General features: G+C 66.6%; 58 protein-coding genes and 1 pseudogene (1 of these 59 only partly in view). 31 read left to right on the forward strand and 28 right to left on the reverse strand.

Features of this window, described 5'->3' with window-relative positions; genetic code table 11:
* The 3 genes from E7773_RS05525 to E7773_RS05535 form a co-directional block, all read right to left on the reverse strand.
* Positions 1-266, reverse strand: the 5' portion of a protein-coding gene (locus E7773_RS05525) for a GNAT family N-acetyltransferase (protein WP_293989210.1). 67 nt of this gene lie to the left of the window's left edge; the window shows 266 of its 333 coding nt (coding positions 1-266); it begins with the start codon at positions 264-266; its stop codon lies beyond the left edge, outside the window.
* Between the two features lie 116 nt (positions 267-382).
* Positions 383-1870 (reverse strand): Asp-tRNA(Asn)/Glu-tRNA(Gln) amidotransferase subunit GatB, encoded by a 1488-nt coding sequence (gene gatB / locus E7773_RS05530; RefSeq protein WP_293989212.1) that lies wholly within the window; start codon positions 1868-1870, stop codon positions 383-385.
* A 40-nt stretch (positions 1871-1910) separates the two neighbouring features.
* Entirely contained in the window at positions 1911-2351 is a 441-nt protein-coding gene (locus E7773_RS05535; RefSeq protein WP_293989214.1) for a response regulator, read from the reverse strand.
* A gap of 132 nt (positions 2352-2483) precedes the next feature.
* On the opposite strand from E7773_RS05535, the gene E7773_RS05540 reads away from it, so the two are divergent.
* Both E7773_RS05540 and rsmD read left to right on the forward strand, forming a co-directional pair.
* Positions 2484-3572: a pseudouridine synthase gene (locus tag E7773_RS05540; RefSeq protein ID WP_293989217.1), complete on the forward strand. Its 1089-nt coding sequence runs from the start codon at positions 2484-2486 to the stop codon at positions 3570-3572.
* Positions 3572-4108, forward strand: a complete 537-nt coding sequence (gene rsmD, locus E7773_RS05545; RefSeq protein WP_293989220.1) for a 16S rRNA (guanine(966)-N(2))-methyltransferase RsmD — start codon at positions 3572-3574, stop codon at positions 4106-4108. The genes E7773_RS05540 and rsmD overlap by 1 nt, the downstream gene beginning before the upstream one ends.
* Before the next feature lie 127 nt (positions 4109-4235).
* On the opposite strand, the gene E7773_RS05550 is transcribed toward rsmD, so the two are convergent.
* The 4 genes from E7773_RS05550 to E7773_RS05565 all read right to left on the reverse strand — a co-directional run bounded on the left by E7773_RS05550 (position 4236) and on the right by E7773_RS05565 (position 12774).
* Positions 4236-5699, reverse strand: a complete 1464-nt coding sequence (locus E7773_RS05550) for an NAD(P)/FAD-dependent oxidoreductase (protein ID WP_293989223.1) — start codon at positions 5697-5699, stop codon at positions 4236-4238.
* A gap of 162 nt (positions 5700-5861) precedes the next feature.
* A complete protein-coding gene (locus E7773_RS05555; protein WP_293989226.1) occupies positions 5862-10067 on the reverse strand; it encodes a translocation/assembly module TamB domain-containing protein in 4206 nt (1401 codons plus the stop codon).
* Positions 10067-12247, reverse strand: coding sequence for a BamA/TamA family outer membrane protein (locus E7773_RS05560; protein WP_363129939.1), 2181 nt, complete (start codon positions 12245-12247; stop codon positions 10067-10069). The genes E7773_RS05555 and E7773_RS05560 overlap by 1 nt, the downstream gene beginning before the upstream one ends.
* 71 nt (positions 12248-12318) lie before the next feature.
* Positions 12319-12774: a MarR family transcriptional regulator gene (locus tag E7773_RS05565; RefSeq protein ID WP_293989229.1), complete on the reverse strand. Its 456-nt coding sequence runs from the start codon at positions 12772-12774 to the stop codon at positions 12319-12321.
* A 126-nt stretch (positions 12775-12900) separates the two neighbouring features.
* On the opposite strand from E7773_RS05565, the gene hppD reads away from it, so the two are divergent.
* Entirely contained in the window at positions 12901-13962 is a 1062-nt protein-coding gene (gene hppD / locus E7773_RS05570; RefSeq protein WP_293989232.1) for a 4-hydroxyphenylpyruvate dioxygenase, read from the forward strand.
* Between the two features lie 198 nt (positions 13963-14160).
* Positions 14161-15450 (forward strand): homogentisate 1,2-dioxygenase, encoded by a 1290-nt coding sequence (gene hmgA / locus E7773_RS05575; RefSeq protein ID WP_293989235.1) that lies wholly within the window; start codon positions 14161-14163, stop codon positions 15448-15450.
* A gap of 6 nt (positions 15451-15456) precedes the next feature.
* On the opposite strand, the gene E7773_RS05580 is transcribed toward hmgA, so the two are convergent.
* The 5 genes from E7773_RS05580 to E7773_RS05600 are packed head-to-tail and all read right to left on the reverse strand — an operon-like array spanning position 15457 to position 18664.
* Entirely contained in the window at positions 15457-15792 is a 336-nt protein-coding gene (locus E7773_RS05580) for a hypothetical protein (protein WP_293989238.1), read from the reverse strand.
* Positions 15789-17201, reverse strand: a complete 1413-nt coding sequence (locus E7773_RS05585; RefSeq protein WP_293989241.1) for a coniferyl aldehyde dehydrogenase — start codon at positions 17199-17201, stop codon at positions 15789-15791. Before E7773_RS05585 ends, E7773_RS05580 begins: the two co-directional genes overlap by 4 nt.
* On the reverse strand, positions 17201-17671 hold the full coding sequence (locus E7773_RS05590; protein WP_293989244.1) for a hypothetical protein: 471 nt from the start codon (positions 17669-17671) through the stop codon (positions 17201-17203). The genes E7773_RS05585 and E7773_RS05590 overlap by 1 nt, the downstream gene beginning before the upstream one ends.
* On the reverse strand, positions 17668-18417 hold the full coding sequence (locus tag E7773_RS05595) for an A24 family peptidase (RefSeq protein ID WP_293989247.1): 750 nt from the start codon (positions 18415-18417) through the stop codon (positions 17668-17670). Before E7773_RS05595 ends, E7773_RS05590 begins: the two co-directional genes overlap by 4 nt.
* Positions 18410-18664, reverse strand: a complete 255-nt coding sequence (locus E7773_RS05600; RefSeq protein WP_293989250.1) for a hypothetical protein — start codon at positions 18662-18664, stop codon at positions 18410-18412. The genes E7773_RS05595 and E7773_RS05600 overlap by 8 nt, the downstream gene beginning before the upstream one ends.
* Before the next feature lie 104 nt (positions 18665-18768).
* Between E7773_RS05600 and E7773_RS05605 the strand changes: the two genes are divergently transcribed.
* The gene (locus E7773_RS05605; protein WP_293989253.1) at positions 18769-19956 is read left to right on the forward strand and encodes an acetyl-CoA C-acyltransferase; all 1188 of its coding nucleotides are present in this window, start codon (positions 18769-18771) and stop codon (positions 19954-19956) included.
* Here E7773_RS05605 and E7773_RS05610 read toward each other — a convergent pair.
* Positions 19953-20408 (reverse strand): GNAT family N-acetyltransferase, encoded by a 456-nt coding sequence (locus E7773_RS05610; protein ID WP_293989256.1) that lies wholly within the window; start codon positions 20406-20408, stop codon positions 19953-19955. The two genes, E7773_RS05605 and E7773_RS05610, sit on opposite strands and share 4 nt — an antisense overlap.
* A gap of 7 nt (positions 20409-20415) precedes the next feature.
* Positions 20416-20916 (reverse strand): SH3 domain-containing protein, encoded by a 501-nt coding sequence (locus E7773_RS05615; protein WP_293989259.1) that lies wholly within the window; start codon positions 20914-20916, stop codon positions 20416-20418.
* Positions 20917-21016: 100 nt separating this feature from the next.
* Between E7773_RS05615 and E7773_RS05620 the strand changes: the two genes are divergently transcribed.
* Positions 21017-22009, forward strand: coding sequence for a D-glycerate dehydrogenase (locus tag E7773_RS05620; protein WP_293989262.1), 993 nt, complete (start codon positions 21017-21019; stop codon positions 22007-22009).
* Positions 22006-22512 carry a hypothetical protein gene (locus E7773_RS05625; RefSeq protein ID WP_293989265.1) on the forward strand — a complete coding sequence of 169 codons (507 nt, stop codon included), beginning with the start codon at positions 22006-22008 and terminating at the stop codon, positions 22510-22512. Before E7773_RS05620 ends, E7773_RS05625 begins: the two co-directional genes overlap by 4 nt.
* A gap of 3 nt (positions 22513-22515) precedes the next feature.
* Here E7773_RS05625 and E7773_RS05630 read toward each other — a convergent pair whose 3' ends face one another.
* The 3 genes from E7773_RS05630 to E7773_RS05640 all read right to left on the reverse strand — a co-directional run bounded on the left by E7773_RS05630 (position 22516) and on the right by E7773_RS05640 (position 26037).
* On the reverse strand, positions 22516-23919 hold the full coding sequence (locus E7773_RS05630; protein ID WP_293989268.1) for a nitronate monooxygenase: 1404 nt from the start codon (positions 23917-23919) through the stop codon (positions 22516-22518).
* A 67-nt stretch (positions 23920-23986) separates the two neighbouring features.
* Positions 23987-25123: a glycosyltransferase gene (locus tag E7773_RS05635; protein WP_293989271.1), complete on the reverse strand. Its 1137-nt coding sequence runs from the start codon at positions 25121-25123 to the stop codon at positions 23987-23989.
* Between the two features lie 38 nt (positions 25124-25161).
* Positions 25162-26037, reverse strand: coding sequence for an alpha/beta hydrolase (locus tag E7773_RS05640; RefSeq protein WP_293989274.1), 876 nt, complete (start codon positions 26035-26037; stop codon positions 25162-25164).
* A gap of 37 nt (positions 26038-26074) precedes the next feature.
* Between E7773_RS05640 and E7773_RS05645 the strand changes: the two genes are divergently transcribed.
* From E7773_RS05645 to E7773_RS05690, 10 genes are all read left to right on the forward strand, one after another.
* Positions 26075-27460 (forward strand): protein adenylyltransferase SelO, encoded by a 1386-nt coding sequence (locus tag E7773_RS05645; RefSeq protein ID WP_293989276.1) that lies wholly within the window; start codon positions 26075-26077, stop codon positions 27458-27460.
* 11 nt (positions 27461-27471) lie between these two features.
* Positions 27472-28890 carry a succinylglutamate-semialdehyde dehydrogenase gene (gene astD / locus E7773_RS05650; protein WP_293989280.1) on the forward strand — a complete coding sequence of 473 codons (1419 nt, stop codon included), beginning with the start codon at positions 27472-27474 and terminating at the stop codon, positions 28888-28890.
* Between the two features lie 210 nt (positions 28891-29100).
* Positions 29101-29319 (forward strand): YdcH family protein, encoded by a 219-nt coding sequence (locus tag E7773_RS05655; protein WP_293989283.1) that lies wholly within the window; start codon positions 29101-29103, stop codon positions 29317-29319.
* 13 nt (positions 29320-29332) lie between these two features.
* Positions 29333-30043: a Bax inhibitor-1/YccA family protein gene (locus E7773_RS05660; protein ID WP_293989285.1), complete on the forward strand. Its 711-nt coding sequence runs from the start codon at positions 29333-29335 to the stop codon at positions 30041-30043.
* Between the two features lies 1 nt (position 30044).
* Positions 30045-30296 (forward strand): zf-TFIIB domain-containing protein, encoded by a 252-nt coding sequence (locus tag E7773_RS05665; protein ID WP_293989288.1) that lies wholly within the window; start codon positions 30045-30047, stop codon positions 30294-30296.
* A 93-nt stretch (positions 30297-30389) separates the two neighbouring features.
* A complete protein-coding gene (gene cobA / locus E7773_RS05670) occupies positions 30390-31181 on the forward strand; it encodes a uroporphyrinogen-III C-methyltransferase (RefSeq protein ID WP_293989291.1) in 792 nt (263 codons plus the stop codon).
* Entirely contained in the window at positions 31178-31474 is a 297-nt protein-coding gene (locus tag E7773_RS05675) for a DUF2849 domain-containing protein (protein ID WP_293989294.1), read from the forward strand. Before cobA ends, E7773_RS05675 begins: the two co-directional genes overlap by 4 nt.
* Entirely contained in the window at positions 31474-33108 is a 1635-nt protein-coding gene (locus E7773_RS05680) for a nitrite/sulfite reductase (RefSeq protein ID WP_293989378.1), read from the forward strand. Before E7773_RS05675 ends, E7773_RS05680 begins: the two co-directional genes overlap by 1 nt.
* Entirely contained in the window at positions 33101-33526 is a 426-nt protein-coding gene (locus E7773_RS05685) for a DUF934 domain-containing protein (RefSeq protein WP_293989297.1), read from the forward strand. Before E7773_RS05680 ends, E7773_RS05685 begins: the two co-directional genes overlap by 8 nt.
* Complete coding sequence (locus E7773_RS05690) at positions 33519-34277, forward strand: phosphoadenylyl-sulfate reductase (protein ID WP_293989300.1); 759 nt, start codon at positions 33519-33521, stop codon at positions 34275-34277. Before E7773_RS05685 ends, E7773_RS05690 begins: the two co-directional genes overlap by 8 nt.
* Positions 34278-34364: 87 nt before the next feature.
* Here the strand turns inward: E7773_RS05690 and E7773_RS05695 are convergent, their stop codons facing one another.
* Positions 34365-35873: a replicative DNA helicase gene (locus E7773_RS05695; protein WP_293989303.1), complete on the reverse strand. Its 1509-nt coding sequence runs from the start codon at positions 35871-35873 to the stop codon at positions 34365-34367.
* Between the two features lie 85 nt (positions 35874-35958).
* On the opposite strand from E7773_RS05695, the gene E7773_RS05700 reads away from it, so the two are divergent.
* The 3 genes from E7773_RS05700 to E7773_RS05710 are packed head-to-tail and all read left to right on the forward strand — an operon-like array spanning position 35959 to position 37561.
* Complete coding sequence (locus E7773_RS05700) at positions 35959-36441, forward strand: UPF0262 family protein (RefSeq protein WP_293989306.1); 483 nt, start codon at positions 35959-35961, stop codon at positions 36439-36441.
* Between the two features lie 2 nt (positions 36442-36443).
* On the forward strand, positions 36444-37118 hold the full coding sequence (locus E7773_RS05705; protein ID WP_293989309.1) for a GH25 family lysozyme: 675 nt from the start codon (positions 36444-36446) through the stop codon (positions 37116-37118).
* Positions 37115-37561 carry a cytidine deaminase gene (locus E7773_RS05710; protein WP_293989312.1) on the forward strand — a complete coding sequence of 149 codons (447 nt, stop codon included), beginning with the start codon at positions 37115-37117 and terminating at the stop codon, positions 37559-37561. Before E7773_RS05705 ends, E7773_RS05710 begins: the two co-directional genes overlap by 4 nt.
* Here E7773_RS05710 and E7773_RS05715 read toward each other — a convergent pair.
* Positions 37553-37768 (reverse strand): hypothetical protein, encoded by a 216-nt coding sequence (locus E7773_RS05715; protein ID WP_293989315.1) that lies wholly within the window; start codon positions 37766-37768, stop codon positions 37553-37555. The genes E7773_RS05710 and E7773_RS05715 overlap by 9 nt on opposite strands.
* Entirely contained in the window at positions 37765-38160 is a 396-nt protein-coding gene (locus E7773_RS05720) for a hypothetical protein (RefSeq protein WP_293989318.1), read from the reverse strand. Before E7773_RS05720 ends, E7773_RS05715 begins: the two co-directional genes overlap by 4 nt.
* A 296-nt stretch (positions 38161-38456) precedes the next feature.
* Between E7773_RS05720 and E7773_RS15550 the strand changes: the two are divergent.
* The 3 genes and pseudogenes from E7773_RS15550 to dcd form a co-directional block, all read left to right on the forward strand.
* Positions 38457-38576 (forward strand): annotated as a pseudogene (locus E7773_RS15550) (SAM-dependent methyltransferase); the annotation flags it as partial.
* Between the two features lie 283 nt (positions 38577-38859).
* A complete protein-coding gene (locus E7773_RS05725) occupies positions 38860-39420 on the forward strand; it encodes a class I SAM-dependent methyltransferase (RefSeq protein ID WP_293989321.1) in 561 nt (186 codons plus the stop codon).
* A gap of 18 nt (positions 39421-39438) precedes the next feature.
* Positions 39439-39993: a dCTP deaminase gene (gene dcd, locus E7773_RS05730; protein WP_293989324.1), complete on the forward strand. Its 555-nt coding sequence runs from the start codon at positions 39439-39441 to the stop codon at positions 39991-39993.
* A gap of 167 nt (positions 39994-40160) precedes the next feature.
* Here dcd and E7773_RS05735 read toward each other — a convergent pair whose 3' ends face one another.
* The 4 genes from E7773_RS05735 to E7773_RS05750 all read right to left on the reverse strand — a co-directional run bounded on the left by E7773_RS05735 (position 40161) and on the right by E7773_RS05750 (position 42720).
* A complete protein-coding gene (locus E7773_RS05735; RefSeq protein WP_293989326.1) occupies positions 40161-40589 on the reverse strand; it encodes a biopolymer transporter ExbD in 429 nt (142 codons plus the stop codon).
* A 29-nt stretch (positions 40590-40618) separates the two neighbouring features.
* Complete coding sequence (locus E7773_RS05740; RefSeq protein ID WP_293989328.1) at positions 40619-41086, reverse strand: biopolymer transporter ExbD; 468 nt, start codon at positions 41084-41086, stop codon at positions 40619-40621.
* A gap of 85 nt (positions 41087-41171) precedes the next feature.
* Positions 41172-41966 carry a MotA/TolQ/ExbB proton channel family protein gene (locus E7773_RS05745; protein ID WP_293989331.1) on the reverse strand — a complete coding sequence of 265 codons (795 nt, stop codon included), beginning with the start codon at positions 41964-41966 and terminating at the stop codon, positions 41172-41174.
* Positions 41967-42051: 85 nt separating this feature from the next.
* Positions 42052-42720, reverse strand: a complete 669-nt coding sequence (locus E7773_RS05750; protein ID WP_293989334.1) for an energy transducer TonB — start codon at positions 42718-42720, stop codon at positions 42052-42054.
* A gap of 243 nt (positions 42721-42963) precedes the next feature.
* On the opposite strand from E7773_RS05750, the gene E7773_RS05755 reads away from it, so the two are divergent.
* Positions 42964-43761 carry a hypothetical protein gene (locus tag E7773_RS05755; protein WP_293989337.1) on the forward strand — a complete coding sequence of 266 codons (798 nt, stop codon included), beginning with the start codon at positions 42964-42966 and terminating at the stop codon, positions 43759-43761.
* Here E7773_RS05755 and E7773_RS05760 read toward each other — a convergent pair.
* On the reverse strand, positions 43758-44129 hold the full coding sequence (locus E7773_RS05760; protein ID WP_293989340.1) for a dihydroneopterin aldolase: 372 nt from the start codon (positions 44127-44129) through the stop codon (positions 43758-43760). The two genes, E7773_RS05755 and E7773_RS05760, sit on opposite strands and share 4 nt — an antisense overlap.
* Before the next feature lie 119 nt (positions 44130-44248).
* Here E7773_RS05760 and E7773_RS05765 point away from each other — a divergent pair, with 119 nt between their 5' ends.
* The 4 genes from E7773_RS05765 to E7773_RS05780 are packed head-to-tail and all read left to right on the forward strand — an operon-like array spanning position 44249 to position 47114.
* The gene (locus E7773_RS05765) at positions 44249-44761 is read left to right on the forward strand and encodes an N-acetyltransferase (RefSeq protein WP_293989380.1); all 513 of its coding nucleotides are present in this window, start codon (positions 44249-44251) and stop codon (positions 44759-44761) included.
* Positions 44762-44785: 24 nt separating this feature from the next.
* Positions 44786-45352 carry a DUF1285 domain-containing protein gene (locus E7773_RS05770; protein ID WP_293989343.1) on the forward strand — a complete coding sequence of 189 codons (567 nt, stop codon included), beginning with the start codon at positions 44786-44788 and terminating at the stop codon, positions 45350-45352.
* Positions 45349-45939 carry a CoA pyrophosphatase gene (locus E7773_RS05775; RefSeq protein WP_293989345.1) on the forward strand — a complete coding sequence of 197 codons (591 nt, stop codon included), beginning with the start codon at positions 45349-45351 and terminating at the stop codon, positions 45937-45939. Before E7773_RS05770 ends, E7773_RS05775 begins: the two co-directional genes overlap by 4 nt.
* Complete coding sequence (locus tag E7773_RS05780; protein WP_293989348.1) at positions 45927-47114, forward strand: CCA tRNA nucleotidyltransferase; 1188 nt, start codon at positions 45927-45929, stop codon at positions 47112-47114. Before E7773_RS05775 ends, E7773_RS05780 begins: the two co-directional genes overlap by 13 nt.
* Here E7773_RS05780 and E7773_RS05785 read toward each other — a convergent pair.
* The 3 genes from E7773_RS05785 to E7773_RS05795 all read right to left on the reverse strand — a co-directional run bounded on the left by E7773_RS05785 (position 47084) and on the right by E7773_RS05795 (position 52056).
* Entirely contained in the window at positions 47084-48796 is a 1713-nt protein-coding gene (locus tag E7773_RS05785) for an EAL domain-containing protein (protein ID WP_293989351.1), read from the reverse strand. The two genes, E7773_RS05780 and E7773_RS05785, sit on opposite strands and share 31 nt — an antisense overlap.
* A gap of 81 nt (positions 48797-48877) precedes the next feature.
* A complete protein-coding gene (gene parC / locus E7773_RS05790) occupies positions 48878-51127 on the reverse strand; it encodes a DNA topoisomerase IV subunit A (protein WP_293989354.1) in 2250 nt (749 codons plus the stop codon).
* A gap of 32 nt (positions 51128-51159) precedes the next feature.
* Positions 51160-52056, reverse strand: coding sequence for a LysR substrate-binding domain-containing protein (locus E7773_RS05795; protein WP_293989357.1), 897 nt, complete (start codon positions 52054-52056; stop codon positions 51160-51162).
* Between the two features lie 116 nt (positions 52057-52172).
* Here E7773_RS05795 and E7773_RS05800 point away from each other — a divergent pair, with 116 nt between their 5' ends.
* The 3 genes from E7773_RS05800 (at position 52173) to purC (ending at position 54197) form a co-directional block, all read left to right on the forward strand.
* Positions 52173-52358 (forward strand): hypothetical protein, encoded by a 186-nt coding sequence (locus tag E7773_RS05800; protein WP_293989359.1) that lies wholly within the window; start codon positions 52173-52175, stop codon positions 52356-52358.
* 68 nt (positions 52359-52426) lie between these two features.
* Entirely contained in the window at positions 52427-53311 is an 885-nt protein-coding gene (locus E7773_RS05805) for an alpha/beta hydrolase (RefSeq protein WP_293989361.1), read from the forward strand.
* Between the two features lie 106 nt (positions 53312-53417).
* Complete coding sequence (gene purC / locus E7773_RS05810; protein WP_293989363.1) at positions 53418-54197, forward strand: phosphoribosylaminoimidazolesuccinocarboxamide synthase; 780 nt, start codon at positions 53418-53420, stop codon at positions 54195-54197.
* Positions 54198-54340 lie beyond the last annotated feature (143 nt).

The raw sequence follows: 54340 nt of genomic DNA on the forward strand, positions 1-54340 counted from the left end.
TCGTGGACCATGCCGCGGCGCTCGTAGAACGCCCGGGCGCGCGCGTTCGCTTCCTGCGTCCACAAGGTGAAGCCGCCGGGCATCAGCCGCTTGGCCTCGGCGAACAACGCCTTGCCGACGCCCCTGCCCTTCCAGTCGGGGTCGAGGAAAATCTGGTCAAGCTTGCCCGGATGGGTCGCGAGCATGCCGATCACAGTGCCGGCCGTCTCGGCAACGGTGAGTGTCCAGTCGGGCTTGGCGAGATCAGCGGCGAGCCGTTCGCGCATCTCGGCGGGCGTCGGCGGGATGCCCTTTTCGAGGCCCGTCGACAGCCATCCCGCCAGCCATACGTCGGCAACCGCATCGAAATCCGCCGGGGTCGCCGGCCGGATCAGGATGTCGTTCAGGACAGCGCCTTCTTGAGCAGCTCGTTGACCACCGCCGGATTGGCCTTGCCCTGCATCGCCTTCATCGTCTGGCCGACGAAGAAGCCGAACAGCGCTTCCTTGCCGCCGCGATATTGTTCGAGCTGGCCGGGGTTCTTCGCGAGCACGTCGGCGATCACCGCCTCGATCGCCCCGGTGTCGCTGGTCTGCTTGAGCCCGCGTTCCTCGACGATCTTGCCGGGCGCGTCGCCGGTTTCGAGCATCACTTCGAACACCTGCTTGGCGAGACTGCCCGACAGCGTGCCGTCCGCGACGAGCGCGAGCAGCTCGGCGGCCTGACCCGGCAGCACCGGGCTTTCGCTGATGTCCTTGCCGATCCGGTTGAGCGCGCCGAACAGCTCCGACGACACCCAGTTCGCCGCGGCGACCGGCTTCGCGCCCTGATCGAGCAACGCGTCGAACCAGCGCGCGGTCTCGACCTCGGCGGTCAGGACGTTCGCCTGGTACGGGGTGATCCCCAGCCCTTCGTACCGCTTGCGCTTGGCGTCGGGGAGTTCGGGCAGGCTCGCCTTGCACTCGTCGAGGAACGCGTCATCGAGCTCGAGCGGGAGCAGGTCGGGATCGGGGAAATAGCGGTAATCGTGCGCGTCCTCCTTCGACCGCATCGACCGCGTCGTGCCGGTGTCGGGATTGAACAGCCGCGTTTCCTGGACGATCGACCCGCCGCCTTCGAGCACGTCGACCTGGCGCGATGCCTCGTGCTCGATCGCCTGCATGACGAAGCGGATCGAGTTGACGTTCTTGGTCTCGGTCCGCGTGCCGAACTCGCCACCGGGCTTGCGCACCGACACGTTGACGTCGGCGCGCATCGACCCCTGGTCCATGTTGCCGTCGCAGCTGCCGACATAGCGCAGGATCGAGCGCAGCTTGGTCAAATACGCCCCCGCCTCGGCGGGCGAACGCATGTCGGGGCGGCTGACGATCTCCATCAGCGCGACGCCCGAGCGGTTGAGATCGACGTAGGAGCGCGTCGGGTGCTGGTCGTGCATCAGCTTGCCGGCGTCCTGCTCGACATGGATTCGCTCGACCCCGATCTTTTTCGTGGACTCGGCCTCGCCCTCGAGCTCGATCTCGACCGAGCCTTCGCCGACCAAAGGATGGTAGAGCTGGCTGATCTGATACCCCTGCGGCAGATCGGCGTAGAAGTAATTCTTGCGGTCGAACCGCGACCATTTGTTGATCTGCGCGTCGATCGCCATCCCGGTGCGGACGGCCTGGCGGATGCATTCGCGGTTGGGCACGGGCAACATGCCGGGCATCGCAGCATCGACCAGCGACACTTGCGTGTTGGGTTCGGCACCGAACGCGGTCGCGGCGCCGGAGAACAGCTTGGCGTTCGAGGTGACCTGGGCGTGGACCTCAAGCCCGATGATCACTTCCCACTCGCCGGTCGCGCCGTGGATGCGGTACGAGGACGGGGCGGCTTTGCTGAGGACGTCGGTCATGCCCGCGCGAATAGCCGCAGCGCGGCGTCCGCCGCAAGGCTCAGGCGACGACGGTCTGCTCGAACAGCGAAAAACCGCGCGGCAGGCGGCGCGGGCGGGGGCGGCCCTGCAACTGCCCATCCACCGCGGCGATCGCGGCGATCAGGTCGGCGGGGCGGTAGGGCTTGGCGAGGCAGCCGCGCGCGAACGCCCTGCCCCCTTCCGGACAATCGCCGGTACAAAATATCACCGCCACACCGCGCGCATGGGCGTGGCGCGCGATGTCGATGCCGCTGCCGTCGGTCAGGTTGACGTCGACAAGCACGAGATCGATGTCGGCATTGGCCTCCAGCACCGCGATCGCATCGGCGACGCGATCGACCGTGGCGACGACCTCGAACCCTTCCTCCGTGAGCGAGTGTTCGTTGTCGAACGCGACCAGCGGCTCGTCCTCGACGACGAGGAGCCGCGAGATCACTCTTTTCTTCCGGCCAAACACCATGGTCGCTATCCTGAACTCGCACGCGGATCGTTACGTCCGCGCGTCGTTACGCTGCCGTCGCTTAACGCGCGGCAACGAAGTCGGGTGCAAATTTTAGGTTCGCCCCGGACAAAACGGTATATTGGCGCGACCATGCCCGCAGAAAAGAACACCGGCGATCAGCGGATCGCAAAATTATTGGCCCGCGCGGGCGTCGCCTCACGGCGCGAGGTCGAGCGGATGATCGCCGACGGGCGCGTTGCGCTGAACGGCGTGGCGATCGAGACGCCCGCGACCTTGCTCGCCTCGCTCGACGGGGTGACGGTCGACGGCAATCCGGTCGAGGCGCCGAGCGATGCGCGGCTGTTCCTCTATCACAAGCCGAGCGGGCTGTTGGTGACCGAGCGCGACCCCGGTGGACGGCCGACGATCTACGACCGCTTGCCCAAGGGACTGCCGCGCGTGGTGCCGGTCGGGCGGCTCGATCTGAATACCGAGGGGTTGTTGCTGCTCACCACCGACGGCGGGTTGAAGCGCCAGCTCGAGCTGCCCGCGACCGGGGTCGAGCGGGCGTACCGCGCGCGGGCCTATGGCAATGTGACGCAGGAACAACTCGAGGATTTGATCGAGGGCGTCGAAATCGAGGGGGTGCGCTACGGCTCGATCGATGCCAATCTGGAGCGGCGCACGGGCGCGAACGTGTGGATCGAGATGATCCTGACCGAGGGCAAGAACCGCGAAGTGCGGCGCGTGCTCGAACATCTGGGGCTGAAGGTCAGCCGCTTGATCCGCACGCGTTATGGCCCGTTCGTACTCGGCGATTTGCCGGTCGGCCAAGTCGGCGAGGTGCGGGCGCACGACGTCGAATCGTTCCGCAAGAACCCGACCCGGATCGATCTGCCGCAACCGGCACGGTCGCGCGAGGCCGCGGTGAAGTCGGTCGAGCCGCGCGCCGCGGCCACACCCACACCGCGTACCGCTGCGCCGAGGCGCGAGCCCGAGCGCCCCTCGGCCCGGCCGGCGCGCCCTGCCCGCCCCAGCAAGCCCGCCAAGGCACCGCGCCAGCGCGCCGACGGGTCGCTCGCGATCCGCGCTGGCGCGTCCGATACGTCGCGCAAAGCACGGTCGCGTAACTTCCGCGCGGAGCGGGGCGACGCCCCTGCCCGGCCGACCGCTCCGGCGAAGGGCCCGGCCGGCGGTCGCGGCAGACCCGGCGCGCGACCGCCGCGTAAGCGCCCGTAATGCGGATCATCGCCGGTACGTGGCGCGGGCGAGCGATCGCTGCGCCCAAGGGCGACGCGACGCGCCCGACCGCCGACCGCACGCGCGAGGCGTTGTTCTCGATGCTGGTCAGCCGGGTCGGCAGTTTCGAAGGGCTGGCGGTCGCCGATCTGTTCGCCGGCTCGGGCGCGCTGGGCCTCGAAGCGCTGTCGCGCGGCGCGGCGTCGTGTCTGTTCGTCGAGCAGGACAAGGCCGCGCTCGACGCTCTGCGCGCCAACATCGCCAAGCTCGGCGCGAAAGCCGACGTGCGCGCGCAATCGGTGATGGCGCTCGGCCCTGTCCCTGCGGCGCTCGATGTGGTGATGATGGACCCGCCCTATGGCACCGGCGCGGGCGCGGTGGCGCTCGACCGGCTCGCGCGGCTCGGCTGGGTCGGCCCGGCGACATGGGTGAGCATCGAGACCAAGCGCGACGAAGCGGTCGAGGTCGCCGGCTTCGCGATCGATGCCGACAAGATTTACGGTAAGGCGCGGGTGACGTTGCTGCGGCAACACTAACCCTCTCCCTTTCGGGAGAGGGTCGAGCGGCGAATGCCGCGAGGGGTGAGGGCTAGGTCGAAACGCTTTCGACCCTGCCTCACCCGGCTTCGCTTCGCTCCCCACCCTCTCCCGAAAGGGAGAGGGTTCAGGCCGCTTCCTTCACTCGCTTCGGCACGGGATTCGAAAACACCATCTCGTTGTCGACCGACCCGAACTTGAGCGCCATCAGGTCGAGCGCGTAATTCTGGTGGACCTTCCACGGCTTGCGCCCACCCTGCTTGGGGAATTTGTCCATCGCGCGCTGGACGTAGCTCGAGGTGAAGTCGAGGAACGGCTCCTCGCCCACCGCGCCGTTCGGAGTCGGCGTCGCCTGGCGCAGCCCGCGCTTCGTCATCGTGTTGAGCAGACGGCACACATAGGCGCAGGTCAGGTCGGCCTTGAGCGTCCACGAGGCGTTGGTGTAGCCGAACGACGACGCCATGTTGGGCACGCCCGAATACATCATGCCCTTGTAATTGGTGGTCTTCGACAGATCGACCGCCTTGCCGTCGACCGAGAATTGCACGTCGCTGAGCAATTGCAGCTCGAGCCCCGTCGCGGTGACGATCACGTCGGCGGGAAGCGTCTTGCCCGAGGCGAGCTTGATTCCCTCGGGCACGAAACGCTCGATCGTGTCGGTCACCACCTCCGCCTTGCCTTCGCGGATTGCCGCGAACAGGTCGCCGTCCGGAACGAGGCACAGGCGCTGGTCCCACGGATTGTAGCGCGGGGTGAAATGCGTCGCGATGTCCGCGTCGGGCAATTCCTCGCGCACCATGCCGAGCAGGCGTTCCTTGACTTTCTCGGGCTTCTTGCGCGCCATGCGGAAGAAGAACATCCCGAACAGCACGTTGCGCCAGCGGGTCAGGCCGTACGCCATCTTCGACGGGAGCTTGGCGCGCAGCCAGTTGGCCATCGCGTCCTCGGCGGGCCGGGCGACGATGTAGGTCGGCGAGCGCTGGAGCATCGTGATGTGCTTCGTCTTGGGCGCCATCGCGGGCACCAGCGTTACCGCGGTCGCGCCGCTGCCGATCACCACGACATTCTTGCCGCTGTAATCCAAGTCGGCGGGCCAGAATTGCGGATGGACGATCCGCCCGGCGAAGTCTTCGGCGCCCGCGAACTCGGGCGAATGGCCCTTGGCATAATTGTAATAGCCCGAGCACATGAAGAGGAAATTGCACGTCATCGTGACCGGCCCGTCGGGGCCTTGCGACGTCACCGTCCAGCGCGCCTCGTCGCTCGACCAGGCCGCCGTCTTGACGTGGTGGTTGTAGCGGATCTTCCGGTCGATCCCGTAGTCGGCGGCGGTGCGCTGGAGGTAGCTCAGGATGTTGGGCCCGTCGGCGATCGCCTTCGCCTCGGTCCACGGCCGGAACGCATAGCCGAGCGTGTACATGTCCGAATCCGACCGGATGCCGGGATAGCGGAACAGGTCCCACGTCCCGCCGAGCTGCCCGCGCCCTTCGAGGATCGCGTAGCTGCGGTCGGGGCACATCGTCTGCAGGTAATAGCCCGCGCCGATCCCCGAAATTCCCGCGCCCACCACCAGCACGTCGACATGTTCCATACGGCTACCCTCTCGCACCGTACCGGATATTCGATCGGGGAGCGGAAGGCAACTTACATGAGTGTCAATTACTCCGCCATTGCGAGCGAAGCGAAGCAATCCAGGGCAACGCGCGCCGCGCTGGATTGCCGCGTCGCTCCGCTCCTCGCAATGGCGGGAGAGTTAGAACGTCTTCTGATACTTAACACTGGCGCCCGACCCGCCGAACGAGCTCATCTGCGACAGGATGCTCAGGCTCTTCGACAGCGAAATCTCGAGCTGGGTCGCGGTGAAGCCGCGCGCGTCGGTGATGATCTCGATATAGATGTTGCGCGTGATGTACTTGCCCGCAGCGAGCGCGGTGCCGCGCCCCGTCGTCTCGTCCGCACCGAGGATGCGCAACCGGTCGATGCCGAGCGCGCCGCGCAGCTTGCCGAGCGGGTTGAGCCCCCCGCCCCCGCCGCGCAGCGAGTTGAGCGCGGCGGCCAGCTGCAGCGCTTCGGGCGCCGACAGATTCTCCGGGTTGGTCCCGAACAGCAACCGGCTGAGCACTTCGTCCTGCGGCAGCGCGGGGGTCGAGGTGAAGGTGATCTGCGGGCGCTGGCCGGTGCCGGCGATGTTGATCACGGCGGTGATGCCGTTGGTGTCGGTGGTCGCCGAAATGTCGAGGTCGGGATCGGACAGCGCATTGCCGCTGAACCGTACGTTGCCGCGGTCGATGTCGAAGCGCTTGCCGGCGAATTCGTACGTGCCGCGCACGATCTCCGCTCGCCCGTTGACGGTCGGCGCGGCGGAGGTACCGCCGACGCGCAGGTTGAGCGACCATTCGGATTCGAGCCCCATGCCGCTGACGAACACCTGGTTTGGCGCGCGGATGTGCAGGTCGAGCTTGAAATTGCTTGGCGGCGGCGGCGGTTTGTGCTGGCTGGCGACGTCGGACTTGCGGCGCACGCCCGCGAGCGCCGGGACCTCGGCCTGCCCCTGGAAGACGACCTGATAGCGCGCGTTGGGGATGCGCAGGTCCCCCTTGATCAGCCCGCCGTCCTTGCCGTTGGTGACGGTGATCGTGCCGGTCGCGCTGCCCGCCAGCGCATCGCTATCGGCCAGCGTCGCATTGTTGAGTTGTGCCTCGAGGTTGATCGGGAACCCGCTGTCCGCCGCCAGCCCGATCGACCCGTGCGCATCGACCGTGCCCTTGCCCGCCGTGGCGTGAAGCTGCGTGATGTCGAGCCGGTCGTTGGAGAAGCGCCCGGTCAACTGCATGGCGGTCAGCTTCGTGCCGTAGGTGCTGTTGATGTACGTCAGGTTGTCGGCGCGGACGATGCCGTTGAGCGACGGCGCGCCGAGCCGCCCGCCGAAATCGGCCGCGACCGCGATCCCGCCCGACGCCTGCTGGTTGGCGAGGCCCGCGAGCGAGAACAACACCTCGGCCGGCCCGTTGTAGCGCACCCCGCCCGACAGCGGCGCCGACGTCAGCCGCTCGGTCCAGCTGGCCCCGCTGCCGAGCGGCGCGAGGTTCGCCTGCAACCGCCCGACCGTGGTCGCGCCGCGCTTGACCAGCGCGCGCGCGTCGCCGCCCGCCGCGGTCAGCCGGCCGAGGAAGACGATATCGACCGGCCGCGACACGATTTCCGCGCTCGAGCGGGTGAAGCTGGTGATCGTCAGGCGCGTGTCGATATTGGGCACCGCCGCGCCGTTCGGCTGGGCGTAGTCGATGCTGCCCGTCGCGGACCCGTCGATGTTGAGTCCCGGGACCAGCGCATTGGCGACCGACAGGTCGAGATTGTCGAGCCGCGCCTGGAAGTTCGTACCCTTGCCGTAGCTCCCGGCGACGCGCGCGCTGCCCTTGTCGAACACGATCTGCGTCGGTTGCAACCTGTATTCGCCGTCGAGCGGCTCGATCCGCGCGGGGCGCGGCGTGCGAAACGCGATGCCGTTGGCCTTGCCCTGCACCGCGACGAGCCAGAGCTTGGGCTGAAGCGCGGCGCTGAGCCCCATATTGAACGGCACGCCGCTTGAGCCGTTGGCGAGCGCCTGCACGGTGCCGGCGCCGTTGGCGTAGTCGATCTTCGCGCGCGCGACCGACAGGACGGTGTCGCCGTAGCGCAGATTGGCGAGCTGCACGTCGGCGAGGATGCGCGGGCCGTTCGGGTATAGGATCACCGTGCCGTTCGCGAGCGCGCGCCCGATGGTGAAGTCGACCGCACCGGGAATCTTCGCGTTATAGGCATGCGCGTTGAAATCGGCGCGCTGCGCCTTGCCCTCGGCGGAGAGCGTCGCGACGCCGTTCACGCCCGACCCGGCGAACTGCAGCTTGCCGGCGAACGGCCCGGCGGCGGTCTGTTCGAGATTGCCGAGCAGGTTGATTCCCGCAAAGGTCGTGCCCTGGTTGACCTGCACCGTCAGCGTGCGGCCGGTCTTGATGAACACGTTCGCGCCAAACGCGCCGTAATTGGTGTTGCCCTTGGCTACGACCGCATAGCCATCGCCCTTGCCCCGGATCGTCGCCTCGAGGTCCGTCAGCCCGACCCCGACGCCAGGACGCGGCGCATGGATCGCGATGAGCGGCGCGTCCGCGGTGCCGGTCACGCGGGCGCTGACGGGGCCATAGGCCTTCGAATACCCATCGCCGGCGAACAGCAATTGCCCGTTGGGCGCATAGCGTCCCGCGCCGCGATACAGCGTGAACTGCGGCGCGCTCAGCTTGACGTTGTTGAACGTGATCAAGCCATTGGGGTCGTAGCCGACATCGCTCGACACCAAAGCGTTACCGCCGAGGAAATTCTGCACGCCGTCGCTGAAGATGCGCCTGGTCCGCGCGACGACATGGCCCTTGATCCCGAACCCGCCCGACGGCACCGACACCAGCTTCGCATCGGTGGTCAGGTCGACGATGCCGATCCCGTCGATCAAATAATTGTTGACCCGTCCCTTGAGCGCGCCGGTGTAATGCCCGCTCGGCAAGTCGGCGACGACGATCGCGGTGGCGTCGATCCGGTCCGACTTGATCCGCAAATTGTCGGATAGCAATTTGCCCTTCGAATACGCGAAATCGCCGACCGCACTGACGTTGGTCAACAACCCGCCCGCCATCGCGTTCAGCCCCGTCACGCGCCGCGCATGCGCGTCGACGGGCACCAGCACATGGTCGGCGTCGACCGTCGCCTTGCCCGACGCGGTCAACCCCTCCACCCCGGTGCCGTTGAACGACAGCACCGCCGCGCTGATGCTGTAGCCGAGCGTCGGGGTCGCGAACGGCCCGTCGAGCGTCAGGTGCGCCATTACGTCGCGCCCCGCCAGATTGGGCAGGATCGCGCCGGGCGTGAGCAACCGCGCATCGACGGTGAAATTGCCGAACTTGTTCTCGCCGAGGTCGAGCAAGCCGTTGGCGGCCACCGCCAGCGCGCTCGACGTCAGCGTCATCCGCGTCGTCGCCTTGCGCTTGTCGAGCGTGGACGAGATATCGACCATCATCCCGCCCGCGGTCAGCCGTTCGACCGGGCCGGCCATGTACAGCCCGGGATGCGTCAGGCCGTGAATCGTGAAGGTGCCATTGGCCGCGCCGAGATCGAGATCGGCCAGGCTTTGGCCGCCGAGCGTCGCTTGTCCCTTGCCGCGCCACGCCTTCCAGTCGCCGTTGCCGCCGATGCGCACCGACAACGGCGCCTTGATCCCGCTCATCGCCGCCGCGACGCCGTCGCCGGGCGCGTCGAGAGAGGCCTTGATCGTCAGCCTGTTGTCCTTGGGCACGGCATCGAGCGTCAGGCGAAGCTTGTCGCCGCCGGCGATCCCCGGCCCCTTCAGCGCATCGGCATTGGCGACGAGTTGCGCGCGTCCCGCCGCGATATGCGCCGATCCGTCGAGCCGGACGAGATGCGCTTGGCCCGTCACTTCCTTCGCCAGGACCAGCCGGTCGACCTTCAGCCGGCCGATATCGACATCGATGTCGGGCAGGATCGGCGCGTTGGGATCGCCCGGCTTGAGCACCACCGGCCGCGTCATCGTGACGAGCGGCGCCTCCATCGAATCGACATCGACGTGGTTCCACAGGAACTGGAACGGGTGCCATTCGATCACCACCGACGGTGCGGTCAGGAAGACGTTCCTGGTGTCGCTGACGCGAAGGTCGACCAGCTCCATCCTGCCGTAGATCGACCCCTTGATCCGCCCGACCTTGATGTTGAGCCCGGTCTCCGTGGTGTACGCCGCCAGCCGCGAGACGATGAAACGGTGCCCCGGCGCGGTGTCGAGCCCGACATAGACGAGCGCCAGCAGCGCCGCGATACCGAGCAGCACGATCGCGAACCAGCGCGTGATCGACTGCCACAACGGCCGCCGCACGATCACCACCTTTTCCGGCGTGGCGTCGGAGGCGGCCGCTTCGGCCATCAGAACGCCTGACCGATCGAGATGTAGAGCGCGATGCGGCTGTCGCCCTTGCGCCGGTTGAGCGGAGTCGCGACGTCGACGCGGATCGGCCCGAAATTGGTGTAGAACCGCCCGCCGATCCCGGCGCCGTAGCGCAGATCCTTGAATTGCGGTGTGCTCGACGCGTACGAATTGCCGCCGTCGATGAACGGCACGATGCCGTAATTGCCGAAGCGGTAGCGCGCCTCGAGCGAGAATTCGTTCAACGACCGCCCGCCGACCGGGTCGCCATTGGGGTCGAACGGGCCGAGCCGCTGGTAGCCATAGCCGCGCACCGATCCGCCGCCGCCACCGTAATAGCGCCGCGACGGCGCGAGGTCGTCGCGCGCGATCCCGACGATCGACCCCGCGCGCACGCGGCCCGCCAGCACCAGGCTGTCGCTGACCGGATAATAAGCGCTCGCCTCGGCCAGCGCGCGAACGTACGGCCGCGCCGCGCCGCGCACCGAGGTTTCGGGGCTGAGCGACAGTTTGACGCGATAGCCCTTGGTCGGGTTGAGCAAGTCGTTCGACGTGTCGAACTGCACCATCGTCGGCAGCGCGGCGATGAAATAGGTCCCTCGCTTACGCTTCAGCGCCGCGAAATCGTACACGTCCTCGTTGGTGCCGGTCAGCTCGAACCCGTAGAAATAGGTCAGTTTTTTCTGCCAGATCGGGGTCGAATCGTACGACACGCGCCCGATCAGCGAGGTCGTGACGGCGTTGAACGCATCGTAATTCTGGTGCCCGGCGGCGAGCGAGAAGGTCAGCGTGCGGTCGCGCTGGAGCCAGTTCGAGCGGCGGAAGGTCACCGACCCGCCCTGTTCCTGCGTGCCGCCGACCGCGGTCACGATCAGCGCGCCTTCGGGCGGGAAGGCGTTGCGCGCGGTATAGGTGGCTTCGGCGCGCGCGCCCTGCCCTGTGCTGTAGCCCGCGGTCGCGGCAATCGACCGCGTCTTGCCGACGCGCTGCGTGACCGCGATGTCGACGATCCGCGTGCCATCCGCGTTGTTCTTGCCGGTGTCGACCGGCTCGACCGCGACGGTCGAGAACAGGCCGGTCGCGACGAGCGCCTTGCGCAGATCATCGGTCCCGCGCGTGTCGTAGATTTCGCCCGGCTTGAACCGCCGCAGGATGTCGATGTGCTTGACGCCGAACGCGAGCCTGCCCGTCGTCGTGATCTGGCCGAAGCGCGAGCGCGGACCGGTGTCGACCGGAAGCGTATAGTCGCCAGTGAACGCGGCGTCGTCGAGCAGGATGTCGCGCGTGCCGAGCCGCGCGAACGGATAGCCGGTCTGGCCTAGCTTCAGACTGACGTTCGCCTCGGCGCCCTGGACGCGCTCGGCATCGATCGGCTGGCCGGGCGCGAGCGCCAGGCTGTCGACGATCAGGCCGGACGGCACGACCGGGCCCGAATCGACCGTTACCGTGCCGAACTTGTAGAGGTTGCCCGGCACCGCGTTGACCAATGCGCGCACCCGCGTCGGATCGTTCGGGATCGTCTCGATCGTCGAAACCGCGCTCGCGTCGTAATAACCCTTGCTCTTCATCAGCCGCACCGCGAGCGCCTCGTCCTCGCGCGCGCGCGCTCTGACCATCGGAATGTTCGCCGCCTTGCCGTCCCCCTTCTTGAGCGACGAGAAAGTGCGGAAATCGTCGTCGAGGCCGAGTTTGTCGAGGCCCGTGACGACCGTGTCGTAGCGCACCTGCGCGCTCTTCTTGTCGGCGGCGTCCGCGACCTCGATCACGGGCGTGGTGTTGTAGCTGTTGAGCGGCGGCAGCGGCGTGGCGAGCTCGGCGGGCGGCTCGGGCGGCGGCGGGAGCGTGCCCGGCGCCACATCGGGCGCAGGTGCTACGGGGGGCGCGGTGGCGCTGGGCGGGGCCTTGTCGGCGGTCTGCGGGGTGAACGGCGCGTCCTGCGGAATCGGCTCGAGCGGGGCGTTGATGTCGTTCGACAGCTTGGGGAGCGCGGCGTTGAAATCCTTGTCGCCGACGATCGGCTTGTCGCCTTCGGGATCGCTCGTCGGGGTCGGGATCGGGACGGGCTTGCCCTGCTGTTTCGCCGCGTTGGGATCGGGCGGCACCGTTTGCGCGAGCAACATCCCCGGCAGCAGCGCGCCGATCGCGATGACGTAGCAGCAGTGATGGACGATACGCGACACGACAGCCCCTTTGCCGGGGGGTACGGTATCGCCCTCCCCTGACGCTGCCAACGCCCTGCGGTCCAAAGGGTTCACTCGGGCGCCTCGGGCACCACCGCCGCGGCGGCCGCCTCGATCCGGTCGAGCATCGCCGACAGGGTGCGGCGCTCGGCGGGATCGAGCTGTTCGAAGATCGCCGCCTCCATCTCCAGCGCCTTGGGCGCAACCTGGTCGTAGAGCGCGCGGCCGGTCGCCGTCAGCGTGAGCAAGTGCGATCTTTTGTCCCCGGTATTGGGCTGGCGCGCGATCAGCCCGCGCTCGACCAGCGCCTGCGCCGCGCGGCTCACCGTCACCTTGTCCATCCGCGTCGCGACACCGACCGCTTGCTGTGCGATCGGCTGCCCCTCCGCAATAACCGCGATCAAGCGCCATTCGGGGATCTTGAGCCCGAACAGCCGGTCGTACGCCGTCGCGATCGCCGCCGACACGCGGTTCGACACCACTGACAGGCGGTACGGCAGGAAGGTATCGAGGCGAAGTTGTGTCACAGGCGCACTGTGCGGTGTGACGAGCGCCGAAACAAGTTCGGGGTGACGCGGGTTGAGCCTTTGACGTCCCGCAACAAATCGCATATAGTTTCATTTGAAACCAGTTTGCCCCAGTGGAGCACGATCATGACCGACCCCCGCGACAATCCGATGGGCCTCGACGGCTTCGCGTTCGTCGAATTCACCTCGCCCGACCCCGAGGCGATGGCCGACTGGTTCGGCAAGCTCGGCTTCACGCACGTCGGCACGCACAAGTCGAAGAATGTCCGCCATTACCAGCAGGGCGACATCCACTTCCTGCTCAACATGGACGAGGCCGGCCAGGTCGCGCTGTTCCGCAACGCGCACGGGCCGAGCGCCAACGCGATGGGCTTCATCGTCGAGGACGACGACAAGGCGCTGAAGCTCGCGGTCGAGCGCGGCGCGGTCGAGGTGAAGGGCCAGAACGGCCCCGGCGAGCTCGATATCCCGGCGATCGAGGGGATCGGCGGCGCGAACCTCTATCTGGTCGACAAGAAGGACGACATCTGGGGCACCGATTTCGTCCCCACCGGCAAGAGCGCGGACGACAATTCGGTGGGGCTCGAAGTGCTCGACCACCTGACCCACAACCTCCAGCGTGGGCGGATGGATTATTGGGCGGACTATTACGAGCGCATCTTCAACTTCCGCCAGATCCGCTATTTCGACATCGAGGGGCAGTCGACCGGGCTGTTCTCGAAGGCAATGACCGCGCCCGACGACAAGATCAAAATCCCGCTCAACGAAAGCCAGGATGAGCATTCGCAGATCGAGGAGTTCATCAAGGATTACAAGGGCGAAGGCATCCAGCACATCGCGCTGACCACCGACGATATCTTCTCGACCGTCGACAAGCTGCGCGCCAACGGGATCATCTTCCAGAATTCGCCCGACACCTATTTCGACATGATCGACCAGCGCCTGCCCGGGCACGGCCATGACGTGGCGGAGATGCGCAAGCGCAAGATCCTGATCGACGGCGCGCCGGAGACCGGCGGCGGGCTGCTGCTGCAGATCTTCACCGCCAACATGGTCGGGCCGATCTTCTTCGAGATCATCCAGCGCAAGGGCAACGAAGGGTTTGGCGAGGGCAATTTCAAGGCGCTGTTCGAGTCGATCGAGCTGGATCAGATCAAGCGCGGCGTCGTGCCGGGGGTGGAGGCGTAACCTATCTTCCCTCTCCCCTTGCGGGAGAGGGTTGCGCAGACTTGGCAGCTTGCTGCCTAGTCGGAGCTGGGTGAGGGGGTAAGCGGTCCGCAGGACCGCGCGAAGCTTCGCTTCGCTCCCCCTCTCCAACCTACGCTAGCGAGCAAGCTCGCAAGCTTCGGTATCCTCTCCCGCAAGGGCGGAGGAAGAGAGGGCAGCATGACCGAATACATGACCGGCTTCGGCAACCACTTCGCCACGGAAGCGGTGGCGGGCGCTCTCCCAGTCGGCCGCAACTCGCCGCAGAAGCCCGCGTTCGGGCTGTACACCGAGCAACTCAGCGGCACCGCGTTCACCGCGCCGCGGCACGAGAATCGGCGGACCTGGATGTACCGCCTGCGCCCGAGTGCCGCGCATCCCGCGTTCACGCGCTACGACGGCGCCAAGCGCTTCGCCCCCGGCCTCAGTGACAAGCCGTTAGCCCCCAACCGCCTGCGCTGGCAGCCGCTGACCGACGCGCCCGCCGCCGACTGGCTCGACAGTCTGACGACGATGGTCGTCGCCGGCGACGGCCCACGCACCCAGGCGGGCGTCGCGATGCACGTCTATTCGGCGACGAAGGACATGGAGAACCGCGTCTTCGCGAGCGCCGACGGCGAACTCCTGATCCTCCCCGAACAGGGCGGCCTCACCCTCCTCACCGAACTCGGCAAGATCGACATCGCGCCTGGCCAGGTCGCGGTGATACCCCGCGGCGTTCGCTTCCGCGTCACCCTCCCTAATGGCGCCGCGCGCGGCTATGTTGCGGAAAACCACGGCCAGCCGTTCCGCCTCCCCGACCTCGGCCCGATCGGGTCGAACGGCCTCGCCAATCCGCGCGATTTCGAGTCGCCCGTCGCCTGGTTCGAGGATGTCGAGGGCGATTACGAGCTGGTCCAGAAGTTCGAAGGGTCGCTCTGGACCGCCAACCTCGGCCGCAGCCCGCTCGACGTCGTCGCGTGGCACGGCAATTACGCGCCGTACCGCTACGACCTAACGCGCTTCAACACGATCGGCAGCATCAGCTTCGACCATCCCGACCCCTCGATCTTCACCGTATTGACCTCGCCCAGCGACGTGCCCGGCACCGCCAACGCCGACTTCGTGATCTTCCCGCCACGCTGGATGGTCGCCGAGGACACGTTCCGCCCGCCCTGGTTCCACCGCAACACAATGAGCGAGTGCATGGGGCTGCTCTACGGCGCGTACGACGCCAAGGCCGACGGCTTCCGCCCCGGCGCGATGAGCCTGCACAACCAGATGAGCGGGCACGGCCCCGACGTCGTGAGCTGGAAAGGCGCGAGCGCGGCTGAGCTAAAGCCGCACAAGATCGACGGCACGATGGCGTTCATGATCGAGAGCCGCTGGGTGTTCCACTGCACCGACTACGCGCTGGAAACGAGCGCGCTCGACGAGGATTACGACGAAGTGTGGTCGGGGTTCCCGAAGGCTGAGGTGCCTACAAAGTAGCGCAGATCAGTCAGCTTCGCGCCAAAACTTGTCGGGACTTGGGATCGCGATCAGCGGCTCGAACGTCACTTTCCAAACGTCGAGTTCCAACGGCCCTCCACGATCGTCGCGGTACAGCGACGCAACAACTTCCACGCCGTCGGCGTCGTCGAATCGACAAGCGCCTACCACTCCTCCAAATTTGCGGCCTTCTCCACCGACGAATTTCAAACTGCCCATGCCGCCGTCGCTCATTTCGGCGACGAGCGGCCATTCCGCGCGATGTGACGAGAAGAAATTGCCGGCCAAGTAGCGCACTAACTCCCATTCGGAATCGGCGAGTGGCCGAACGTCCGCTGTCATTTCATCTGCCGCCGCGCGCTCGCCAGCGTCGCCTTCCCATAGGGCGGCATGATCCCCGCGAGCTTGGCGACGTTGATCTTAGGCTGGCGGTACACCGCCTTGGCATGGCTGAACGTCTTGAACCCGTCCGCCCCGTGATACGCCCCCATCCCCGACGGCCCGACGCCGCCGAACGGGAGTTCCTCCTGGCTGATGTGGAAGATCACGTCGTTGAGCGTCACCCCGCCCGAGATCGTGCGGTCGAGCACGCGGCGGCGCTCCGCATCATTGTCGCCGAAATAGTACAGCCCGAGCGGGCGATCGCGGCGGTTGACCTCGGCGATCGCGGTATCGATGCCGTCGTAGCGGCGCACCGGCAGGATCGGGCCGAAGATTTCCTCCTGCATGACGGTCATGTCGTCGGTCGCGTCGCGGACGATGTGGAGCGGCATTTTCCGCGAGTTCGAGCCAACGAAATCCTCGTTGGCCGGGTTGACCGTCTCGATCGTGGCGCCCTTCGCGCGCGCATCCTCCAGCCAGTCCTGCAGCCGCTGGTGATGCCGGTCGTTGACGATCGAGGTGTAATCGGGGTTCGCCAGCAGCGTCGGGTACATCGCCGACACCGCGGACTTCAGCCCGTCGACCACCGCCTGCTCCTGGTCGTTCGGCACCAGCATATAATCGGGCGCGAGGCAGATCTGGCCCGCGTTCATCATCTTGCCCAGCGCAACGCGCTGCGTGGTCCGCGCGATGTCGGCGCCCTTGCCCACGATCACCGGCGACTTGCCGCCGAGTTCGAGCGTCACCGGGGTCAGATTGTCGGCGGCGGCGTGGAGGATGTGGCGACCGATCCCGGTCGCGCCGGTGAAGATCAGATGGTCGAACGGAAGTTCGGCGAACGCCTTCCCGACCTCCGGCCCGCCCGAGAAGAACGCCAATTCCTCGACGGCGAAATAATTCGGACAAACTTCCTCGAACAGTGCCGCCGTCCGCGCGGTGAACTCGCTCGACTTGACCATCGCGCGGTTGCCCGCGGCGAATATGTTGGCAAGCGGCGCCATGATGAGCTGCACCGGGAAATTCCACGGTGCGATGATTCCGACCACGCCCTTGGGCTGATATTCGATCCAGCCCTTGCCGCCGAGCAGCCCGAGGGGGAACGTCACCGGGCGCCGTTCGGGGCGCATCCACTTGTCGAGGTGTTTGATCGCATGCTTCATCGGCGCGATGGACGCGGCGATGTCGGTGACCATCGACTGTTCGCGGCTGCGATGGCCGAAATCCTCCGACAGCGCGTCGCAGAAGGCATCGGCATGGTCGCGGATCATCGCGGCGGCGCGCTTCAACCGATCCTTGCGGACGGCGGACGGCACCGGCAGCTCGGCCTGAAACGCGGCGCGTTGCGCGGCGAGCGTCTGCTTCATGTCCATCACGCGCACCCCACCAATCCACCCACGGCCAGCACCAGCGTGTCCTTGCCCGGCCGGTCGATCCGCAAGGTCGCGTCACCGATCCGCGCGCCGCTTGCCAGATTGCTGTCCGCGCCCACCGTCATGTCGAGCGTCGCCGTCACGTCGCCGCCTTTATATTCGGTGGTGTGCGAAAAGCCGTAGCCGCCCGCGCCGTTCTGTGCCGACAATGCGAAGTCCTGCACCTTGCCGTCGATCGTCAGGCGAATCGTCGCGGGGTCGGCGACCGCCATCGCGATCAGCGCCTGGCTCGGGCCGCGTGTCCACAAGTATGCGGCGCAGCCCTTCGCAGGCAGCTCCTGCTTGGGCAGCGCGCCGATCGGCAGGCCGTCGACGCTCGCGACGATCGGCGCGGGCGCTGGTGGCGGGGTCTTGTCCTTGGCGAAGGCGGGCGCAGCGATAGCCAGCAAGACGAGCGGGAGCATCTTCATGACCCGAACGCTACCATGACCAGCCACACCGGGTAAGCTGCGATCGCCATCAGCGCACCGAGCGGCAAGCGGTCGGTCGCGCCGATCGGCCGGCCCCGCGCCATCGCCCCAATCACTGCCGCCAGCCCGACCACGCATGCGAGCAGCACGACGAACGGCAGCATCGCCCAGCCGACCCACAACCCGATCGCGCCGAGCAGCTTGGGATCGCCCCCGCCGAGCCCTTCGCGGGCACGAAGGTGCCGGTAGGCGAATCCGATCAGCCAGAGCGAGGCGAACCCGGCGACCGCGCCGATGAGCCGATCTGGCCACGCAGGCGGCGCGACCGCGATCGACGCCAGCCCCGCCAGTGCCAGCACGCCCGTCAACGCGTCGGGCAACCAGAATTCGGCGACATCGAGCGCCGCCAGCGCGAGCAGCAGCCAGCCGAACACCGCCCCGGCGACTCCGATTGCCCCCGGCACGGCGTAACCGCTGATCGCGCCGAGCACCGCGCAACCCAGTTCGATCTGCCAGTGGCGCGGGTCGATCTTCGCGCGGCACGTCCTGCACTTGCCCCGCGCGAGCATTCCGCTCAGCAACGGCACCAGCTCCCACGCTCGAAGCGTCCGCCCGCACCCGTCGCATGCCGACCGCCCGCCGATCACCGACCGACTCCGCGGCCAGCGAATAACCAGCGTCGCGAGGAAACTCCCGACGATTGCGCCGAGCACGCCAAGTCCGGCGGGCCAGACCCAGTCAGCCATTCGGCTTCTTGCGGATGAGATAGCGATAGATGCCGAACAGATTGACCCCGAACAGCACAGTGTTCTGCGTACCGAGAGCAAAGTCCTTCGACAATACCGCACCGGCGATCCAGCAGATCGACGACCCGACGAACACGACGAATCCCCACCCGGTCACCTTTCGTCCGAGGTCGAACGACACCATCAGCGCGGCGATCATGCCGCTGATCGAGGCAGCCCATTTGAGGATCGTGATGAAGGTTTGCATGTCCCTCCCCTAGCCAAGGATGCTGGCGGCTCAAATGATTCACGGCAATTTGAATTTACGCCCTCGCGCGCCTAGATCGCCCCCACCAATCCGGAGCCTCCATTATGACCGCCGACCCGATCGTCATCCTGTCCTATGCCCGCACTCCGATGGGCAGCTTCCAGGGCTCACTGACGGGTGCGTCGGCGACTCAACTCGGCGCAACGGCGGTCAAGGGCGCGGTCGAGCGTGCGGGCGTCGACCCCAAGGATATCGAGCGAATCTACATGGGCTGCGTCCTCCCCGCCGGGCTCGGCCAGGCGCCCGCGCGGCAAGCGGCGATCGGTGCCGGGCTCGGCGATCATGTCGAGGCGACGACGGTCAACAAGATGTGCGGATCGGGCATGCAGGCGGCGATCATGGGCGCGGAAGCGCTTGCGGCCGGGTCGGTCGACCTGCTCGTCGTTGGTGGCATGGAGAGCATGACCAACGCGCCGTATTTGTCGATGCGCCACCGCGGCGGCGCGCGGATCGGGCACGATGTGATGAAGGATCATATGTATCTCGACGGGCTCGAGGATGCGTACGAGCCGGGCAAGCTGATGGGCGCGTTCGCCGAGGATACCGCGCAGGACTATCAATTCACCCGCGCCGCGCAGGACGAGTACGCGATCGCCTCGCTCACCCGTGCGCAGGAAGCGCAGAACTCGGGCGCGTTCGACCGCGAGATAGTGCCGGTCGAGGTCGTTGGGCGGAAGGGCACAGACACGATCACGCGCGACGAACAGCCGGCCAAGGGCGACCCGTCAAAGATCCCCACGCTGCGCCCCGCCTTCTCCAAGGACGGCACGATCACCGCGGCCAACGCCTCGTCGATCTCGGACGGCGCGGCGGCGCTCGTGCTGACCCGCCAGTCAGTCGCCAACAAGCTCGGCAAGACGCCGGTCGCGCGGATCGTCGCGTCCGCGGCGCATGCGCACGCGCCGGCGCTGTTCACCACCGCGCCGGTCAACGCGATGCAGAAGGTGCTCGACAAGGCCGGCTGGTCGGTCGGCGACGTCGACCTGTTCGAGGTCAACGAAGCGTTCGCGGTGGTCGCGATGATCGCGATGCACGACCTCGGCATTCCGCACGACAAGATCAACGTGCATGGGGGGGCGACCGCGCTCGGCCACCCGATCGGCGCGAGTGGCGCGCGTATCCTGACGACGCTCATTTCCGCGCTACAGACGCGCGGCGGGACCAAGGGCGTCGCGTCGCTGTGCATCGGCGGCGGCGAAGCGACCGCGTTCGCGGTAGAGCTGATCGGCTAAAGTGCCAGCGTGAAATAGCGGCTGAAGCTCGTGTCGGTGTAGTCACCGAACGGCTCGGTCTCGACGAAGCCGGCGGAGCAATACAGCGCGTGCGCCGCTTCGAAAGGCGCGGTGCGGCCGGTTTCGAGGCTGAGCCGTCGGTATCCGCGCGTCCTTGCCTCGGCGATCATGTGGTCGAGCACGGCCCGTCCGACGCCACGGCGCAGCGCGGTTGGTGCGGTACGCATCGACTTCAGCTCACCATGCCCGGCGTCGAGGCGCTTCATCGCGCCCATGCCGAGCAGGTGACCGTCGTCCCATACCGTCCATACGGTGACGTCGGGGTGGCTGAGCCCCGACGAATCGAGCGCGAAAACGTGGCACGCCGGCGAATGCGCGTGCATCTCGCGCAGGTGGTATTCGACCAGCGCCGCCACTTCGGGCCGCGACAGGTCGTCGCGCTCGATCCTCACGCGCCAGCTATTCCAGCGTTTCGGTCGGATCGACGCCCCAGATGTGGCTGACCTCGACGAACCCCCCGCGGCCCTTGACGTCAAGGTAGCACCAGCCGTTGCCGCACTGGTTGACCTTGCCGACCACGCCGGGCGCCGCGCGCCAGTTGACCTTGCCGGCGTAGCGCGGGCTGTCGCGCAGTTCGGCCACGTCGCCCATCACCATCGCGGTCCGCGTGTCGCTGATCAGGTTTGCCTGCATCCAGCCCTGCGTACCACCCGGATCCTCGACCTTGCGCCACAGCGCGCCGGCCCCCTTTTCCTTGAAATTCTCGACCACCTTCACCGGCAAACCGGGGCGGACATAGCGCCAGCTGATCGGATAGTTGCGCCCCGGGCCGGTGCGCATCCGCGCTTCGGACGCCTGAATCGACCCGAAATAGGGCGGCTTCTTCTCGACCAGCGCCGCCACCGCCGGCACCGCGAGGCCGAGCGCCGCGATCATCGTCATTGCCTTCGCCATCCGCATGGCAAACCCCTTCTTAACCCATCGAGTCGTTCTGTATCGCGTGCGCGCACCCCGCATCAACCGAGTTGACCTGCACCGAAACCCCCGCCAAGCCGCGAACATGCCCAATTCGAGACGAAAACCTCGGGTGATCGTGACGCGCGAATTGAGCGATGCGGTGATGGACCGCATGGCCGAACTGTTCGACACGCAGCTCAACCGCGACGATATCGCGATGACGCGCGAGCAACTGATCGCGGCGATCCAGGACGCCGACGTGCTCGTCCCGACCGTCACCGACGCGATCGACGAGGATCTGATCGAGGCAGCGGGCGACCGGCTGAAGCTGATCGCCAATTTCGGCAACGGCGTCGACCATATCGACTTGAAGGCGGCGCGCGCGCGCGGCATCCTGGTCACCAACACGCCCGGCGTGCTGACCGACGACACCGCCGACATGACGATGGCGCTGATCCTGTCGGTGCCGCGGCGGCTGGCCGAGGGCGAAAAGCTCGCGCGGTCGGGCGAATGGCGCGGGTGGAGCCCGGGCGCCATGCTGGGCCACCGGATCGGCGGCAAGACGCTGGGCATCGTCGGGATGGGCCGGATCGGCCAGGCGGTCGCGGCGCGCGCGCGTGGCTTCGGGCTGACGGTGCATTACCACAACCGCCATCGCTTGCCGGAGGCGCTCGAAGCGCAACTCGGGGCGACGTGGCACGCTGACCTCGACGAGATGCTCGCCGGGTCGGACTTCGTCACGATCCACACGCCGCACACCGACCAGACCGAACACGTCATCGACGCGCGGCGGCTCGGCCTGCTCAAGCCCGAAGCGTATCTGATCAACACCTCGCGCGGCACCGCGATCGACGAAGCCGCCCTGATCGATGCGCTGGAGGCCGGCAGGATCGCCGGCGCGGGGCTCGACGTGTTCGAACACGAACCGGCGATCGACCCGCGGCTGCTCGCCTTGTCCAACGTCGTGCTGCTCCCGCACATGGGATCGGCGACCTACGAAGCGCGCACCGCCACCGGCGAACGCGTGATCAGCAACATCCAGCACTGGGCAGACGGTCATCGGCCACCCGATCAGGTATTGGAGGGGTGGATATGACGTTGCGAGACCTGGGGCTGGCGCTCCTCGTATCGATCGGCACGGCGGCCCCGGCGCTCGCGCAGGATGCCGATAGCGCGGGCTGGCCATTGCCGCGCAACGACGTGCCGGGAACGCCATCCGCCAGCCCGACGGTCGACGACTGCGCTAGGAAAGCGTGCATCTATCTGGTCAACCTGTCCAACCACCGCGTGACGCAGTTCCGGTATGCGACCGCGCCGGACAAGAGCAGCCTCCCGCAGTGGAGCGGCAACCAGTTCGCGCCCAATTACGATTTCTATTCGAAGCGCTGGACCGCCTGGTACCCGCCCAAGCTCGCCGGCTGCATCCTCGCGCTCAAGGTGGTGATGTCGCTCGACGGCAAGGACCATGAGGAAAGCGGGACGTTCGACGTCTGCGCGAACCCGACGCTGTTGTTCACCATCCAGGACCCTACCGAGCCAAGAGGCACGGTCACGGTCGATCCGCTCCCGGACGATCCCGCGCCCGCGGCTAAACCCTGACGCTCAATCCCCGGTCAAAATCCGGTCGACCAGCTGTTTCACCGTGGGCACGAAGCCGTTCGAATAGAACGGGTCCTTCTTGAAATTGTACGCGCCGTGGCCCGCGAACATCAGATTGCGGTCGGTGTCGCCGCCGTGCGCGATATCCTGCAGCGTCTTCTGGATGCAGAAGCTGCGTGGGTCGGCGAGACGGCCGGTCGAGTTGGTCTCGCTGTCCTTCCATGACGAGAAGGCGCACTGGCTGAGGCACCCCATGCAGTCGGCCTGATCCTTGCGGATTTCGGCCTTCTCCGCCGGCGTCACGAAGACGAGCGTGTTATCGGGCGTCTTGAGTGCATCGGTGAAACCGTGCCCGAACCATTCGCGCGCGCGGAGCAGATCGTTGCGCGTCACCCAGAAATTCTTGCCCTTCACCCCGACGTCGAGCTGGAACGTGTGGTCACCGGCTTCCTGCGTCGAGAACGCGATCTGGCGCTCCGACCGCGCTTCGAGCGCGCGGAGGAACGGGTTGCGCACCGCCGATGAATAAAAACCGGTCGGCGAGAAGCGGTGGAGCAGCACCTCGCCCGGCTCGATGTCCATCAGCTTGGCTTTCCAACCGTCGGGGATCGGGCTTTCCTGAGTCAGCAGCGGTCGCGTACCGAACTGAAAGACGATCTGACCGAGCTCGGGATTGTCGATCCAGTCGTTCCAGTCGCGCAGATACCAGACGCCGCCGGCCATCACGATCGGGGTCGAATCGGGAATGCCGCCCTCACGCATCGTCTCGCGCAATTCCTTGACGCGCGGGTACGGGTCCTGCGGCTTCAATGGGTCTTCGGCGTTCGACAGCCCGTTGTGCCCGCCGGCGAGCCACGGATCCTCGTACACCACCGCCGCGAGCCATTCGGCGGCCTTCGAATAGGCGCGCTTCCACAGCGCGCGGAACGCTCGGCCCGAGCTCACAATTGGTAGATAGTTCACGTTGTAGGACGCTGCGATCTCGGACAATTTGTACGGCATGCCCGCGCCGCATGTCACCCCGGCGACGAGCCCGCGCGTGCGCTCCAGCACACCGTGCAGCACGCGCTGCGCGCCGCCCATTTCCCACAGCACGTTGATGTTGATCGCACCCTTGCCGCCGGCGATGTCAAACGCCCGCTTGACCTGCTGCACCGCGCCTTCGATCGCGAAGTCGATCAGTTCCTCGTGCCGTTCGCGCCGAGTCAGCGCCTTGTAGATCTGCGGGATGATCTTGCCGTCGGGGTCGTAGCTGTCGGCGTTGACCGCGCTGACCGTGCCGATCCCGCCCGCCGCCGCCCAGGCACCCGCCGAAGCGTGGTTGGTTGCCGCGACGCCCTTCCCGCCCTCGACCAGCGGCCAGACCTCCCGGCCGTTGTAAATGATGGGCTTCAGGCCTTTGAACACTTCTATCTCCTGGGACAGCAACGCACCGATATAGCGACTGGATGCGTGCGTGCGAGCAAATAGCGACTTAGGTTAGGCTGCCTGCCCTACCCGCCGCTTCCTCGTACAACGCGCGATAGGCGGCGATCATTGTCTTCTCGTCATATTCGGCAACAGCCTTGGCGCGATTGAGCTTGCCGACGGTCGCGCGGCCCGCGGGATTCGCCGCCGCCTCCTGAATGACATCGCGCAAGCCCACCTCGTTGCGGTGCTGGTCGATCAACGGCCAGTTCTCGCGGCACACCATGTGCAGCATGTCGCCGACATTGGGCGCCGCGATCGGCAGGCCGGCGGCCATGCCCTCGACCACCGAGATCGGGAATTGCTCGCTCAGCGACGACAGCGCCATGATATCGAACAGCCCAACATATTCGTGCGGGTTGGGCAGGAAACCGGGCATGACGAGTTGATCGGTCATGCCCATGTTCGCCGCCGTCTGTTCTATCTTCGCACGTTCCGGCCCCTCGCCGACGATCACCAGCCGGATGCGCGCCGGGCATCCCGCCACCGCGCGGACCAGCGCGGGAAGGTTCTTGACCTCGCGCAGCCCTGCCAGTGCACCGACCACGACCTCGCCCGGTTTACGCACAAAGCCGGGAATCGCCTTCGGGTCGGGCGTCCGCGCATAGAGCGAGGTCTGGATACCATTCGCGATGCGATGCAGTTTGGGCGGCCCAATCTTCCACACCGTCTTGGCGAGATGCTCGAGCGTCGCCGACGGCACCACGACCGCGTCCGCCGCGCCGAACGCGAGCCGGCGATAGACGGTGCGCCGCGTCTTGAGCCGTGCGGCCTCGTCGGCGTTGAACCCGTCCTCGTGGTGGACGATCGGCGGCGCGCCCTTGGGGAAGGCGCGCTTGGCCATCACCGCGTCGATCCCGCCCCAATTGTAGCTGAGCACCAGGTCGAAACGGCGCATGTATTTCGCGATCGCCTCGAACCGCGCGGGCGACGGGCGGCCGGTGAGCGGCGGCGGGTTTTGCGCGATCTCGTAGGCGATCCCCTTGGCGATCGCGTCACGCGCGCCCAGCGCGTCGGGCATTCCCGACACGATCGTATGCCGGGCGCGGTCGCCGAACGCATTCATCAACCGGACGGCGCGCGCTTCCTTGCCGCCCAGGTCGAACGACGAATGCATGTGCAGGATGTTGAGCGGCGCGGGCATGAAGGCCCCTACCCAGCTTCGTGCCCGCCGATCAAGCGTTAGGCGCCGACCGGTTCGCGCGCGACCCGGTCGAGCAACCGGTCGATTCCCGCCGCCGCTTCGCGCTCGGTCAGCAGCGGGGTGTGGCCCACGTCAGGCACCGTCACCAGCTCGGCCTGGTCCAGCCGGGCGAGCATTTTCGCCGCGGTCGCTTCGCCCAGCACGTCCGACCGCGCGCCGCGCACGATGAGGGTCGGCACATGCTTCAACGCATCGAACGCCGCCCACATGTCCGGCCCCGTCTCGTTCCCCGGCACACGGAACGGTTCGGCGATCTTCATGTCGTAATCGAGCACGATCCGCCCCGCGCTATTGAGCCGGTACAACCGCTTCGCCATCGCCAGCCAATCCTCGATCGAATGGTTCGGATAGACGTCGGCGTTACCCTCCTGCACCGCGCGGGCGGCGTGCATCCAGGTCGGCCAGGTGTTCGACTTGCCGACATAGGAACGGATGCGGCCCAGCCCCGCCGCCTCGATCTCCGGCCCGACATCGTTGAGCAACACGCCCGCCAGCTTCTCCGGTGCGGTCGCCGCGAGCAGCATCGCGACGATCCCGCCAAGCGAGGTGCCGAACGCGACGTAGCGATCTATGCCAAGCTCCGCGAGCAGCGCCTCGACGTCCTTGACGTAGGTCGTCGGAACGTAGCTCATCGGATCCTTGGCCGCCCCGCTCCCGCCGCGCCCACGGAAATTGACCGCGATGACGCGCCACTCGCCCGCCAGCCGCTCGGCCACCTCCTCGAAATCGCGCGCGTTGCGAGTCAGGCCGGCGAGACACAGGATTGGCGGGCGATCCTCGCGCCCCGGATAGTCGCGATAGTGCAGCCGCACCTCGTCGTCCGACTCCCAGTAGCGATTTTCGTAAGCCGACATGGTTGCGTCCTCTTGGGCGACACCGCCATATTGCCGCATGCCCGCCGCCCCGCAAGCTTATCGGCCCGAAACCGCGATCCTCGAACTTGGCGACGCGTTCTACGATCTGGTCGCGGCGGCGGACTTCCCGCAGACGATCCTGCGCTTCCGCAACGACCGCGCGGCGGCGGAGGTTGGACTGGATTCGCTTACCGTCGCAGAGTGGATCGCGCATTTCGGACGCTTCGCTCCCCTGCCCGGCACGCTGCAGCAACCGCTCGCGCTCCGCTATCACGGGCATCAGTTCCGCGTGTACAATCCGGACATCGGGGACGGGCGCGGGTTCCTGTTCGCGCAGATGCGCGACGGCGCGAACCGCTTGATGGACCTCGGTACCAAGGGATCGGGGCAGACGCCCTACAGTCGATTCGGCGATGGGCGGCTGACGCTCAAGGGCGGGGTGCGCGAAGTGCTCGCCACCGAAATGCTCGAGGCGCTCGGGGTGTCGACCTCACGCAGTTTCTCGCTGATCGAAACCGGTGAAGCGCTCGAGCGTGGCGACGAGCCCTCGCCGACGCGATCGGCCGTACTCGTGCGACTGAGCCACAGCCATATCCGCATCGGCATGTTCCAGCGGCTCGCCTATTTCCGCGAGGCGGACAATCTCCGTGCGCTCACTGCCTATGTCCTGCGCCACCTCTACGACGAGGAACCGGGCGAGGACGCTCCCGTCCGCTTGCTCGACCTCGTCGTCCAGCGCACCGCGCGCCTCGCGGCAAGCTACATGGCGGCCGGGTTCGTCCATGGTGTGCTCAATTCGGACAACATCAACGTCACCGGCGAAAGCTTCGATTACGGCCCGTGGCGGTTCAACCCGACCTGGGACCCGGCCTTCACCGCCGCCTATTTCGACCATCAGGGGCTGTACGCGTTCGGCCGCCAGCCCGAGGCGATCCATTGGGACGCGATGCAGCTCGCGGTCGCTTTGCGCCCGATCTGCGAGGCCGAGCCGCTGATCGCGGTGCTCGACACGTTCGGCGACCATTACCAGCGCGCGGTCAGCAACGCGATCCTGTGGCGGCTCGGCCTGACGCCGCGCGATCCCGACAGTGACCGCGCCCTGGTCCAGACGATCGAGCCGGTGCTGCGAGGTACTGCCACTCTGATCGACCGGTTCTTCTTCGATGCGTTCGGCGGCGTCCTGCCCGACAGCTACGGCGAGGAATGGACCGACGCGCGCGCCGCGCTCGCCACCTACGCCCCGCACATCAACCGCCGCTCGCATCCTTACTGGTCCGGCGAGCCCTGTTCGATGCTGATCGACGAGGTCGAATCGATCTGGTCGGCGATCGACGAAAATGACGACTGGGCGCCGTTCCACGCCAAGATCGCCGCGATCCGCACGATGGGCGAAGCGCTGGCGGACGCCGCGCCGACTCGCTAGGACAGCGGCGAATGCCCGAGTTGATCTCCCACGAACCAGCGACCGGCGCCGAATTGTGGCGCGGCAGTATCGGCGACGCCGATGCCGAAGTCGCGGTCGCGCGCGCCAGCTGGCCCGAATGGGCGGCCAAGCCGGTCACTTTCCGGATCGAAACACTGCGCCGCTACGCCAACGTCGTGCGCGCGAAGGCGGACGCGTTCGCCGACCTGATCGCGCGCGAAACCGGCAAGCCTTTATGGGAGGCCAAGACCGAAGTCGCCTCGGTCATCGCCAAGGTCGATATCTCCGTCGCGGCCTATTCGGAGCGCACCGGCCAGCGCCGGATGGAAGCCGATGCCGGCAGCCGGATGGCGTTGCGCCACAAGCCGCACGGCGCGCTGGCGGTGCTCGGCCCGTACAATTTCCCGGCGCACCTGCCGAACGGACACATCGTGCCCGCGCTGATCGCGGGCAATGCCGTCATCTTCAAGCCATCCGAAAAGACCCCCGCATCGGGCGCAATGCTGATCGAATGCCTGCGCGAGGCGGGCGTGCCGGACGGCTGCGCGCGGCTGCTGATCGGCGGCCCGTCGGAGGGCAAGGCGCTCGCCGCGCATCCCGATATCGACGGGCTCCTGTTCACCGGGTCGGCGCACACCGGGCTCGCGCTCAACCGCCAGTTCGCGAGCCATCCCGAAAAGATCCTCGCGCTCGAAATGGGCGGCAACAACCCGATCATCGTGTGGGACACGCCCGACCTCTACGCCGCCGCGGTGCTGGTCGTGCAATCGGCGTTCACCAGCGCGGGTCAGCGCTGCACCGCGGCGCGGCGGCTGATCGTCGACGAGGCTTTATACCAGCCGTTGATGACCGAGCTCGGCAAGATCGTCGACCGGCTGATCGTCGGCGCGCCGCACGACAACCCGGCGCCGTTCATGGGACCGGTGATCGACAACGACACCGCCGACCTGCTGACCGAAAGCTTTCTCGAACTGATGATGCGCGGCGGCAAGCCGATCCGCCACTTGGAGCGCCCGCAGCCCAATTTGCCCTTCCTCCATCCCGGCATCCTCGACGTGACGGGAATGAACGACCGCCCCGACATCGAGTTGTTCGGCCCGATCCTGCAAGTCGTCCGCGCGCTCGATTTCGACGAGGCGATCGCGGAGGCGAACAACACCCGCTACGGCCTGTCGGCGAGCCTGATCAGCCAGACCCCAGATCTTTACAACCGCTTCTGGGCCAACGCCCGCGCGGGGATCGTCAACTGGAACAAGCCGACCAATGGCGCCAGTTCGGGCGCACCGTTCGGCGGGATCGGCTGGTCGGGCAACCACCGGCCCAGTGCTTATTATGCGGCGGATTATTGCGCGTACCCGGTGGTCTCGAACGAGGCCGATTCGGCGCGCGCGAGCATCGGCATCGGGTTGCGCGACTACGAAGTCGAATAACGCTTCGCCGCGGCCGGGCTTGCAACCTTCCGCGACTTGCCTAGTTTAGGACTTGCGGACCGGGCCCCTCTGGCGAGGGCTTTCAAGCCTTCGTGATGTCGGACCGCATCGAGGTTAGCTCGGTGCAGGTTCGGTTGCCTTTTCCCCCGGCTCCAACTCCTCCATCGCAGCTGACCTCGATCGATAAACCATCGATGGAGTGGCTTTGTAATGACGAACCTTATCGAGCGGCTGATCGCCGCCCACCAGCTCATCAACCGAGAGATTCGCCGCGAACTGGCGCGCATTGCGCCCGACGCGCTGCGGCTGCGCGAGCTCAAGAAGCGCCGTCTCGCGATCAAGGATCGGCTGTTCCGGCATGTCCCCGACGCGGCCGAGATGCGGCGCGTGGCGCGGATCGCGCTCGCCCGCCGTGCGGCGACGGTTTGAGGAGGGCGAAGCGATGAACACTTACACCCCCTTCTCCCGCCTGGCGCAGTCGAGCGCGGCGTTCGACGCCGAGTTGCGCGGCTACATGCTGGGGATCTACCGCAACATGGGGCTCGGCCTTGCGCTGACCGGACTCGTCGCGCTGGCGGTGGCCGCGACGCCGCCGCTCAGCGCGCTGATCTTCGGCACCCCGCTCAAATGGGTGGCGATCTTCGCGCCGCTCGCCTTCGTGATGTTCTTCAGCTTCCGGATCGAACGGATGACCACAGCGCGGGCACGCACCGCCTTCTTCGCGTTCGCCGCAGTTATGGGCGTGTCGATGGCGAGCCTCTTCCTGGTCTTCACCAAGCTCAGCATCGCCAGCGCCTTCTTCACGGCGGCCGCGATGTTCGCCGGGTTGAGTCTTTGGGGCTACACCACGAAGCGCGACCTGACGGGGCTAGGCTCGTTCCTGATGGTCGGGCTGATCGCGGTGATCGGGGTCAGCCTGATCAACCTCTTCCTCGGGTCGTCCGCGCTGCAAATGCTGATCTCAGTCGTCGGTGTCGTGGTGTTCGCCGGGCTGACCGCGTGGGACACGCAGCGGCTCAAGAGCGAATTCGTCCAGTTCCGTGGGAGCCAAGCGCTCGACAAGATGGCGATCATGGGCGCGCTGTCGCTCTATCTGAACCTGATCAACATGTTCCAGTTGCTGCTCGGCCTGATGGGCCAGCGGGAGGAGTGAGATGACCGGATTCAACTGCCCCGTCGACGGCGCGACTCTGGTGCCGATCGAGCGCCAGGGGATCGAGATCGACCATTGCCCGACGTGTCGCGGCGTGTGGCTCGACCGCGGCGAGCTCGACAAGATCATCGAGCGGTCGGCGGCCGCAGCACCGGTCGCGGCGGCGTTCGATCGGCGCCTGTCGTACGACGATCGCTACGACCCGCATCCGCCGAAACGCAAGCGGTCGCTCCTCGAGGATCTGTTCGACTGATCCTCACCGGGGCGGGCGTGGCAAAAGTTCCGCTACGCCCGCCCCAACCAACCGTGCGTTGCCGCAACGGCCTCACACGACCATTTCGCGGCGATGGCAACGCTTCTCGATCCGCAGGCGCGCGGGCGCGTCATTCTGGTCGGCGCCGGTCCCGGCGATCCCGGTCTGCTCACCGTTCGCGCGGTGGAGGCGCTGAAAGGCGCCGACGTCGTCGTTCACGACGGGCTGATCGACCCGCGCGTCCTCGACCTTGCGCCGCGCGAGGCGCACCGCATCTCGGTCGCCAAGCAGCGCGCCAAGCACACCCTACCGCAGGACGCGATCAACGCGCTGATCGTCGCGCACGTCCGCACCGGCGCGACCGTCGTGCGGCTGAAAGGCGGCGACCCGTTCATCTTCGGGCGCGGCGGCGAGGAGGTCGAGGCAGTCCGGAGCGCCGGGTTGCCGGTCGAGGTGATCCCGGGCGTATCCGCGGCGCTCGGCTGCGCGGCGGAGGCGATGCTGCCGCTCACCCACCGCGATCATTCGTCGGCGGTCAGCTTCGTCGCGGGTCAGTGCAAGGGGCTCGCCGATCAGGACTGGTCGGGGCTCGCCGGCAAGGGCCGCACGCTCGTCATCTACATGGGCGTCGCGACCTGCCCCGACATCGCCGACAAATTGATGGCCGACGGCGTCGCGCCCGACATGCCCGTAGCGGTGCTGGAGAAGGGCACGCTCGACGGTAGCCGCGCGATCAAGACCCTGCTCGCCGACCTCGGCCCGATGGTCGAGCGCGAGAAGGTGCAAAGCCCGGCGATCATCGTCGTCGGCGACGTGGTCGAGCTGTCCGATGCCGAGGACAAGCTCGCGCGCTGGGCGCGCGTGGCCGAGGCGGCGGCGGCATGAAGCTGCTCACCGGCAACGACCTGCCCACGGGCGACGTCATCTGGTGGACCGGCCAGGGATGGTCGCGCCACGTCGAGGATGCGGTGGATGTCGGCGACAAGGGCGAGGCGATCCTCCACGCCGAGGACGGTGCGTGCCGCGTCAATGGCGGCGCGATCATCGACGCGACCGAAACGCCCGACGGCCCCCGTCCCGCGCACATCAAGGACCGCATCCGCGCGCTCGGACCCACGGTGCGGCCCGATCTGACGCTCAAGCCGAGCGATCCAACCGCCGGCGATTGGGTGATCTGATGTACCGCTACGACCAATACGACCAGGCGATCGTCGATGCGCGCGTCGAGGAATTCCGCGACCAGGCGCGCCGCCGGCTCGCCGGGCAATTGACCGACGATCAGTTCAAGCCGCTGCGCTTGAAGAACGGGCTCTACCTCCAGCTTCACGCGTACATGCTGCGCGTCGCGATCCCTTATGGCACGCTCGACAGCCGCCAGATGCGGATGCTCGGCCACATCGCGCGCAAGTACGACCGCGGCTACGGCCATTTCACCACGCGGCAGAACCTCCAGTACAATTGGATCAAGCTGGAGGAGGCCGCGGACATCCTCGCCGACTTGGCAACTGTCGAGATGCACGCGATCCAGACCAGCGGCGAGAGCATCCGCAACCTGTCGTCGGACCAATATGCCGGCGCCGCGGCGGACGAAGTGTGCGACCCCCGCCCCTGGGCCGAGCTGATCCGGCAAGCGACGACCTTCCACCCCGAATTCAGTTACCTGCCGCGCAAGTTCAAGATCGCGGTGACTGCGGCAGATGAAGACCGGGCGGCGATCCGGCTGCACGATATCGGGCTAAAGCTGGTGAAGAACGACGCCGGTGAACTCGGTTTTGAAGTCTATATCGGCGGCGGCATGGGGCGCACGCCGTTCGTCGCGCCGCTGATCCGGCCGTTCCTGCCCGCCGATCACCTGTTCTCGTACATCGAGGCGGCGTTGCGCGTGTGGAACATGGGCGGGCGCCGCGACAATATCCACAAGCAGCGAATCAAGATCCTCGTCCACGAACTCGGCCAGGAGGAATTCACCCGCCGCGTCGAGGCCGAATGGCAGGCAATCCTCAAGAACGGCTCCGACGTGCCGCGCGCCGAGTTCGACCGCATCGCAGCCTATTTCGCGCCACCGCCGTTCGAGACCGGCCTCTCGGACGACATCGACCGCAGCGATCCCGATTTCGCGCTCTGGGTCGCCCAGAACGTCAAGCCGCACAAGGCGCCGGGCTATGCCATCGTCAATATCAGCCTGAAGCCGGTCGGCGGCATTCCCGGCGATGCGTCGGCCGAGCAGATCGAACTGATGGCCGACCTCGCCGAACGCTACAGCTTCGACGAACTGCGCGTGACGCACGCGCAGAACATCGTCCTGCCGCATGTCCGCAAGGCCGACCTCTATGCGCTGTGGCAGATGCTCGAGGCGAACGGCCTCGCCACCGCCAATCTCGACCTGATCAGCGACATCATCGCGTGCCCGGGGCTCGATTATTGCAGCCTCGCCAACGCGCGCTCGATCCCGGTCGCGCAGAAGATCGCGACGCGCTTCGCCGATCTCGGCCGCCAGCGCGAACTGGGCGAACTCAAGCTCAAGATTTCGGGCTGCATCAATGCCTGCGGCCACCACCATGCCGGGCATATCGGCATCCTGGGGGTCGATAAGAAAGGCACCGAGAATTACCAATTGCTGCTCGGCGGATCGGGCGCGGAGGATGCCAGCCTCGGCAAGATCACCGGCCCCGGCTTCAACGAGGACGGCCTGGTCGACGCGGTCGAGCGCGTGACCGACAAATATCTCGCGCTGCGCGAGGACGGCGAACGCTTCCTCGACACCTATCGCCGCGTCGGGTTCGATCCATTCAAGGAGGCGATCTATGGGTGATCCCTTGCGCTTCCGCGACGACGACGCGGCCGAGGAACCGGCCGTCACGCTCGATGCGTTTCTCGATCAGCGCGATGCGACGGCGGTGCGGCTCGAAGCTGGCGAAGATCCCCGCGCGCTCCTGCCGCACCTCGGCCAGCTCGCGCTGATCGAGATCGACTTCCCGCGCTTCCGCGACGGACGCGGCTATTCGTCGGCACGCGTGTTGCGCGAGGCGGGCTATACCGGCGAACTCCGCGCCGCGGGCGATGTGCTGGTCGACCAGATCGATCATATGCGCCGCTGCGGGTTCGACAGCTTCGCACCCTACGCGCCGATCGACCCGGCGGTGCTAAAGGCGTCGCTCGAACGCTACGAATATCGCTATCAACCCGCCGCCGACGACGCGGTCCCGGTGTGGAAGCTGCGGCATGGCTAGCGCGCTGCGCAAGATCGACCTGATCGACACCGCGCCGGCCTTCACCCAGGCCGACGCCGACCGCCTCAACGCGCGGTTCGCGGGGGTCGAGACGCTGACGATGCTGCGCGCGCTTTTCGCCGAAGGCATTCTCGGCAACACCGCCGTGGTGTCGTCGTTCGGCACCGAGAGCGCGGTGCTGCTGCACCTGATGGCGCGCGCCGACCCCGCCACGCCGGTGATCTTCGTCGATACGCTACGGATGTTTCCGGAAACGCTTGCCTATCGCGATACGCTGCTCGCGGCATTCGGGCTGCGCAACGGCCATACGATCACCCCCGATCCGCTCGTCCTGGCGGAGAAGGACGCGCAACGGCTGCGCTGGTCATACGATCCCGACGGCTGCTGCGCGATCCGCAAGGTCGAGCCGCTCGCGCGCGCCAAGGCCGGGCTCGACAGCTGGATTTCGGGGCGCAAGGCGTTCCAGTCGCACACGCGCCAGAACATCGCGCGGTTCGAGGTCGAGGACGGCCGGCTGAAGGTCAACCCGCTCGGCGACTGGGTGAAGGCCGATCTCGACGCCTATTTCGCCGAGCACGATTTGCCGCGTCATCCGCTCGAGGTCGACGGCTACGCCTCGGTCGGGTGCCAGCCGTGCACGTCGAAAGTGCTGCCCGGCGAAGACCCGCGCGCGGGCCGCTGGCGCGGGTGGGACAAGACCGAATGCGGCATTCACGTGCCCGAGAAACCGGGCGAGGAGCCGGTTTTCTGAAACTTCGCCATTGCGAGCGCAGCGAAGCAATCCAGACGCCCGCGCGACGCTGGATTGCTTCGCTACGCTCGCAATGGCGGGTGGAAGCTATTCGTAACTCGGCCCGGTGTAATCGCCGGCGTAATCGCTGAACAACGTGTAGCGCGGCTCGAATTTCAGGATGACCTTGCCTGTCGACCCGTGGCGCTGCTTGGCGACGATCAGCTCGGCCAGTCCGTTGACGCGCTCCATGTCCTGGCCCCACTTGGCATAATCTTCGAAGACCTTGACGTCGTCGCCCTCGACCGGGTGCTTGGGTTCCTTCGCCGCGACGTAATAATCCTCGCGATAGACGAACAGCACGACGTCGGCGTCCTGCTCGATCGATCCCGATTCGCGCAGGTCGGAGAGCTGTGGGCGCTTGTCCTCGCGCTGCTCGACCGCGCGGCTGAGCTGCGACAGCGCGAGCACGGGAACGTTCAGATCCTTCGCAAGCGTCTTCAATCCGCGGCTGATCTCCGAGATTTCCTGCACGCGATTGTCGTTCGACGACCGTCCGCTCCCGGTCAGCAGCTGAAGGTAATCGACCACCACCATGCCGATCCCGTCCGCGCCGTGCCGCCGCTGCAATCGCCGCATCCGCGTGTGGAGTTGGCCGATCGTGAGCCCCGCGGTGTCGTCGATCACGAACGGCAGGTTCTGGAGCTCGCCCGAGGTGACGACCAGCCGATCCATCTCGGACTGGCTGATCTTGCCCATCCGCAAATCCTGGCTGCTGATCTTCGATTGCTCGGCGAGCACGCGGGTCGCGAGCTGGTCGGCCGACATTTCGAGACTGAAGAACGCGACCTTGGCGCCGATCCGCTGCTTCGGATCGATCCCGTCAGCCTCGTCCTGCATGTACCGCTGCGCCGCGTTGAACGCGATGTTGGTGGCGAGCGACGTCTTGCCCATGCCTGGGCGCCCGGCGAGGATGATCAGGTCGGACTTATGGAACCCGCCCATCTTGGCGTTGACCGAGCTCAGCCCGGTGGTCACGCCCGACACCCCGCCGCCCGAATTGAGCGCGCGGTCGGCCATCTGGATCGCCGCGGTGCTGGCCTGCGCGAAGGTCTTGACCGACGCCTCGCTGCCCCCGTCGGCGGCGACCTTGAACAATTCCTCCTCGGCCGCTTCGATCTGGCCGCGCGGGTTGACCTCCTTAGAGGTGTCCATCGCCTTGTCGACCAAATCCCGCCCGACCTCGATCAGCGTGCGCAGCATCGCGAGGTCGTAGATCTGCTGCGCGAATTGCCGCGCACCGATCAGCCCCGCGCCCGACCCGGTCAGCCGTGCGAGATAGCCCGGCCCGCCCAATTCCTTCATCGCCGGGTCGGCCTCGAACATCGGGCGCAGCGTCACCGGCGTCGCGGTCATGTCGCTTTCGCGCAACTGCTTGATCGCGGTGAAGATTCGCCCGTGGAGCGGCTCGAAGAAATGATCGGCGGTCAGCCGGTCGGTCTCGTCGGCGATGCGATTGTCGATCATCATCGCGCCGAGCAACGCGGCTTCCGCCTCGACATTCTGCGGGAGCGTCGGGGGGTCGGTCGGGGTGAGGGAATGAATCGCGGTCGCCATTTCGATCCCTTACGCCGATCCTTCCGCCGCCTCCAACAATTCGCCGCTGTGGATAATCGGGATGGATGCATTTAAGCGCCAAAGCGTGGCCGATCATCGCATCAAGCAGATCAAGCTCGATGAGCGCTCGATCCTATGGCGCAACGCCGATGTCGAACAGGAACGCCGCATCGCGATCTACGACCTGATCGAGGAAAACAGTTTTCGGCCCGAACGCGAGTATCCCGATGACTATGCGGGACCCTATTTGCTCGATCTCGGGGTCGAGGAAGGGCGGCTGGTGCTGGCGCTGTCGCGCGAGGACGGCACGCCGCTCGAAAAGCTGATCCTGTCGCTCGGCACGCTGCGACGGCCGATCAGAGACTATTTCGCGATCTGCGATTCTTACTATGACGCCATCCGCCATGCGAGTCCGGCCCAGATCGAGACGGTGGACATGGCGCGCCGCGGCATTCACAACGATGCCGCGGACCTGCTCAAGGACCGGCTCGCGGGCAAGATCGAGGTTGATTTCAACACCGCGCGGCGGCTCTTCACGCTGATCTGCGTCCTGCACATCCGGGGCTGAGAATGACCAGGCGCAAGGCTTTGTGGGGCGGGTTGATCGCCGTCGCGATCGCGTTCGCGGTCGCTCTCTATCTGTTCGCGCTGAACTGGCGCCCCTCCCCCTCCAACTATCCGTCTCAGGGCGTGGATGTGTCGGCGGCAACCGGCGCAATCGACTGGAACGCGGTCAAGGCGGCGGGCGCCGAGTTCGGCTATATCGTGGCGACCGATGGTGCGGATCGCGACACCCGGTTCGAGGAAAATTGGCGCGGCGCGGCGGCCGCCGATATCCGGCGCGGCGCTATCCACGTCTTGTCGCTGTGCCGCTCTGCCGCCGACCAGATCAACAATTTCAACACCACGGTCCCCATGTCGGCCGACGCGCTGCCCCCGGCGTTATCGATCGACTTCGCTCCGGGCTGCGATGCCCGGCCTGAGCGCGATGCCGTACTGGCGGAGCTGCGCCGCTTCATCGCCGCGGTCGAAGCGCATAGCGATCGGCCCGTCATCCTGCTCGTCTCGCGCGCGTTCGAGGCGCGGTATCGCGTGACTGCAGCTTTCGACCGCCCCGTTTGGAGCGCGGCAAACTTCTTCGCGCCCGATTACGCCGCGCGGCCATGGCGGATATGGCGCGCGAACGATATGCGTCGGATCGACGGCGTCGATAGGACGGTCAATTGGGATGTGGTGGCGAAATGAGCAGCGATAGTGATTGGGCGAAAACCTTGATTGCGGCGGCGCGGACGGCAGCGGGGAATGCCTATTCCCCCTATTCGGGTTTTTCGGTCGGCGCTGCGCTGCTGATGAGCAATGGCGACGTGATCGGCGGCGCGAACTTCGAGAATGCGAGCTACGGCCTGACGCTATGCGCGGAAACCGTCGCCACCGCCATCGCCAGCGCTTCGGGACGGCTGCGCGAGATCGTCGCGGTCGGCATCGTCGGCGGGATGACGGGCAAGGAGGGCATCGAGCCCATCCTCCCCTGTGGCCGGTGCCGCCAAGTGCTCAACGAAGCCGCGCAACTCGGCAAACGCGACCTCGCGATCTACTGCTCCGGCCTGACCGGCGGGCCGATCGAGGAATACCGGCTGTCGGAATTGCTCCCGCACGCCTTCGGCCCGGCGAGCCTCGGCCTAGCGTAGCGTTCGCGTCACCTTGCCGCCGGCGTCGCGCAGTTCGACACTAGGCTCGCCGTCCTTGCCTACGCCCAAGGTCAGCCGCGGGCGCCCCTGCGGATCGCTCAGCACCAGCGCCACCGTGCCATCCTCGGTACGGCCAAGCCAGGCGCGACGGGCGTTGCCGAACCCCGCCTTCGCCGTCAGTGCGTCGCGTTCGGGGCTTGGCTTCATCGCATGCCAGCGACCGAATGCGGCGAGGTCAGCGTGGTGTCGGGTCGGTCGTTGACTTGCACGCCGACGCGCCGATCCGTGCCGTTCTCGAGGCTGACGAGCTGGAGCGTCTGGTCCTGCCGCCAGCGGTCGAAGGTCAGGCTGCCACCATTGGCCGGCACTCTGTTCTTCAGCCCGCCGTCGAACACCAGTCCGCCGTTCTCGTCGCCCTGGTCGTTGTAGAAGATCATCCCGGCCTCGGTCCGGTTGGGATTGGGATATTCCTTGCCTCCGATGATCACGCCGGGAATGCGTGCGTGGTTGGCGATGGCCAACCGTAATGTACCGTCGGGTTCGCGAACGTTGATCCGCTGTACGTCGATCGTATCGAACCTGGAGGACGGAGACGCCACGGCCGACAATCAAGCCAAACGGTCGTCAATGTCATAGCGGCAGCATAGCCGCCCAGTGCCCGCGAGCTATCGATCCGCATGCTTGTTCTCCCGTCGGTTTGGCGCTCAACGCAAATCGGCGCCGGCATCGTTTACCCTAAGATTCTTTTGCTCGTCCCATCGATCTGATAGTGTTGCGTCATCGCAACGGGAGTCGGATGATGGCGACGCAGGCGATCGATCAAGCGAAATTTGAGGCATTGTTCGGCAAGGTGCTGACTCATATCGGCGGCGCGATGTCGTTGTTGATGGCGTATATGGGCGACCGGTTGGGGCTGTACGCCGCGCTCGCCAAGACATCGCCGGCGTCCAGCGCAGAGGTCGCGGCTGCCGTGGGCCTCGAAGAGCGGTATGTCCGCGAATGGCTGAGCGCGAACGCCGCCGCCGGTTACATCGACTATGATGGCGAGCGGTTCACATTGTCGCTCGAAGCCGAACTGATCTTCGCCAGCGACGGCGACCCGCGTTGCCTCCAGGGATTCATCGAGGCGGTAAAATCGACCTACGACGACGAGGACAAGTCGACCGCGGCGATCCGCGACGGTCGCGGGTTCAGCTGGGGCGACCGGTCGCCCCTGCTGCTTTCGCGGCACCGACCGGTTCTTCCGCCCGGGTTATGCCGTCAATCTGGTCGACAGCTGGTTGCCTGCGCTCGACGGCATGCGGGACAAGCTGGAGGCCGGCGCGACGGTGGCGGATATCGGGTGCGGCCACGGGTCATCGACCGTCCTGATGGCGCAGGCCTTTCCCCGATCGCAGTTCGTGGGGTACGATTTCCATGCTCCCTCGGTCGCTGCGGCCCAGACCAAGGCTCGCGACGCCAAGGTCGGGAATGCCCGCTTTGAGGTCGCGACCGCGAAGGAGTTCGCCGGCAGCGGCTTCGACCTTGCGTGCATCTTCGACGCGCTGCACGACATGGGCGATCCGGTCGGCGCGGCGCGGCACATCCGCGCCGCGCTGAAACCCGGCGGCACGTTGATGCTGGTCGAGCCGCTGGCGGGCGACAGCCTGATGGAGAACCTCCATCTGCTCGGACAAATCTTCTACGGCTTCTCGACCGTGGCATGCGTTCCAGCCTCCAAGGCGCAGGAAGTCGGTCTCGCGCTCGGCGCACAGGCGGGCGAAAAACGGCTGTCCGAGGTACTGCGTGAAGCGGGCTTCACCACGGTACGCCGCGCCGCCAGCACCGACACCAACATGGTGCTGGAGGCCCGCGCCTGACTGCGCTACCCGGACGGGATGACCATCCTGTCCGACCGCTGGATTCGCCAACAGGCGACCGAACACGGCATGATCGAGCCGTTCGTCGAAGCGCAGCGCCGCGAGGGCTGCATCAGCTACGGCCTGTCGTCCTACGGCTACGATGCGCGCGTGGCGGAAGAGTTCAAGATCTTCACCAACATCGACAGCGCGGTGGTGGACCCCAAGGATTTCGCCGCGACCAGCTTCGTCGATCGCCAGACCGATTGCTGCATCATCCCGCCCAACAGCTTTGCGCTGGCGCGGACGGTCGAATATTTCCGCGTGCCGCGCGACGTGCTGGTGATCTGCCTCGGCAAGTCGACCTATGCACGCTGCGGAATCATCGTGAACGTGACCCCGCTCGAACCCGAATGGGAGGGGCACGTCACGCTCGAATTCTCCAACACGACTCCGCTGCCGGCCAAGATCTACGCCAACGAAGGCGCGTGCCAGTTCCTGTTCCTGAAAGGGAACGAACCATGCGAGACGAGCTACGCCGACCGTGCGGGCAAATATATGGGCCAGCGCGGCGTAACACTGCCCAAACTTTGATCAGTCGATTAGCGCAGCTAATCGGCGCCACGGCCAAAGCGCGACCGGCCTCGCGCAGCGAGGTCCGACGACGCGGCTTTGCTGCGGCGCGTCTCGCAATCGGTACTTCTCAATGAAAAAGGGCGGCCGCTCATGCAACCGCCCTTCTGTTCACATCCGAGGAAGCGTCAGAATTCGTTGGCGTAATATTCGTTGCCGATGAAGCCGAGCTTGGTGATACCCGACCGCTTGATCACCGCCAGCACCTTGTCGACCTTCTCGTAGCGCGCATCGGGCGAGGGCTGGAAGTGCAGTTCGGGCTCGGGCACGATCTGCTTGGTCGCCTCGAGATACTGCGCCAGCTGGTCGTCGCTGGCGATCTCGGTACCGTTCCAGGTCATCCGGTCATCAGCGTAGATGATGATCTTGTTCTTCTGCGGCTCGACCGGCGGCGCCGGCGACTTCGAATTGACCGGCAGGTCGACCTTCACCGCGTGCGTCTGGGCCGGGATAGTCATGATGAACAGAATGAGGAGCACCAACAGGACGTCGATCATCGGCGTCATGTTGAGGTCCATCATCGGCGAGCCATCGTCCCTGCCGCCACTCATTGCCATGGTTCAAAACTCCGTATTATCGCTAGCGGTCAGGACTTGGGCGGCGGCTGCGAGATGAAGCCGACCTTGATGAACCCGGCGCTCTGCATCGTGTAGATCGCGCCGCCGACACATTTGTACGGGACATCGATATCGCCGCGAATGTGAACTTCGGGGATCTTGTCGGGATCGATCGGACCTGCCGCCTCGAGCCGCTTGATATCGGCGTCCATCTTCTTCTTGGCTTTGTCGTACAATTCCTGGTGACCCATCCGGGTCATGCCCCAATAGATCGCGCACTGCCCCTTGTCGTCCTTGGTGATCGACAGCGAGACGTTTTCGGGCTTGGTCGTCGTCGGGTCGTACTTCACGTCGGGCAGCTTCAGCTTGATGTTCTGAACCACGACGGGAACGGCGATGAGGAAGATGATGAGCATCACCAGCATCACGTCGACGAGCGGCGTGGTGTTGATGTCCGACATCGGGGTGTCGTCGGAGCCTCCGGTGCTAAACGCCATTAAGCTATCCTATCCTTAATTCGGCTACCCGCGGCAACGCGCCGGGGGCACACGGAGCGGGGCGCCCCGCTCCGTGATCCGTGCCTTACGACTTGGTCGGCACGCCGCCGGTCTGGCCGGCCGTGGTGGTCGCCACCGGCTTGGCCGCCGGAGCGGAGCCGCCGGCCTTGCGCGCTACCGAAGGCTTCACCGCGCCGTTCGACGCGAGGTAGCCGAGCACGTCGTTCGAGAAAGCGCTGAGGTCTTCCGAGATCGACTTGTTGCGGCGCTGCAGCCAATTGTATGCGAGCACTGCGGGAACCGCGACGACCAGACCGAACGCGGTCATGATCAGCGCCTCGCCGACCGGGCCGGCGACCTTGTCGATCGACGCCTGGCCGGCCTGGCCGATGTTGATCAGCGCGCGGTAGATGCCGAGCACCGTACCGAACAGACCGATGAACGGCGCGGTCGCGCCGACCGTCGCGAGGAAGGCGAGCCCGCCGCCCAGCTGCGAGTTGATCGTGTCTTCCGAACGGCGGAGCGAGCCGTGCAGCCAGTCGTGCGCTTCGACCGGGTCGGTCAGGCGGCTATGCTGTTCCTGCGCAGCGAGACCGTCGTCGACGAGCTGCTTGTAGGCCGAATTCTTCTCGAGCTTGGCGGCGCCTTCGCGCAGCGAATTCGCGTTCCAGAAGCTCGCCTTCACGCGACGCGCCTGGTTCATGATCTTCTGCTGTTCGAACAGCTTGGTGAACATGATGTAGAGCGAAAAGAACAGCATGAGGGTCAGGATGCCCGCCACGGTGTACGAGATGAAACCGCCCTGATGGAGCGCGTTCATCACGCCGAACTGTTCCTGGGCGCCTCCCGAGGCGTCGGCATTAAGGATGGAGATGCTCATTCGATGCTTCCTCTTTAGATCGTCTAATAATCGCGTCAGAACCTAGCCGGACAGCGCCCCTTGGAAGGGCGCTGTCCGATCGATTTTATTCGTCTTGCAACTGCCAACGCACACCGCGGATCGTGAACGTCGATTCGATCGGCGTGCCATTGGGATCCTTGGCCGGGTTGAACCGGGCGTTACGCGTCGCCAGGCTGCACGTCGTGTTATCGAGATCGCTATTGCCGCTCGACGACACGACTTGGCAACTTGTGACGCGGCCATTGGTCCCGACCCCGACGCGAACCGTGACACGACCTTGTGCGCCGGCGCGCTTGGCCGCCGCCGGATAGGAATCCTGCGGGAACCAGTTGCCCTGATCGCCACGCGGCGACACCGCGACCGCAACGCGCGGCGGGGCCGGCGGCGCGGGGGGCTGCGGCGGCGCGGGCGGCTGCGGCGGCGCCAGCGTCGGCGGCTGCGGCGGCTGCGGCGGGAAGGTCACCGGCGCGGGAATCGGCGTGTTGAACACCGGCGGCGCGGTCGGCGGCGGCGGCAGGTTCGGCTGGTCGGGCGGCGGCGGCGGCGGCTTGTCGGGCGGCGGCGGCGGCGGCGGCGGGGCCACGTCGAACGTATTGAGCTTTTCCGAAACCTTCTTGGCGATGCTCGACGCCAGGCCGGTCACGAAGGCGTAGCCGAACGCCGCAACGATCAGCGAACAGATAACAATCGCTACGATGCGGCTGCCGGTTGTATCACGATCAGCATATGCCATTCAGAAACCCAACTCCCTAATCGCGATCCTCAACGTTACCGACCGTTAACGATCCGGCAACTCACCCCTCGGCTAGCGCCGGATCGGGCAGAACGCGAGTCTCTATCGCCACGTTAGGAACGACGCAAACGCTTTGTCGGACGCAACAAACGTACAATCGCCCTGCCCCAGATTTATTTCTGTTTCGAGACGATCTCTTCGCCTAACCCTTTCGGCATGTCGAGTGTTCCCATGGTACGATTCTTGACCGCTGCCGCTCTTGCGGTGGCGGCGGCCCCATCCGCTGCCGCGACCCGCCCCGCCGCCCCATCCTATCGCTATGCCGACGTCGCCGATCTTGCGATTCGGGCCCCGATGGTGATCGACGGAACGATCCGCGACGCGGTCAGGATAAAGGGTGCGGAGGCGGCGAATGTCGCCGCCGGATACGTCCGGTTGTACGTGACATTGGACGTCGTCGCGCTGATCCGCGGACCCGGCGCGGTGCCGCCGCGCGTCGGCTATCTCTATGATGCCAAACTGGATTCGCAAGGCGATCCGCCCAAGCTGAAAAAGCAGCGCGTGCTGCTGTTCGCACGGTCCGTCGTAACCGCGTCAGATCAGATTCAGCTGGTGTCGAACGGGGCTCAACTGACCTGGAGCCCGGCGACCGAGGCGACCGTGCGGCGCATCGCGGCCGACATCGCAACCGCCGGCGCGCCGCCCGCGATCACGGGAATCACCAACGCTTTCCATGCCGCCGGCACCTTGCCGGGCGAAGGCGAGACGCAGATTTTTCTGAAGACCAGCGGGCACCCGATCTCGCTGTCGATCGTACGCAAGCAGGATCGGAGCCCGGTCTGGACGGTGTCGCTGAGCGAAGTGGTAGAGGATGCCCTGCCCCCGCCGCCGCGCGATACGTTCCTGTGGTACCGCCTGGCGTGCGGCCTGCCGGGGGACATCCCCGCGGACATGCTCGCTGGACTCGACCCCGCCGACGCGGCGGCGGTGCGCGACGATTATGCCTTCGTGAAGAAGGGTTTGGGCGCCTGCCGCGGCTAGCGGCGGTGGCGCACCAGCGAAATCCCGATCGATTCGCCGGCTTCAGCGATCGCCAGCTTGACGATTCGGACCTCGACTCGCGCGACTCGCTTGTCCTGCAGGAACAGCGTCTCGCAGATATGCTCGGCGACCGCTTCGACCAGCTTGAAGTGGACGCCGACGGGCAGAGCGGCTGTCGCGGCGTGTTTCAGATCGAGATAGTTCTTCGATTCGGTCAGCGGCGATTCGGGCTCGAATCGTCCCGGCAGGTCGAGATCGACCGTCACCGAGATCTTCAACGGCTGCGGTAGGTGCGTCTCTTCCGAATAGATGCCGGTCAGCACCATTACTTCGAGGTCGTGGACGTGGAGTTGCAAGCGGTCGTTCATCGTGGCCGCGCCCTGCCCGCCCCGCCGCCAGCGATCAACCCCGGTTCGCCTTGTATTCAGTCGTGATGCCGTTAAACGCGCCCGCCCCGGGCACGCCGCCCCGGGCACAGGAGACCGAAGTGCTGGAGTTCGTGCCGATCGCGACCGTCGATCCCGCCGCCGTCGAGGCGCTGCTGGACCGCGCGTTCGGCCGAGACCGGCACGGGAAGACGGCGTATCGCCTGCGCGCGGGCGTAAACGCGATTCCCGAATTGAGCTTCGCCGCGATCGAGGACGGCGCGCTGGTGGGGACGATCCAGTGCTGGCCGGTCGAGCTCGCGGGGGACGACGGCGAGGTCCGGCCGCTTGTCATGGTCGGTCCGGTGGCGGTCGAGCCGGATCGGCAACGCGGCGGGCTGGGCAAGGAATTGATGTCGCAAGCGCTCGACGCCGCGGTCGAGCTCGACCTCGACGGCGCGATGATGCTGGTCGGCGATCCCGAATATTATGGCCGCTTCTGGGGGTTCAGCGCTGAGGCGACCGGCGGCTGGCGGCTGCCCGGACCGGTCGAGCGGCATCGTCTGCTCGCGCGCGGCAACGACGTCCCGGCAATCTCCGGCGCGCTCGGCCCGCGCGCGGCGGTTGCGGCCTAGCCTCGCGTCGCCTAGCCACGCTCCATGCCGATGGAGCCGCCGCCCGATCTCGCCAGCCTGTCGCTCGCCGACATCGCGCGGCTGGCGGGCGAGAAGAAGCTGCCGCTGGTCGAGAAGTGGCACCCGACGCATTGCGGCGACAGCGAAATGCGGATCGCGCGCGACGGGACGTGGTTCCACCAGGGATCGCCGATCGGGCGGCAGGAAATGGTGCGGCTGTTCTCGACCATCCTGCGGCGCGAGCCCGATGGCGGTTACGTGCTGGTCACGCCGGTCGAGAAGCTCGACATTGCGGTCGAGGATGCGCCGTTCGTCGCGGTGGAGATGAAGGCGGAGGGATCCGGCAGTGACGCCAGGCTGGCGTTCCGGCTCAACACCGGTGATATGATCACGGCTGGCGCGGATCATCCGTTGCGGTTCGAACAGGGCGAGGACGGCCCGCGTCCCTATCTTCATGTGCGCGGCGGGCTCGAAGCACTGGTCGCGCGCCCGGTCTATTACGAACTCGCCGAACGCGCCCTATCGGGCGACGACGACCCGGCGGGCGTGTGGAGCAACGACGCGTTCTTTCCGCTCGAGGCGGCAGCATGACGCTGGCTGAGCGGTTGCGGGCGGCGCTGGCGCACGATCATGCACCCATGCTGTTGCCCGGTGACAGCGTGCCGTCGCTGGTGGCCGACGAGCCTGCCGCCGCCGCCGTGCTGGTCGCGATCACCGACCGGCCCGAGCCCGGTGTGATTCTGACGCAGCGCACCGACAGTATGCGCCGCCACGCCGGCCAGGTCGCGTTTCCCGGCGGGCGGATCGACCCGGAGGACAAGGACGCCGCCGCCGCCGCGCTGCGCGAAGCCGAGGAGGAAATCGCGCTGCCCCGCGCCGCGGTCGAAGTGATCGGCGCGGCGGACCCGTATCTGACCGTGACGGGCTATTCGGTCACACCGGTCATCGGCGTGATCGCGCCCGACCTCGCCTATCGTCCCAACGAAGCCGAGGTCGCCGACGTGTTCGAAGTGCCGCTCGCGTTCGTGCTCGATCCCGCAAACCAAGTGCAGGCGAGCGCCGAGTGGCAGGGGCGCACGCGCACCTATTACGAAATCAACTGGCACGACCGCCGCATCTGGGGTGCGACCGCGGCGATGATGGTCAACCTGTCGCGGCGGCTGCGATGGGTGGCGTGATGCTGCCTCCCGCCGCATGGCGCGACCGCGCCGGGTTGGCGCGCGTCGTCGAGGCGCTCGGTCCCGGCACCACCCGGATCGTCGGCGGCGCGGTTCGCGACACGTTGCTGGGGATCGACACCGCCGACGTGGATCTGGCGACCACGCACGCGCCGGAAGTAGTGGTAGACCTGCTCGAAGCGGCGCGGATCAAGGCCGTTCCGACCGGCATCAAGCACGGCACGATCACCGCGGTCGCGAACGACGAAGTGTACGAGGTCACGACCCTGCGGCGCGACCTCGACACCGACGGCCGCCACGCGACGGTCGCCTTTACCGACGATTGGCGCGAGGACGCCGCGCGCCGCGATTTCACGATAAACGCACTATACGCCGATCCGATCAGTGGCGAGGTGATCGACTATTTCGACGGCATCGCCGACCTGGAAGCGCGCCGCGTCCGCTTCATCGGCGACCCGCTCACGCGAATCGCCGAGGATCATTTGCGCATCCTGCGCTTCTTCCGCTTCCTCGCGCGGTTCGGCGATTCGCCCGATCCCGAGGGGCTGAAGGCGTGCACCGAGCGCGCCAACGACCTGATGGCCCTGTCGCGCGAGCGGATCGCCAACGAGCTGCTCCGCCTGCTCGTCGCGCCGCGCGCGCCTGAAGTGGTCGCATTGATGCTCGATCGCGGCATCTTCGCGCCGGTGCTGCCCGAGATCGCCGGCGCCTCGCGGTTGGCGGCACTGGCCAATCGCGAAGAAGCCGCCGGGATCGAACCTGATCCTATCCGTCGGCTAGCCGCTATTTTGCCTTCAGATCCGACCGTCGCGGCGGATGTCGCCGCGCGGCTTAAGCTATCCAAGCTCCAGCGTCGTCGCCTCGAAAGCGCGATGGGACCGCCCGACGGCGATCCGCGCGCGCTGGCGTATCGGCTGGGAATGGAATTGGCGATCGACCGCCTGCTGCTCGCCGGCGACAGCCTCCACCAACTCACCAATTGGACGCCGCCCGCCCTATCGCTATCCGGCGGCCAACTCGTCGCGAAAGGTCTCACCGCTGGCCCCGACGTAGCGCGGACGCTGCGCCGCGTGGAGGATCGCTGGGTCGCGGAAGGTTTCCCGGATATGGGGCGAGTCGACGCGATCGCCGACGACGAAGTCGCTCAGGTGTTGGCCGACATCAGGAAATCGTAGGCTGCGTCGGCCTCGAGCGGCTTGGCGTAGATATAGCCCTGCCCGCACGTACAACCGAGCGCCGCGAGCGTCTGGGCGAGCTCGTTGGTCTCGATCCCTTCCGCCGTCGTGTCCATTCCTAGCGCTTGCGCGAGGCTGAGGATGGCGCGAACGATCGCGACCTTGTCGCGGTCGGCGAGCATCCCCGTGACAAAGCTGCGGTCGATCTTGAGCGTGTCGATCGGCAGTTTCTGGAGGTAGGCGAGGTTCGAATAGCCCGTCCCGAAATCGTCCATCGCGATCGTCGCGCCGAGTTGCTTGAGCGCGTGCATCGTGTCCGACACGCGTTGTGGATCAGCGACCAGCGCGCTTTCGGTCAGTTCGAGCGTGAACCGGCTGCCCGCCAGCTTGTTCGCCATCAGCGCGCGTTCGACCGCCGGCGCGATGTCGTCGCGATGCAACTGAATCGCCGACAGATTGACCGCGAACTTTATCCCGCAGCCACCCCCCGCGCGCACGTCCCAGTCGCGCAGCGTTTTCGCTGCCTCGTCGAGCGCCCAGCGCCCGAGCGGGACGATCAGCCCCGATTCTTCGGCGACCGGGATGAACTGGTTGGGCGAATATTCCTGCCCGCCTTCGCTGGTCCAGCGGGCGAGGGATTCGAACGATACGACGCGGCCCGTGGCAAGATCACAGATCGGCTGATAGGTCAGGCGAAGCGCGCCCTGCTCGATCGCGCGGCGCAACTCGGTCTCGATGCCGAACGCGGTGCGCGCGGCATCGAACGCGCGAGTCTGGTAATGCTCGGCATGGCCCGAGGCCTTGGATCGCTTCACCGCGAACTGGGCATGGCGGATCAGGTCTTCGGGGTCTTCGATCTCGTCGCTGCCGAACGCAACGCCGATCGAGCAGGCGACGCGAATCTCGAAATCCGACATGCGGAAGGGGGTCGCCAGCGCCGCTTCGATGCGTTGCGCGACATGGTCGGCTTCGGTCGGGTCGTCCTCGAGCGTCAGCAAAATGCCGAACTCGTCACCGCCCGTGCGCGCGAGCACATCGACCGCGCGCAACGCGCCCTTCAGCCGACGCGCGACGGTGATCAGCAATTCGTCGCCAGCCATAGAGCCGAGGCAAGCGTTGACCCGGCTGAAGCGGTCGAGATCGATGATCAGCACGGCATAGCGTGCGGCGTCGCCGCCCGCCGCGATCTTGTCCTCCAGCCGCTCGCTGAACGCGGCGCGATTAGGCAATCCGGTCAGGCTGTCGGTCATCATTTCGCGACGCAAATTACGCTCGGTGCGCAGTTCGCCGGTGTGGTCGGTCAGCGTGACGAAGCAATGGCTCGACTTTGGCGAGCGGCGCGCGAGCATGATCCTAAAGTGCCGGCAATCGACCGCGCTGCCGAACTCCCACGAGAATTCCTCGCGGTCGCGGTCGCTGCTCAGGAACCGTGCGAAGCGATCGCCGAGTTGTTCGATCAATGGCGATTCGCCGACCGTTGTACCCAGTCCGGCGGCGCGGAAGGCGCCGTTGGCGGCGGCAATCCCGATCCCGTCCTCGACCGGCCCTACCAGCGCGAGCGCTACCGGAATCAGTTCGATCGACGCGGCGATCCCGGCGAGCTGGCTCGGCTGCAATTGACCGTCCGCCGCGGCCTCGGCCACGACGGGTGCGGTCTTTGCGCGAGAAAATCCGAGCGCCATTCCCGCCCGACTAGCTTCGATTAGTTAAAGTGGGCTGAAGCTTGTTGCTATTTCAGCCACTTGTGTGCCTTTTGTTCGAGCTCAAAACTTGTTGTCGCGCGGGAAACCGGTCGGCGGCATCCGCCCCGCCGCGCCGCGTGCCGTGCGCCACGGCTGGAGGTCGGTTTCGGTCCGCGTGCGCCCGCTCTCGCCACCCATCGCCCAGCTCAGTCCATCGGCGAACTTGAACGTCGTCGCGTCGGCGAGCCCCCCGTCGCGATAGCGCTGGAGCTGCACGCCCTGCCCCTTCGCCAGCTCGGCCACTTCGGCGAGCGGAAAAACGAGCATCTTGCGGTTATCGCCGATCGCCGCGACGTAATCGTCCTCGGGCTTGATCGGCCGCACCAGCCGAAGCTTCGCGCCGGTGCGCGGCGTGACAACGCTCTTGCCCTTGCGCGTCTCGGCGATCGCATCGGCCGCCTTGAGCACGAACCCGCGCCCGTCGCTCGCCGCGACCAGGAGGCGCTCGGCCTCGGTCGCGCGGAGTAGCGCGGTGATCGGCACCTCGCCGTCGAGATCGATCAACAGCCGCACCGGCTCGCCGAACCCGCGCCCGCCGGGAAGCTTGTCGGCGGCGAGTGTGTAGAACCGCCCCGTCTCGGCCGCGAGCAGCAGCTTGTCGGTGGTCTGCGCGTGGAACGCGAACCGCGGGCCGTCGCCCTCCTTGAACTTCATCGCATCGGCCGAGGCGAGCTCGACATGCCCCTTCATCGCGCGGATCCAGCCGCGCTGTGACAGGATGACGGTGATCGGCTCGCGCTCGATCATCGCCTCGAGCGGAATTTCGCGCGCCGGCGCCGCTTCGGCGATCGTCGTCCGCCGTTTCCCGAGCGCGGTTTCCGAACCGTAGCGCTCGCGCACCTTGCCCAGATCGCGCTTGAGCCGCGTCCGCTGGCGCGCATCGCTAGACAGCAACAGTTCGAGCTCGCCCTGCTCCTTCTCCAGCGCGTCGCGTTCCTTGCGGATCTCCATTTCCTCGAGCCGCCGCAAGGATCGCAGCCGCATGTTGAGGATCGCCTCGGCCTGGCGGTCGGTCAGCGAGAATTCGGCTATCATCACCGGCTTGGGCTCGTCCTCGGTACGGATGATCTCGATCACGCGATCGAGATTGAGGAACGCGATCAGATAGCCGCCGAGCAACTCCAGCCGGTCGGCGATCTTGTCGAGCCGGTGTTGCGAACGCCGCCGCAGGACGACGAACTGGTGCTCGACCCAGGCGGCCAGCGCGTCCCGCAGGCTCATCACGCGCGGCGTGCGGGTCGCATCGAGCACGTTGAGATTGAGCGGCACGCGGCTTTCGAGGTCGGACAGCCGGAACAGGCTCTCGGTCAGCGTGTCCGAATCGACCGTACGGCTGCGCGGCTCGAGCACGATGCGGATGTCCTCGGCGGATTCGTCGCGCACGTCGGCCAGGATCGGCAGCTTCTTGTCGTTGATCAGGTCGGCGATATTCTCGATCAGCTTGCCCTTGGACACGCCGTACGGAATTTCGCTGACGACCAGGTGCCAGCCGCCCCCCTTCTCGTTGACCCGCTCGATCCGCGCGCGGGTGCGGAAACTGCCGCGCCCGGTGGCGTACGCTTCGGCAATCGCCGCGGGTGAATCGACGATCAGCCCGCCGGTCGGCAGGTCCGGGCCTTTCACATATTCCAGCACGTCAGCATTCGCATTGTCGATCAACGCGACCGCCGCGTCGAGCAGTTCGGCGGCGTTGTGCGGCGGGATGCTCGTGGCCATGCCGACCGCGATCCCCGCCGCGCCATTGGCGAGCAGGTTGGGGAACAACCCCGGCATCAACTCGGGTTCCTGCTCCTCGCCGTTGTACGTAGCGCGGAAACCTACCGCGTCCTCGTCGAGCCCGTCCATCAGGTCGGTCGCGACCTGCGTCAGCCGCGCCTCGGTGTAGCGATAGGCAGCGGCGTTATCGCCGTCGATGTTGCCGAAATTGCCCTGCCCGTCGACCAGCGGGTAGCGCAGCGAGAAATCCTGCGCGAGCCGGACCATCGCGTCGTACACCGACTGGTCGCCATGGGGGTGGTATTTGCCGATCACGTCGCCGACGACGCGCGCCGATTTCTTGTACGCGGCGGCCGGGTCCATCCGCAGCAGCCGCATCGCCCACAGCAGCCGGCGATGCACCGGCTTCAGCCCGTCGCGCACGTCGGGCAGCGACCGCGCGGTGATCGTCGACAGCGCGTAGACGAGGTAACGTTCGGAAAGCGCGCTATCGAACGGCGCGTCGAGTACGCCGATCGGCGGGTTGTCGGAAAGGTCGGTGATCTCGGAACTCATGGCAGGCGGTTAGAGCGGAATGCGCGAACAGGCTAGACCGGACTCGGCAAATCCCTCGCCAGTTCTGCCAGCAGCCACTCCCGGAACCGCTTGATCTTGGTCACCCCGCGCCGCGCTTCGGGATAGACCAGCCAATAGGCATAGCCGCGGGTCGAGGTCTGCTCGAACGGCCGCACCAGCCGCCCCTCGGCGAGGTCGTTGCGCCAGAAGAATGGCGTCAGCATCGCCACACCCTGCCCCGCCATCGCGGCATGACCTTCGTGCGCCTGGCTGTCGAGCCGCACGCCGCGGCGCGGCGGACCCTCGGGCGTATCGACCCCCGCTTCGCGCAGCCAGAATGGCCACCACGGATCGTGCGGGCTGATCAGCGGCACGCGCAGCAGATCGGCGGGCGTCAGCGGGCCGTAGCGGTCGACGAACCCGGGGCTGCACATCGGGGTGAAGTCGATCGGCAGGATTCGCTCGGCGGCGAGTCCCTCCCAGCCGCCCAGCCCCGATCGGATCGCGATGTCGGCCTCGCCGCCCGCGAAGTCGGAAATCGTTTCGTCGGTCAGCAAGCGCACCGCCATTTCGGGGTTCGCCATCTGGAAACTGCCGAGCCGCCACGCCAGCCAGGTATTGGCGAAGGTGTTGGTGGTCGACACGGCGAGCAGCCCGGCATCCTCTTCGCGGATCGCGCCGAAGGCCGCATCGATCGCGTCGAACGCGCGGGTGATCTGCGGCGCGGCGCGGCGGCCGGCCTCGGTCAGCACGACGCGGCGCTTTTCGCGGCGGAACAACGGCGCGCCGAGCCGCTCCTCCAGCAATTTGATCTGATAGCTGACCGCCGCCTGGGTCATCCCGAGCTCGGTCGCGGCGCTGGTGAAATTCTCGTGCCGCGCGGCGGCTTCGAACACGCGGACGGCGGCGAGGGGCGGGAGGCGACGCATCGCCAATCCATAAGGCTTGCTTGTCGATCCTGTCCAACGATTTGTTGGCGCGATACGGCCGCGGCGCGCATATCGGCATGGCTAGCGACACCCCTCCGACCGAAGAGGATACGACCATGCGTGACGATTTCCTTAGCGGCGATTGGGCCGCCAACCGCCACCATCTCACTGCCGGTATCGATAAGCTGGTACGCCGCATCGCGCGCATCATCGGCGACACGTTCGACGCGCTGACCCGCCAGCAGTTCGACGCGCCGTGGCAGCACCGCTGGCGCCAGGTTCGGATCGGCGGCCAGCGCTGACCCACGCCATCGCCGGGCCGATTTCCCGCTCCCTCGCGATCGGCCCGGCGATGCTGTAACGTGGCGCGATGATCCGGCTTGCCATCGCCGCCCTCTTGGCATCATGCACCGCCATGCCGAGCGCGACCTTCATGCCGATGACCTGGGCCGACCTGACCGCGCGCCCGCGCCCCGCGCCGCAAGCGACGGTCTCCTACGGCACCGACGATTATCAGAAGGTCGACGTCTGGCTTCCCGACGGTCCGGGTCCCTTCCCCGTCGCGCTGATGGTCCATGGCGGATGCTGGACGACGAGCATCGCCGACCGCAGCCTGATGGACTGGGCCGCCGACGACCTGCGCAAGGCCGGGTATGCGGTATGGAACATCGATTATCGCGGGGTCGACCGCCCGGGCGGCGGCTATCCCGGCACGTTCCTAGATGCGGCGGCGGCGACCGACCTGCTCCGCGCCGACGCCGCCCAATACCATCTCGACCTGAGCCATGTCGTCGCGGTCGGGCATAGCGCCGGCGGGCACCTCGCCTTGTGGCTCGCCGCGCGCCGCAACCTCCCCGCGTCGAGCCCGCTCCGCTCCGCCGATCCGCTGCCGATCGCGCACGTCATCAGCCTGGGCGGCTTGCCCGACCTCGAGGCGACCGCCGCCAGCCCCGACAACGGCTGCGGCACCGATGTCGTCGCGCAACTGGTCGGCAAACCGGGCCCGGGCCGTCCCGACGTCTATGCCGACACGTCGGTCCCGCGGCTGTTCCCGCTCGGCGTGCCGCAGGATCTGGTCAACGGCCGCGAGGACAGCATCATCCCCTACCGACTCGCCACCGACTACGTCGCCAGATCGAAGAACGCGGCGACACTTCACACGGTGGAAAACACCGGCCATGTCGAATTGATCGCGCCCGGCACCGCCGCCTGGAAGGAGACTAGGCACCTGATCGCCACGGCCCTTGGCCGCTGATCCTCTTTCGTTGCGCGAGCGAGCGCTTTCCTGTAACCGCGCGGCTCCCGCCCCGGCGCGCATACCGCGTTGCCGGGGCGCTCAATTGGAAGGGTAAGCGCCACCGATGGCACGCCGCCGCCAGATCTACGAGGGCAAGGCCAAGATCCTCTACGAGGGGCCCGAGCCCGGCACGCTGATCCAGTATTTCAAGGACGACGCGACCGCGTTCAACGCCCAGAAAAAGGGCACGATCAGCGGCAAGGGCGTGCTCAACAACCGGATCAGCGAGCACATCTTCACGCTGCTCGGGATGATCGGCGTGCCGACGCACTTCATCCGCCGCCTCAACATGCGCGAGCAATTGATCCGCCAGGTCGAGATCGTGCCCGTCGAGGTGATGGTCAGGAACGTCGCCGCCGGCACGCTGTCGAAGCGGCTGGGGATCGAGGAAGGCACGCAGTTGCCGCGCACGATCATCGAATATGCCTACAAGTCGGACGAGCTCGGCGACCCGATGATCACCGACGAGCATATCGCCGCGTTCGGCTGGGCGACCCAGGAAGAGATGCACGACATCGCCGACCTGGCGATCCGCATCAACGATTTCCTGTGCGGGCTGTTCGCCGGGATCGGCATCCGGCTGGTCGACTTCAAGCTCGAGTTCGGGCGCATCTGGGACAATGACTACGGCCGGATCATCCTGGCCGACGAGATCAGCCCCGATTGCTGCCGCTTGTGGGACATGAAGACCAACGAGAAGCTCGACAAGGACCGCTTCCGCCGCGACCTGGGCGGCGAGGCCGAGGCGTATCAGGAAGTCGCGCGGCGGCTCGGGCTGTTGCCCGAGGGCGAGGACAATGCGGTGCTAGATCTTGAAAAGCATCGCCTGAACCGCGGCAGGTAGCGCACCGTTGACCGCGCCGGGGGCGAGCGAGGGGTACCGGCCGGAGATCGATGGCTTACGCGCGGTCGCGGTGATCGCGGTCATCCTCTATCACGCCAAGCTCGGGATCGTGTCGGGCGGGTATCTCGGCGTCGACGTGTTCT

It is taken from the genome of Sphingomonas sp., from assembly GCF_004799495.1.
Classification (GTDB): domain Bacteria; phylum Pseudomonadota; class Alphaproteobacteria; order Sphingomonadales; family Sphingomonadaceae; genus Sphingomonas.

What these genes read in the sequence shown, in the direction of transcription:
- gatB (WP_293989212.1), bottom strand. Translation starts at nt 1,870, where the DNA reads ATGACCGACGTCCTCAGCAAAGCCGCCCCGTCCTCGTACCGCATCCAC.
- E7773_RS05535 (WP_293989214.1), bottom strand. Translation starts at nt 2,351, where the DNA reads ATGGTGTTTGGCCGGAAGAAAAGAGTGATCTCGCGGCTCCTCGTCGTC.
- E7773_RS05540 (WP_293989217.1), top strand. Translation starts at nt 2,484, where the DNA reads ATGCCCGCAGAAAAGAACACCGGCGATCAGCGGATCGCAAAATTATTG.
- rsmD (WP_293989220.1), top strand. Translation starts at nt 3,572, where the DNA reads ATGCGGATCATCGCCGGTACGTGGCGCGGGCGAGCGATCGCTGCGCCC.
- E7773_RS05550 (WP_293989223.1), bottom strand. Translation starts at nt 5,699, where the DNA reads ATGGAACATGTCGACGTGCTGGTGGTGGGCGCGGGAATTTCGGGGATC.
- E7773_RS05555 (WP_293989226.1), bottom strand. Translation starts at nt 10,067, where the DNA reads ATGGCCGAAGCGGCCGCCTCCGACGCCACGCCGGAAAAGGTGGTGATC.
- hppD (WP_293989232.1), top strand. Translation starts at nt 12,901, where the DNA reads ATGACCGACCCCCGCGACAATCCGATGGGCCTCGACGGCTTCGCGTTC.
- hmgA (WP_293989235.1), top strand. Translation starts at nt 14,161, where the DNA reads ATGACCGAATACATGACCGGCTTCGGCAACCACTTCGCCACGGAAGCG.
- E7773_RS05580 (WP_293989238.1), bottom strand. Translation starts at nt 15,792, where the DNA reads ATGACAGCGGACGTTCGGCCACTCGCCGATTCCGAATGGGAGTTAGTG.
- E7773_RS05585 (WP_293989241.1), bottom strand. Translation starts at nt 17,201, where the DNA reads ATGGACATGAAGCAGACGCTCGCCGCGCAACGCGCCGCGTTTCAGGCC.
- E7773_RS05590 (WP_293989244.1), bottom strand. Translation starts at nt 17,671, where the DNA reads ATGAAGATGCTCCCGCTCGTCTTGCTGGCTATCGCTGCGCCCGCCTTC.
- E7773_RS05595 (WP_293989247.1), bottom strand. Translation starts at nt 18,417, where the DNA reads ATGGCTGACTGGGTCTGGCCCGCCGGACTTGGCGTGCTCGGCGCAATC.
- E7773_RS05600 (WP_293989250.1), bottom strand. Translation starts at nt 18,664, where the DNA reads ATGCAAACCTTCATCACGATCCTCAAATGGGCTGCCTCGATCAGCGGC.
- E7773_RS05605 (WP_293989253.1), top strand. Translation starts at nt 18,769, where the DNA reads ATGACCGCCGACCCGATCGTCATCCTGTCCTATGCCCGCACTCCGATG.
- E7773_RS05615 (WP_293989259.1), bottom strand. Translation starts at nt 20,916, where the DNA reads ATGCGGATGGCGAAGGCAATGACGATGATCGCGGCGCTCGGCCTCGCG.
- E7773_RS05620 (WP_293989262.1), top strand. Translation starts at nt 21,017, where the DNA reads ATGCCCAATTCGAGACGAAAACCTCGGGTGATCGTGACGCGCGAATTG.
- E7773_RS05625 (WP_293989265.1), top strand. Translation starts at nt 22,006, where the DNA reads ATGACGTTGCGAGACCTGGGGCTGGCGCTCCTCGTATCGATCGGCACG.
- E7773_RS05635 (WP_293989271.1), bottom strand. Translation starts at nt 25,123, where the DNA reads ATGCCCGCGCCGCTCAACATCCTGCACATGCATTCGTCGTTCGACCTG.
- E7773_RS05640 (WP_293989274.1), bottom strand. Translation starts at nt 26,037, where the DNA reads ATGTCGGCTTACGAAAATCGCTACTGGGAGTCGGACGACGAGGTGCGG.
- E7773_RS05645 (WP_293989276.1), top strand. Translation starts at nt 26,075, where the DNA reads ATGCCCGCCGCCCCGCAAGCTTATCGGCCCGAAACCGCGATCCTCGAA.
- astD (WP_293989280.1), top strand. Translation starts at nt 27,472, where the DNA reads ATGCCCGAGTTGATCTCCCACGAACCAGCGACCGGCGCCGAATTGTGG.
- E7773_RS05655 (WP_293989283.1), top strand. Translation starts at nt 29,101, where the DNA reads ATGACGAACCTTATCGAGCGGCTGATCGCCGCCCACCAGCTCATCAAC.
- E7773_RS05660 (WP_293989285.1), top strand. Translation starts at nt 29,333, where the DNA reads ATGAACACTTACACCCCCTTCTCCCGCCTGGCGCAGTCGAGCGCGGCG.
- E7773_RS05665 (WP_293989288.1), top strand. Translation starts at nt 30,045, where the DNA reads ATGACCGGATTCAACTGCCCCGTCGACGGCGCGACTCTGGTGCCGATC.
- cobA (WP_293989291.1), top strand. Translation starts at nt 30,390, where the DNA reads ATGGCAACGCTTCTCGATCCGCAGGCGCGCGGGCGCGTCATTCTGGTC.
- E7773_RS05675 (WP_293989294.1), top strand. Translation starts at nt 31,178, where the DNA reads ATGAAGCTGCTCACCGGCAACGACCTGCCCACGGGCGACGTCATCTGG.
- E7773_RS05680 (WP_293989378.1), top strand. Translation starts at nt 31,474, where the DNA reads ATGTACCGCTACGACCAATACGACCAGGCGATCGTCGATGCGCGCGTC.
- E7773_RS05685 (WP_293989297.1), top strand. Translation starts at nt 33,101, where the DNA reads ATGGGTGATCCCTTGCGCTTCCGCGACGACGACGCGGCCGAGGAACCG.
- E7773_RS05690 (WP_293989300.1), top strand. Translation starts at nt 33,519, where the DNA reads ATGGCTAGCGCGCTGCGCAAGATCGACCTGATCGACACCGCGCCGGCC.
- E7773_RS05695 (WP_293989303.1), bottom strand. Translation starts at nt 35,873, where the DNA reads ATGGCGACCGCGATTCATTCCCTCACCCCGACCGACCCCCCGACGCTC.
- E7773_RS05705 (WP_293989309.1), top strand. Translation starts at nt 36,444, where the DNA reads ATGACCAGGCGCAAGGCTTTGTGGGGCGGGTTGATCGCCGTCGCGATC.
- E7773_RS05710 (WP_293989312.1), top strand. Translation starts at nt 37,115, where the DNA reads ATGAGCAGCGATAGTGATTGGGCGAAAACCTTGATTGCGGCGGCGCGG.
- E7773_RS05715 (WP_293989315.1), bottom strand. Translation starts at nt 37,768, where the DNA reads ATGAAGCCAAGCCCCGAACGCGACGCACTGACGGCGAAGGCGGGGTTC.
- E7773_RS05725 (WP_293989321.1), top strand. Translation starts at nt 38,860, where the DNA reads ATGCGGGACAAGCTGGAGGCCGGCGCGACGGTGGCGGATATCGGGTGC.
- dcd (WP_293989324.1), top strand. Translation starts at nt 39,439, where the DNA reads ATGACCATCCTGTCCGACCGCTGGATTCGCCAACAGGCGACCGAACAC.
- E7773_RS05735 (WP_293989326.1), bottom strand. Translation starts at nt 40,589, where the DNA reads ATGGCAATGAGTGGCGGCAGGGACGATGGCTCGCCGATGATGGACCTC.
- E7773_RS05740 (WP_293989328.1), bottom strand. Translation starts at nt 41,086, where the DNA reads ATGGCGTTTAGCACCGGAGGCTCCGACGACACCCCGATGTCGGACATC.
- E7773_RS05745 (WP_293989331.1), bottom strand. Translation starts at nt 41,966, where the DNA reads ATGAGCATCTCCATCCTTAATGCCGACGCCTCGGGAGGCGCCCAGGAA.
- E7773_RS05750 (WP_293989334.1), bottom strand. Translation starts at nt 42,720, where the DNA reads ATGGCATATGCTGATCGTGATACAACCGGCAGCCGCATCGTAGCGATT.
- E7773_RS05760 (WP_293989340.1), bottom strand. Translation starts at nt 44,129, where the DNA reads ATGAACGACCGCTTGCAACTCCACGTCCACGACCTCGAAGTAATGGTG.
- E7773_RS05770 (WP_293989343.1), top strand. Translation starts at nt 44,786, where the DNA reads ATGCCGATGGAGCCGCCGCCCGATCTCGCCAGCCTGTCGCTCGCCGAC.
- E7773_RS05775 (WP_293989345.1), top strand. Translation starts at nt 45,349, where the DNA reads ATGACGCTGGCTGAGCGGTTGCGGGCGGCGCTGGCGCACGATCATGCA.
- E7773_RS05780 (WP_293989348.1), top strand. Translation starts at nt 45,927, where the DNA reads ATGGGTGGCGTGATGCTGCCTCCCGCCGCATGGCGCGACCGCGCCGGG.
- E7773_RS05785 (WP_293989351.1), bottom strand. Translation starts at nt 48,796, where the DNA reads ATGGCGCTCGGATTTTCTCGCGCAAAGACCGCACCCGTCGTGGCCGAG.
- parC (WP_293989354.1), bottom strand. Translation starts at nt 51,127, where the DNA reads ATGAGTTCCGAGATCACCGACCTTTCCGACAACCCGCCGATCGGCGTA.
- E7773_RS05795 (WP_293989357.1), bottom strand. Translation starts at nt 52,056, where the DNA reads ATGCGTCGCCTCCCGCCCCTCGCCGCCGTCCGCGTGTTCGAAGCCGCC.
- E7773_RS05800 (WP_293989359.1), top strand. Translation starts at nt 52,173, where the DNA reads ATGCGTGACGATTTCCTTAGCGGCGATTGGGCCGCCAACCGCCACCAT.
- E7773_RS05805 (WP_293989361.1), top strand. Translation starts at nt 52,427, where the DNA reads ATGATCCGGCTTGCCATCGCCGCCCTCTTGGCATCATGCACCGCCATG.
- purC (WP_293989363.1), top strand. Translation starts at nt 53,418, where the DNA reads ATGGCACGCCGCCGCCAGATCTACGAGGGCAAGGCCAAGATCCTCTAC.